This is a genomic window from Nocardia puris (genome assembly GCF_003315035.1).
GTDB lineage: Bacteria > Actinomycetota > Actinomycetes > Mycobacteriales > Mycobacteriaceae > Nocardia > Nocardia puris.
Genome location: NZ_QNRE01000011.1, coordinates 114,346 through 169,395, shown reverse-complemented (window position 1 = coordinate 169,395; position 55,050 = coordinate 114,346). Strand labels below are relative to the sequence as shown.

Annotated in this window: 62 protein-coding genes (1 of these 62 only partly in view); 25 read left to right on the top strand and 37 right to left on the bottom strand. The window is 68.7% G+C overall.

What is annotated here, in order from left to right:
• The 3 genes from DFR74_RS24620 to DFR74_RS24610 all read left to right on the top strand — a co-directional run.
• Positions 1–494, top strand: the 3' end of a protein-coding gene (locus DFR74_RS24620; RefSeq protein WP_067505387.1) for an acyl-CoA dehydrogenase family protein. It extends 646 nt beyond the left edge of the window; only the last 494 of its 1,140 coding nucleotides appear in the window; its start codon lies beyond the left edge, outside the window; its stop codon occupies positions 492–494.
• Between the two features lie 97 nt (positions 495–591).
• Entirely contained in the window at positions 592–1,581 is a 990-nt protein-coding gene (locus tag DFR74_RS24615; protein WP_067505390.1) for an acyl-CoA dehydrogenase family protein, read from the top strand.
• Positions 1,582–1,715: 134 nt separating this feature from the next.
• Positions 1,716–2,771 (top strand): acyl-CoA dehydrogenase family protein, encoded by a 1,056-nt coding sequence (locus tag DFR74_RS24610; RefSeq protein WP_067505393.1) that lies wholly within the window; start codon positions 1,716–1,718, stop codon positions 2,769–2,771.
• Between the two features lie 128 nt (positions 2,772–2,899).
• Here DFR74_RS24610 and DFR74_RS24605 read toward each other — a convergent pair whose 3' ends face one another.
• Complete coding sequence (locus DFR74_RS24605; RefSeq protein ID WP_232331666.1) at positions 2,900–3,334, bottom strand: MarR family winged helix-turn-helix transcriptional regulator; 435 nt, start codon at positions 3,332–3,334, stop codon at positions 2,900–2,902.
• Positions 3,335–3,430: 96 nt separating this feature from the next.
• On the opposite strand from DFR74_RS24605, the gene DFR74_RS24600 reads away from it, so the two are divergent.
• Positions 3,431–4,078, top strand: coding sequence for an SgcJ/EcaC family oxidoreductase (locus tag DFR74_RS24600; protein WP_084537406.1), 648 nt, complete (start codon positions 3,431–3,433; stop codon positions 4,076–4,078).
• A gap of 159 nt (positions 4,079–4,237) precedes the next feature.
• On the opposite strand, the gene DFR74_RS24595 is transcribed toward DFR74_RS24600, so the two are convergent.
• Positions 4,238–5,062 (bottom strand): MBL fold metallo-hydrolase, encoded by an 825-nt coding sequence (locus DFR74_RS24595; protein ID WP_067505399.1) that lies wholly within the window; start codon positions 5,060–5,062, stop codon positions 4,238–4,240.
• A gap of 104 nt (positions 5,063–5,166) precedes the next feature.
• Here DFR74_RS24595 and DFR74_RS24590 point away from each other — a divergent pair, with 104 nt between their 5' ends.
• Complete coding sequence (locus tag DFR74_RS24590) at positions 5,167–5,505, top strand: winged helix-turn-helix transcriptional regulator (protein WP_067505585.1); 339 nt, start codon at positions 5,167–5,169, stop codon at positions 5,503–5,505.
• 55 nt (positions 5,506–5,560) lie between these two features.
• On the top strand, positions 5,561–6,313 hold the full coding sequence (locus DFR74_RS24585) for a DUF427 domain-containing protein (protein ID WP_067505402.1): 753 nt from the start codon (positions 5,561–5,563) through the stop codon (positions 6,311–6,313).
• An 11-nt stretch (positions 6,314–6,324) separates the two neighbouring features.
• On the opposite strand, the gene DFR74_RS24580 is transcribed toward DFR74_RS24585, so the two are convergent.
• Entirely contained in the window at positions 6,325–6,582 is a 258-nt protein-coding gene (locus tag DFR74_RS24580) for a Txe/YoeB family addiction module toxin (RefSeq protein WP_067505405.1), read from the bottom strand.
• Complete coding sequence (locus tag DFR74_RS24575) at positions 6,579–6,887, bottom strand: type II toxin-antitoxin system Phd/YefM family antitoxin (RefSeq protein WP_228790233.1); 309 nt, start codon at positions 6,885–6,887, stop codon at positions 6,579–6,581. Before DFR74_RS24575 ends, DFR74_RS24580 begins: the two co-directional genes overlap by 4 nt.
• 98 nt (positions 6,888–6,985) lie before the next feature.
• Here DFR74_RS24575 and DFR74_RS38065 point away from each other — a divergent pair, with 98 nt between their 5' ends.
• Positions 6,986–7,189: a type II toxin-antitoxin system VapB family antitoxin gene (locus DFR74_RS38065; protein ID WP_407675160.1), complete on the top strand. Its 204-nt coding sequence runs from the start codon at positions 6,986–6,988 to the stop codon at positions 7,187–7,189.
• Complete coding sequence (locus DFR74_RS24565) at positions 7,186–7,626, top strand: PIN domain nuclease (RefSeq protein ID WP_067505411.1); 441 nt, start codon at positions 7,186–7,188, stop codon at positions 7,624–7,626. The genes DFR74_RS38065 and DFR74_RS24565 overlap by 4 nt, the downstream gene beginning before the upstream one ends.
• A 53-nt stretch (positions 7,627–7,679) precedes the next feature.
• Here the strand turns inward: DFR74_RS24565 and DFR74_RS24560 are convergent, their stop codons facing one another.
• Positions 7,680–8,597, bottom strand: a complete 918-nt coding sequence (locus DFR74_RS24560; RefSeq protein WP_067505414.1) for an AraC family transcriptional regulator — start codon at positions 8,595–8,597, stop codon at positions 7,680–7,682.
• A gap of 96 nt (positions 8,598–8,693) precedes the next feature.
• Between DFR74_RS24560 and DFR74_RS24555 the strand changes: the two genes are divergently transcribed.
• The gene (locus DFR74_RS24555; RefSeq protein WP_067505416.1) at positions 8,694–9,731 is read left to right on the top strand and encodes a saccharopine dehydrogenase NADP-binding domain-containing protein; all 1,038 of its coding nucleotides are present in this window, start codon (positions 8,694–8,696) and stop codon (positions 9,729–9,731) included.
• Between the two features lie 51 nt (positions 9,732–9,782).
• On the top strand, positions 9,783–10,193 hold the full coding sequence (locus DFR74_RS24550) for a cupin domain-containing protein (RefSeq protein ID WP_067505419.1): 411 nt from the start codon (positions 9,783–9,785) through the stop codon (positions 10,191–10,193).
• Here DFR74_RS24550 and DFR74_RS24545 read toward each other — a convergent pair whose 3' ends face one another.
• Complete coding sequence (locus DFR74_RS24545; RefSeq protein ID WP_084537407.1) at positions 10,194–10,526, bottom strand: hypothetical protein; 333 nt, start codon at positions 10,524–10,526, stop codon at positions 10,194–10,196.
• A complete protein-coding gene (locus DFR74_RS24540) occupies positions 10,526–11,719 on the bottom strand; it encodes a Rieske 2Fe-2S domain-containing protein (protein ID WP_067505421.1) in 1,194 nt (397 codons plus the stop codon). The genes DFR74_RS24545 and DFR74_RS24540 overlap by 1 nt, the downstream gene beginning before the upstream one ends.
• Before the next feature lie 198 nt (positions 11,720–11,917).
• Between DFR74_RS24540 and hsaA the strand changes: the two genes are divergently transcribed.
• The 5 genes from hsaA to DFR74_RS24515 all read left to right on the top strand — a co-directional run bounded on the left by hsaA (position 11,918) and on the right by DFR74_RS24515 (position 16,952).
• Positions 11,918–13,081, top strand: a complete 1,164-nt coding sequence (hsaA, locus tag DFR74_RS24535; protein ID WP_067505424.1) for a 3-hydroxy-9,10-secoandrosta-1,3,5(10)-triene-9,17-dione monooxygenase oxygenase subunit — start codon at positions 11,918–11,920, stop codon at positions 13,079–13,081.
• The gene (gene hsaD, locus DFR74_RS24530; protein WP_067505427.1) at positions 13,081–13,965 is read left to right on the top strand and encodes a 4,5:9,10-diseco-3-hydroxy-5,9,17-trioxoandrosta-1(10),2-diene-4-oate hydrolase; all 885 of its coding nucleotides are present in this window, start codon (positions 13,081–13,083) and stop codon (positions 13,963–13,965) included. The genes hsaA and hsaD overlap by 1 nt, the downstream gene beginning before the upstream one ends.
• Positions 13,966–14,035: 70 nt before the next feature.
• Positions 14,036–14,941: an iron-dependent extradiol dioxygenase HsaC gene (gene hsaC, locus DFR74_RS24525; RefSeq protein WP_067505595.1), complete on the top strand. Its 906-nt coding sequence runs from the start codon at positions 14,036–14,038 to the stop codon at positions 14,939–14,941.
• Between the two features lie 19 nt (positions 14,942–14,960).
• On the top strand, positions 14,961–15,542 hold the full coding sequence (gene hsaB / locus DFR74_RS24520; RefSeq protein ID WP_067505430.1) for a 3-hydroxy-9,10-secoandrosta-1,3,5(10)-triene-9,17-dione monooxygenase reductase subunit: 582 nt from the start codon (positions 14,961–14,963) through the stop codon (positions 15,540–15,542).
• A 138-nt stretch (positions 15,543–15,680) separates the two neighbouring features.
• Positions 15,681–16,952, top strand: coding sequence for a threonine/serine exporter family protein (locus tag DFR74_RS24515; RefSeq protein ID WP_067505434.1), 1,272 nt, complete (start codon positions 15,681–15,683; stop codon positions 16,950–16,952).
• 130 nt (positions 16,953–17,082) lie between these two features.
• Here DFR74_RS24515 and DFR74_RS24510 read toward each other — a convergent pair whose 3' ends face one another.
• From DFR74_RS24510 to DFR74_RS24495, 4 genes are all read right to left on the bottom strand, one after another.
• Positions 17,083–17,850 (bottom strand): SDR family oxidoreductase, encoded by a 768-nt coding sequence (locus tag DFR74_RS24510; protein WP_067505437.1) that lies wholly within the window; start codon positions 17,848–17,850, stop codon positions 17,083–17,085.
• A 54-nt stretch (positions 17,851–17,904) separates the two neighbouring features.
• A complete protein-coding gene (locus tag DFR74_RS24505) occupies positions 17,905–18,231 on the bottom strand; it encodes a helix-turn-helix domain-containing protein (protein ID WP_067505440.1) in 327 nt (108 codons plus the stop codon).
• The gene (locus DFR74_RS24500) at positions 18,231–18,551 is read right to left on the bottom strand and encodes a type II toxin-antitoxin system RelE/ParE family toxin (RefSeq protein ID WP_211334144.1); all 321 of its coding nucleotides are present in this window, start codon (positions 18,549–18,551) and stop codon (positions 18,231–18,233) included. The genes DFR74_RS24505 and DFR74_RS24500 overlap by 1 nt, the downstream gene beginning before the upstream one ends.
• A gap of 114 nt (positions 18,552–18,665) precedes the next feature.
• A complete protein-coding gene (locus DFR74_RS24495) occupies positions 18,666–18,995 on the bottom strand; it encodes an ArsR/SmtB family transcription factor (RefSeq protein ID WP_067505443.1) in 330 nt (109 codons plus the stop codon).
• Between the two features lie 83 nt (positions 18,996–19,078).
• Here DFR74_RS24495 and DFR74_RS24490 point away from each other — a divergent pair, with 83 nt between their 5' ends.
• Positions 19,079–19,834 carry an SDR family NAD(P)-dependent oxidoreductase gene (locus tag DFR74_RS24490; protein ID WP_067505446.1) on the top strand — a complete coding sequence of 252 codons (756 nt, stop codon included), beginning with the start codon at positions 19,079–19,081 and terminating at the stop codon, positions 19,832–19,834.
• 89 nt (positions 19,835–19,923) lie between these two features.
• On the opposite strand, the gene dmpG is transcribed toward DFR74_RS24490, so the two are convergent.
• From dmpG to DFR74_RS24470, 4 genes are read right to left on the bottom strand one after another with little or no spacing between them, the layout of a single operon-like run.
• The gene (gene dmpG, locus DFR74_RS24485) at positions 19,924–20,961 is read right to left on the bottom strand and encodes a 4-hydroxy-2-oxovalerate aldolase (RefSeq protein ID WP_067505449.1); all 1,038 of its coding nucleotides are present in this window, start codon (positions 20,959–20,961) and stop codon (positions 19,924–19,926) included.
• An 11-nt stretch (positions 20,962–20,972) separates the two neighbouring features.
• The gene (locus tag DFR74_RS24480) at positions 20,973–21,881 is read right to left on the bottom strand and encodes an acetaldehyde dehydrogenase (acetylating) (protein ID WP_067505451.1); all 909 of its coding nucleotides are present in this window, start codon (positions 21,879–21,881) and stop codon (positions 20,973–20,975) included.
• 11 nt (positions 21,882–21,892) lie between these two features.
• Positions 21,893–22,678 carry a 2-keto-4-pentenoate hydratase gene (locus tag DFR74_RS24475; protein WP_067505454.1) on the bottom strand — a complete coding sequence of 262 codons (786 nt, stop codon included), beginning with the start codon at positions 22,676–22,678 and terminating at the stop codon, positions 21,893–21,895.
• A gap of 1 nt (position 22,679) precedes the next feature.
• On the bottom strand, positions 22,680–24,308 hold the full coding sequence (locus DFR74_RS24470) for an FAD-binding protein (protein ID WP_067505598.1): 1,629 nt from the start codon (positions 24,306–24,308) through the stop codon (positions 22,680–22,682).
• A gap of 114 nt (positions 24,309–24,422) precedes the next feature.
• On the opposite strand from DFR74_RS24470, the gene kstD reads away from it, so the two are divergent.
• The 3 genes from kstD to DFR74_RS24455 are packed head-to-tail and all read left to right on the top strand — an operon-like array spanning position 24,423 to position 27,193.
• Positions 24,423–26,105 (top strand): 3-oxosteroid 1-dehydrogenase, encoded by a 1,683-nt coding sequence (kstD, locus tag DFR74_RS24465; RefSeq protein WP_067505601.1) that lies wholly within the window; start codon positions 24,423–24,425, stop codon positions 26,103–26,105.
• Positions 26,102–26,332 (top strand): hypothetical protein, encoded by a 231-nt coding sequence (locus DFR74_RS24460; RefSeq protein WP_067505457.1) that lies wholly within the window; start codon positions 26,102–26,104, stop codon positions 26,330–26,332. Before kstD ends, DFR74_RS24460 begins: the two co-directional genes overlap by 4 nt.
• Entirely contained in the window at positions 26,333–27,193 is an 861-nt protein-coding gene (locus DFR74_RS24455; protein WP_067505460.1) for a MaoC family dehydratase, read from the top strand. It begins immediately after the preceding gene.
• A gap of 51 nt (positions 27,194–27,244) precedes the next feature.
• Here the strand turns inward: DFR74_RS24455 and DFR74_RS38060 are convergent, their stop codons facing one another.
• The 7 genes from DFR74_RS38060 to zapE all read right to left on the bottom strand — a co-directional run bounded on the left by DFR74_RS38060 (position 27,245) and on the right by zapE (position 32,992).
• Positions 27,245–27,442: a GNAT family N-acetyltransferase gene (locus DFR74_RS38060; protein WP_067505463.1), complete on the bottom strand. Its 198-nt coding sequence runs from the start codon at positions 27,440–27,442 to the stop codon at positions 27,245–27,247.
• A gap of 23 nt (positions 27,443–27,465) precedes the next feature.
• Positions 27,466–27,921 (bottom strand): hypothetical protein, encoded by a 456-nt coding sequence (locus DFR74_RS24445; protein WP_067505467.1) that lies wholly within the window; start codon positions 27,919–27,921, stop codon positions 27,466–27,468.
• Positions 27,918–29,204, bottom strand: a complete 1,287-nt coding sequence (locus DFR74_RS24440) for a DUF58 domain-containing protein (protein ID WP_067505470.1) — start codon at positions 29,202–29,204, stop codon at positions 27,918–27,920. The genes DFR74_RS24445 and DFR74_RS24440 overlap by 4 nt, the downstream gene beginning before the upstream one ends.
• Positions 29,201–30,163 carry an AAA family ATPase gene (locus tag DFR74_RS24435; protein WP_067505474.1) on the bottom strand — a complete coding sequence of 321 codons (963 nt, stop codon included), beginning with the start codon at positions 30,161–30,163 and terminating at the stop codon, positions 29,201–29,203. The genes DFR74_RS24440 and DFR74_RS24435 overlap by 4 nt, the downstream gene beginning before the upstream one ends.
• 29 nt (positions 30,164–30,192) lie before the next feature.
• Positions 30,193–30,690 (bottom strand): hypothetical protein, encoded by a 498-nt coding sequence (locus DFR74_RS24430; protein ID WP_067505477.1) that lies wholly within the window; start codon positions 30,688–30,690, stop codon positions 30,193–30,195.
• Positions 30,687–31,604, bottom strand: coding sequence for a DUF4129 domain-containing protein (locus DFR74_RS24425; RefSeq protein WP_067505480.1), 918 nt, complete (start codon positions 31,602–31,604; stop codon positions 30,687–30,689). Before DFR74_RS24425 ends, DFR74_RS24430 begins: the two co-directional genes overlap by 4 nt.
• Before the next feature lie 170 nt (positions 31,605–31,774).
• Positions 31,775–32,992 (bottom strand): cell division protein ZapE, encoded by a 1,218-nt coding sequence (zapE, locus tag DFR74_RS37300; RefSeq protein WP_067505483.1) that lies wholly within the window; start codon positions 32,990–32,992, stop codon positions 31,775–31,777.
• A gap of 244 nt (positions 32,993–33,236) precedes the next feature.
• Here zapE and DFR74_RS24415 point away from each other — a divergent pair, with 244 nt between their 5' ends.
• The 3 genes from DFR74_RS24415 (at position 33,237) to DFR74_RS35555 (ending at position 35,858) form a co-directional block, all read left to right on the top strand.
• Entirely contained in the window at positions 33,237–33,812 is a 576-nt protein-coding gene (locus tag DFR74_RS24415; RefSeq protein WP_067505486.1) for a TetR/AcrR family transcriptional regulator, read from the top strand.
• 172 nt (positions 33,813–33,984) lie between these two features.
• Positions 33,985–34,941, top strand: a complete 957-nt coding sequence (locus DFR74_RS24410; protein ID WP_198161691.1) for a DNA-processing protein DprA — start codon at positions 33,985–33,987, stop codon at positions 34,939–34,941.
• The gene (locus tag DFR74_RS35555; protein WP_147265909.1) at positions 34,938–35,858 is read left to right on the top strand and encodes a ComF family protein; all 921 of its coding nucleotides are present in this window, start codon (positions 34,938–34,940) and stop codon (positions 35,856–35,858) included. Before DFR74_RS24410 ends, DFR74_RS35555 begins: the two co-directional genes overlap by 4 nt.
• A gap of 189 nt (positions 35,859–36,047) precedes the next feature.
• Here the strand turns inward: DFR74_RS35555 and DFR74_RS24400 are convergent, their stop codons facing one another.
• The 6 genes from DFR74_RS24400 to DFR74_RS24375 all read right to left on the bottom strand — a co-directional run bounded on the left by DFR74_RS24400 (position 36,048) and on the right by DFR74_RS24375 (position 40,849).
• Positions 36,048–36,479 (bottom strand): NUDIX hydrolase, encoded by a 432-nt coding sequence (locus DFR74_RS24400; protein ID WP_067505503.1) that lies wholly within the window; start codon positions 36,477–36,479, stop codon positions 36,048–36,050.
• A gap of 62 nt (positions 36,480–36,541) precedes the next feature.
• A complete protein-coding gene (locus DFR74_RS24395) occupies positions 36,542–37,309 on the bottom strand; it encodes an ESX secretion-associated protein EspG (RefSeq protein ID WP_067505506.1) in 768 nt (255 codons plus the stop codon).
• 109 nt (positions 37,310–37,418) lie between these two features.
• Positions 37,419–38,735, bottom strand: a complete 1,317-nt coding sequence (locus DFR74_RS24390) for a hypothetical protein (protein WP_147265908.1) — start codon at positions 38,733–38,735, stop codon at positions 37,419–37,421.
• Complete coding sequence (locus DFR74_RS24385) at positions 38,732–39,124, bottom strand: hypothetical protein (RefSeq protein WP_067505512.1); 393 nt, start codon at positions 39,122–39,124, stop codon at positions 38,732–38,734. The genes DFR74_RS24390 and DFR74_RS24385 overlap by 4 nt, the downstream gene beginning before the upstream one ends.
• Positions 39,125–39,139: 15 nt before the next feature.
• Entirely contained in the window at positions 39,140–39,670 is a 531-nt protein-coding gene (locus DFR74_RS24380) for a DUF3558 domain-containing protein (RefSeq protein WP_067505516.1), read from the bottom strand.
• A 438-nt stretch (positions 39,671–40,108) separates the two neighbouring features.
• Positions 40,109–40,849 carry a methyltransferase domain-containing protein gene (locus DFR74_RS24375; protein WP_232331667.1) on the bottom strand — a complete coding sequence of 247 codons (741 nt, stop codon included), beginning with the start codon at positions 40,847–40,849 and terminating at the stop codon, positions 40,109–40,111.
• A 73-nt stretch (positions 40,850–40,922) separates the two neighbouring features.
• Between DFR74_RS24375 and DFR74_RS24370 the strand changes: the two genes are divergently transcribed.
• Positions 40,923–41,786, top strand: coding sequence for an HAD family hydrolase (locus DFR74_RS24370; RefSeq protein ID WP_067505522.1), 864 nt, complete (start codon positions 40,923–40,925; stop codon positions 41,784–41,786).
• Between the two features lie 68 nt (positions 41,787–41,854).
• On the opposite strand, the gene DFR74_RS24365 is transcribed toward DFR74_RS24370, so the two are convergent.
• The 3 genes from DFR74_RS24365 to DFR74_RS24355 form a co-directional block, all read right to left on the bottom strand.
• On the bottom strand, positions 41,855–42,394 hold the full coding sequence (locus DFR74_RS24365) for an HIT family protein (RefSeq protein WP_084537409.1): 540 nt from the start codon (positions 42,392–42,394) through the stop codon (positions 41,855–41,857).
• 188 nt (positions 42,395–42,582) lie between these two features.
• Positions 42,583–43,092, bottom strand: a complete 510-nt coding sequence (locus tag DFR74_RS24360; RefSeq protein WP_233444459.1) for an iron chelate uptake ABC transporter family permease subunit — start codon at positions 43,090–43,092, stop codon at positions 42,583–42,585.
• 130 nt (positions 43,093–43,222) lie between these two features.
• Positions 43,223–44,242, bottom strand: coding sequence for a FecCD family ABC transporter permease (locus tag DFR74_RS24355; RefSeq protein ID WP_084537410.1), 1,020 nt, complete (start codon positions 44,240–44,242; stop codon positions 43,223–43,225).
• 246 nt (positions 44,243–44,488) lie between these two features.
• Here DFR74_RS24355 and DFR74_RS24350 point away from each other — a divergent pair, with 246 nt between their 5' ends.
• Positions 44,489–46,291: an arabinofuranosyltransferase gene (locus tag DFR74_RS24350; protein ID WP_084537411.1), complete on the top strand. Its 1,803-nt coding sequence runs from the start codon at positions 44,489–44,491 to the stop codon at positions 46,289–46,291.
• A gap of 736 nt (positions 46,292–47,027) precedes the next feature.
• Here the strand turns inward: DFR74_RS24350 and DFR74_RS24345 are convergent.
• From DFR74_RS24345 to DFR74_RS24320, 6 genes are all read right to left on the bottom strand, one after another.
• Positions 47,028–48,206 carry a lipid-transfer protein gene (locus tag DFR74_RS24345; protein ID WP_067505532.1) on the bottom strand — a complete coding sequence of 393 codons (1,179 nt, stop codon included), beginning with the start codon at positions 48,204–48,206 and terminating at the stop codon, positions 47,028–47,030.
• A complete protein-coding gene (locus tag DFR74_RS24340) occupies positions 48,203–48,619 on the bottom strand; it encodes a MaoC family dehydratase (RefSeq protein WP_067505536.1) in 417 nt (138 codons plus the stop codon). The genes DFR74_RS24345 and DFR74_RS24340 overlap by 4 nt, the downstream gene beginning before the upstream one ends.
• On the bottom strand, positions 48,616–49,563 hold the full coding sequence (locus DFR74_RS24335; protein WP_067505542.1) for a bifunctional MaoC family dehydratase N-terminal/OB-fold nucleic acid binding domain-containing protein: 948 nt from the start codon (positions 49,561–49,563) through the stop codon (positions 48,616–48,618). The genes DFR74_RS24340 and DFR74_RS24335 overlap by 4 nt, the downstream gene beginning before the upstream one ends.
• Positions 49,564–49,672: 109 nt before the next feature.
• Positions 49,673–50,851 carry an acyl-CoA dehydrogenase family protein gene (locus DFR74_RS24330; protein ID WP_067505544.1) on the bottom strand — a complete coding sequence of 393 codons (1,179 nt, stop codon included), beginning with the start codon at positions 50,849–50,851 and terminating at the stop codon, positions 49,673–49,675.
• Complete coding sequence (locus DFR74_RS24325; protein WP_067505547.1) at positions 50,836–51,900, bottom strand: acyl-CoA dehydrogenase family protein; 1,065 nt, start codon at positions 51,898–51,900, stop codon at positions 50,836–50,838. The genes DFR74_RS24330 and DFR74_RS24325 overlap by 16 nt, the downstream gene beginning before the upstream one ends.
• An 18-nt stretch (positions 51,901–51,918) precedes the next feature.
• Positions 51,919–54,090 (bottom strand): acyl-CoA dehydrogenase family protein, encoded by a 2,172-nt coding sequence (locus DFR74_RS24320; protein ID WP_067505550.1) that lies wholly within the window; start codon positions 54,088–54,090, stop codon positions 51,919–51,921.
• A gap of 148 nt (positions 54,091–54,238) precedes the next feature.
• On the opposite strand from DFR74_RS24320, the gene kstR reads away from it, so the two are divergent.
• Positions 54,239–54,889 (top strand): cholesterol catabolism transcriptional regulator KstR, encoded by a 651-nt coding sequence (kstR, locus tag DFR74_RS24315; protein WP_067505553.1) that lies wholly within the window; start codon positions 54,239–54,241, stop codon positions 54,887–54,889.
• The last annotated feature ends 161 nt before the right edge of the window (positions 54,890–55,050 follow it).

Below are 55,050 nucleotides of genomic sequence, written 5' to 3'. Positions count from 1 at the left end.
ACGACGTGTTCGTCCCCGACCGTGACGTGATCGGCGCGCCCGGTGAAGGCTGGCGGGTGGCCATGAGCACGTCCAGCAACGAGCGCGGGCTCTCGCTGCGCAGCCCGGGGCGCTTCTGCGCGACCGCGCGCCGGTTGACCGACCTGTGGCTCGAATCCGGTGATACCGCGAATACTGCGCAGCGTGACGCCGTGGTGGACGCCTGGGTGCGCAGCGAGGCGTACCGGCTGCACACGTTCGGCACGGTCACCCGGCTGAACGAGGGCGGCAAGCTGGGCGCGGAATCGTCCATCACCAAGGTGTTCTGGTCGGAGCTCGACATCGACCTGCACGAAACCGCCTTGGACATCCTGGGTTCGGCCGCCGAACAGGCGGGCCGGTGGACCGACGGCTACCTGTTCTCCCTCTCGGGCCCGATCTACGCGGGCACCAACGAGATCCAGCGCAACATCATCGCCGAGCGCCTGCTGGGACTGCCGAGGGGTGGGCGATGAGAGACCGGACATCCCCGAACAACCGTCCGCTGACGGGCCGCACCAGACCCGCACCACACCCCGAGCCGCGGCTCGGACGACCCACGGGGGCACGCCGATGAGATTCGCACTCAGCCCGGAACAGCTCGATTTCGCCGCCAGCGTGCGCAAATTGCTCGACGCGGGCCGAACACCCGCCGCGGTGCGCGCGTGGGCGAGTGGCGACACCGGCCCGGGACTCGCCCTCGCCCGTCAGTTGGCGGAGGCCGGGGTGTTCGGGCTCGGGATCGCCGAGGAACACGGCGGGGTCGGCGCGGAACCGATCGACCTCGTGGTCGCGTTCCTCGAGATCGGCCGCGCCGCCGCACCGGGGCCGCTGGTGGAGACCGCCGCCGCGATACCCGCTCTGCTGCAAGCGCTTCCGGAGCCGGACCGATGGTTGCCCGCGATCGCCGAGGGCACCCTCGGCACGGTCGCGCTCGGCGGCGAACACCTCGCGCTGGACGCCGATATCGCGAACCCGGTGCTGATCGTGGACGGCGCTCGCGTCACGCTCGGCGAGGTCGGCGAGCCGGTGCGCTCGGTCGATCCGGCGCGCAGGCTGTTCCGCCTCACGCCGGGCGCGGTGGTCGCGGAGGGCGACACCGTCGCCGAGGCGGGGGCGCTCGCGTTCGACACCGGCGCGCTGGCGGCCGCCGCCCAACTGCTCGGCGCGGGCCGCGCGCTGTTGCACGCCGCCACCGAATACGCCAAGCAGCGCAAGCAGTTCGGCAAGCCGATCGGTGAATTCCAGGCGGTGAAGCAGAAGCTCGCCGACGTCCTCATCGCGCTCGACCTCGCCGAACCCCTGCTGTTCCGCGCCGCCCTCACCCTGGCCGAACCGACCCGCGCCCGCGACGTGTCCGCGGCTGCCCTGGCCTGCGCCGATGCCGCGCACACCGCGGCCCGCGCGGCGCTCCAGGTACACGGGGCCATCGGCTACACGGCCGAATACGACCTCTCGCTCTGGTTGACGAAGGTGACCGCCCTCCAGTCCGCCTGGGGGACAGCCGATTTCCACCGGGGCCGCATCGCCGCAGCGCTGCGCGCGGAACGGGGGTCGGCGTGAGGAACCTTCGCGTCGCCCGAGGTGCGCGATGAGCTGGGGTGCGTCGCTGGGCGGCGACGCGTCGGCCTTCCGCTGGTCGGCGTGGACGGCGACCGAGTGCGAGACCACTGAGACCGAGAGCCGTGAGGTGACCCATGACCACGACTGAACAGCGGGAACTGATCGCCTCGGTGCGCGGCCTGCTCACCAAGCACGCCGGGCGCGACGCGCTGCGGGCCGCGATGGAGACCGACCTGGGCTACGACCCGAAGCTGTGGCGGCTGCTGTGCGAGCAGATCGGCGTGGCGGGCCTGGCGATTCCCGAGGAGTACGGCGGGTTCGGCGCATCCTTGGCCGAATCCCTGTTGGTGGTGGGCGAATTGGGCCGCGTGCTGGCCGGTGTGCCGATGCTCGGCTCGGCCGTGCTCGGCGCGCGGGCGATCCTGCTCTCCGGTGATGCCGAGGCCTGCGCGCGCCTGCTGCCCGGCGTCGCCGAGGGCACCACGACGGTGGCCGTGTGCTGGGCCGGCGCCGACGGCTGGGACGAGCCCGGCGTCCACAGCGACGGCGAAAAGCTCGACGGCACCGCCCATTACGTGCTCGACGGCGCGCACGCCCACACCCTGATCGTCGTCACCGACGCGGGACTGTTCGAGGTCTCCCCCGACGCATCCGGCGTCACCCGCCGCGCCGTCGCGACGATGGACCCCACCCGCAAACTCGCCGAGATCACCTTCGAGGGCGTCAACGGCCGCGCGCTCGGCACCGCCGATCCGGCGGCCACCATCGCCCGGCTGCGCGAAACCGCCTGGGCCGCAGTGGCCGCCGAACAGGTCGGCGCCGCCGAGCACTGCCTCGCCATGACGGTCGAGTACACGAAATCCCGGGTCCAGTTCGGCCGCCCCATCGGCAGCTTCCAAGCCCTCAAGCACCGCATGGCCGATATGTACGTGCTCGCGGAGTCGGCGACATCCACCGCCCGGGCCGCCGCCACGGCGGTCGCCGAATCCCTGCCCTCGGCCGCCGAGGACGTGTGGGCCGCCCGCCGCCACTGCTCGGAGGCGATCACCGCGATCACCGCCGAGACCGTCCAGCTCCACGGCGGCATCGCGATCACCTGGGAGCACGACGCCCACCTCTACTTCAAGCGCGCCCACGCCACCACCGAACTCTTCGGCACCCCACCACGTCCGCTGGCGCACTCTGCCTAGCGGTCCCGCGGACGCCCCGGCCTTCCTCCTTCTCGGCCGGGGCGTTCGGCATGCCGGTCCGCGACGGCGATGCGGGGCGGACGGACCGCCTGCGCCGCGCTCACCCGCGGCGCACGGCCACGGAGTCGTCACGCACCATCCGTCTGCGGCGCCGCCCGGGTGAACGCGTCGGTGGCGGCCGCGAAGTAGGCGGCGAGCGCGGCCCGCTCGGTGTGGTTCAGCCCGTCGATGAGCTCGGCGATCGGCCGCTGCACCGCGCCGAGGAGTTCGGCGAGGCCGTCCGGGATGCGTCCAGTGTGGTGGACGAGCACGCGGCGGCGGTCGGCGGCGTCCGGGACGCGTTCGGCCAACCCCAGCGTGACTAGCCGGTCGACCGCACGGGTCGTCGCGCTGGGGGAGAGGCCGAGGCGTTCGGCCAGTTGGCCCGTCGTCATCGGTCCTTCGATATCGAGCAGGCTGCTGGCCTGGTAGTCGGTCGGACCGAGTCCGCATGACTCGGCGGCGGCGACGTGGAACCGGACGACCGCGGCCAGATACCGGCGGTACAGCTGTGGCGTGATCACGGGATCCGATTCTCCTCTTGCGGCACCCACCTTGACTATTCTGTGCATACGCGCAACTATTGCATATATGCACAGAAATCGACGGGAGTCTCCGCCATGTCCGTGAGCGAGCTCGAACAGACCAGAACCACCCCCTCCCGCACCCGGCGGCGGCATTGGCCGTACGTGGTGGCCGGGGTCGCGGGTGTCGCGATCGCGGCGGGGCTCGGCGGATACGTATGGCTCACCGCCACATCGACGGTCTCCCAGCGCGGGGCCGAGGCCTGCGCCGAGGTCCCCGGCACCGCGCCCAACGGCCTACCCGACCCCGAGTCGGTCGCCGGTGTCTGCGCGACGATCACGGGACTGACCTCAGCGTGGGCCGAGCACGACGCCGAGGCCTATGGCGCCCTGTTCACCGAGGACGCCACCTACACGACCTTCGTGGGTACCTACTACTCCGGCCGTGCCGATATCGTCGACAGCCACCGGGCGCTCTTCGCCGGCCCCCTGGACGGCACTCGACTGGCCGACCGGTACTTGAGCCTGCGCTTCCCGACCGAGGACGTCGCCATCCTCGTCACCCGGGGCGACACCTACGAGGGCGATCCACCCGCCACGCCCGGCAAGGTACAGACCTACACCCTCGTCCGCGACGGCGACACCTGGCGGGTGGCCTCATTCCACAACTCCCAGCGCGGAAAGCTCATGGAGCGCATCCAGTTCCTGCTGTTTCCCGATTCCCGCCCCGCCGCGGAACGCTGACGCCCCGCGCTCCGATCGCGGTGCCCACACGACCGGCACCTCCCGCGTGGCCGCGGGCGATCACCGTCGGCGACCGCCCGATCTCTCGACCGCCGGACCTGCGAGTACCGCGCGGGACCGGCGGTCGACTGTCCCGGCTCGATCACCGCGCCCGGCGGCTCACGCCTGCGCGAATTCGGCCGCCACCGCGTCGGCACCGAGCGGCACCAGCCAGCTCAGCTCCGCACCGGGCGCGAATCGCGCCATGAGGGCGGACAATTCGTCCTTGCCCGCGTCGTCCAGCGGGCCGCCACCGCCGATGCGCCGCACTGCCTCGCGGACCATCAGCAGGTAGCGCCGCTGCTGGTCGAGCAGCCCGCCGTCGCCGACCGGTCCGTGGCCGGGATAGAGCGCGACACCGCGCAGTTCCTCGGCGATCCGGTCCAGCGCCGCCAGCCAGGCCTCGGTGTGGCCGTCGGATAAGTAGGAGTGCACCCCGGCGAACACCAGATCGCCGATGAAGGCCGCGCGCTTCTCGCCCGCGCTCACGAGAATGTAGGAGTCGGCGTGGCTTTCGGCCGGTCCGACGTCGTACACCGTGAGGCGCAGGCCGTCGACCTCGACGGCGGTGCCGTCCGCGAGCGGGCGATCCGGTACGCGGTAGCGGTCGGGCCATTCGTCGCCGTAGGTCGGTCCCCATTGTTCGCGCTTGGCGTCGGCGGAGGCGGCGATCTCCTTCGCCACGGCCGCCGTCGAGTACACCGGCACATCGTCGGGCACCACGTACGGCAATCCGTTGAAGTGGTCGGGATGGGGGTGCGTCACAAACGCGGCGAGCAGCGGTTTGCGCAGCGCCGCCAGCCGCGCGGCCAGCGCCTTCGCGTCGGAGACCAGCAGTCCGGCGTCGATGAGCACAACGCCCTCGGCGGCCTCGAGCAGATAGCTGTTGACGAACAGTCCCGGTTCGCCGGCGCGATAGACGTGGACCCGGAATTCTTCACTCATTGCGGTTCACCCTTTTCGATTACGGTGAAAGAGACGCTACGCGGGCCGCGGCTCGCCGGACAGAAGGCACTTCGCGGTGCCCATACCCGCAGCCGGAGGTGATCGTGACGCTGGTGATTCCCGATGTGCTGGCGGAATCGTGCACGACGAGGCAAGCGCTGGAACGACTTTCGGCCAAGTGGCGCATCCTGCTGATCTACGCACTGCTGGACGGGCCGCACCGGCACGCGAGCCTGCGCCGCAGGCTGCCGGGCATCACCCAGAAGGTGCTCACCGAGACGCTGCGCGGCATGGAGGCCGACGGGCTGGTCGAACGCCACGTGCACAAGGAGTCCGCCCCGCAGCACGTGGAGTATTCGCTGACCGCGCTCGGCAAATCCCTGGAGACGCCGCTGGCCGCCATCTGCGCCTGGTCGCTCGAACACTGCGAGCCCGCAGACTAGCGCCACCATCCCGCCGCCGGTCTCCGGTAGCGGGTTCGGCGTACCGTCGGGAAGTATGACCGAGGAGCAGCGCGGGCGCGTGAAGGTCGCGAGCAGTCAGAAGCGGGTCCGGGTCTATCTGAGTGGGCGCCTGGTGGCCGACACCGCGCGACCGGTGCTGGTGTGGGAAGTTCCGTACTACCCGACGTATTACATCCCCGCCGAGGACGTGCGCGCCGAGCTGAAGCCGAACGGTGCGACGGTGCGCTCCCCCAGCCGCGGCGACGGCGTGGTGCACGACGTGACCGTCGACGGCGTGACGGCCGACGGTGCGGCGCTGCGCCACCCGGACTCCCCGCTGCCCCAGTTGCGGGATCTGGTGCGCCTGGACTGGAACGCCATGGACGAGTGGTTCGAGGAGGACGAGCCGGTCTACGTGCACCCGCGCGATCCGTACTCGCGCGTCGACATCCTCGCCAGCTCCCGCCACGTGCGCGTGGAGATCGACGGCGTGACGGTCGCCGACTCCCATTCACCCCGCATCCTCTTCGAAACCGGCCTCCCCGCACGGTATTACCTCCCACTGACCGACATCCGCATGGACCTGCTCCACCCCTCCGAAACCCACTCCCAATGCCCCTACAAGGGAACCGCCGACTACTGGACCGCCCACATCAACGGCACCGACCACCCCGACATCGTCTGGACCTACCGCGCCCCCTTCCCGGAAAGCCAGAAGATCGCCGGCCTCGCCTGCTTCTACAACGAAAAAGTAGACATCTGGATCGACGGCGTCCTCGAACCCCGCCCCACCACCCCCTTCAGCTGACCCGCTACCACTCACTCGTAGTGGTAGCGGCAAGCGACGATCACCACCGTGTCGCCTTCGATCGCGTAGACGATCCGGTGTTCGGAGGTAACACGTCGTGACCAGTATCCAGCCAGATCGTGCCGCAGCGGCTCGGGCTTACCGATCCCCTCGTAGCCGTTACGGCCGATGTCCTCGCTCAGGCGATTGAGCCGCCTGAGCGTCTGCTTGTCATGAACCTGCCACCACAGGTACTCCGCCCACGCGGACGGAGTGAAGGTGATCCTCACTCCGACGGGCTCTCGTCGACCTCGATCAGCTCGTGTGGAACCGCTTCACCCGCACGGTGTTCGGCGATGGATCGCATCAAATGGCGCGCGTTCGCGGCGTTCCCGAGCAGATGCGCCGTCTCCTTCAACGCCTCGTACTCGCGCAGCGAGATGACCACCGCGGACTCACGACCCGCTCGCGTGATCACCACTTCCTCGAGGTCGTCGGTGACACTGTCGAGAACCGCTGCCAGGTTGGCCCGCGCTTCCGTAATGCTGATCGGCCGCGTGCACCCACTGTACGTAATCGCGTACATCGAAACCATGACTCTCCCCCTTCTGTCAACCATCCACCCGTCCGTATATCTTCACTGATACAGTTGATATACGTCAAGATATCCGGAGGTGGGCAATGGCGCGGACCGTGATCGACCTGGACGACCAGCTGGTCGCCGATGTGTCCAAGGAACTGGGGACCAGCACGAAGAAGGACACCGTGCACGCGGCGTTGCGGGAAGTGCTCGAATCGCGCCGCCGCGCACTGGCTTTGACGCGCATCCAAGATGCGGTGGCCGACGGCGCATTCGATCTCGACGCGCTCGAGCACAAGCGTGATTACCGTCGGTGAGTGCCGCGCGGTTCCTGATCGACACCAGTGCGCTGGTCCCGATCATGCGCCAGGACCCGTCGGTCTTCGCGTGGCAGCGCGCGGCGGTCGCGGGCCTGATCGCGCTGTGCCCGATCGTCGAACTCGAGTTCTTCCGCAGCGCACGCTCCGGCGCCGACCGTGCCCGCGCGATCGAGGACATGCGACTGATCTTCGGGTGGGAGCCGATCGATGACCGCGCCTTCGAGCGAGCGTGGGAAGTCCAAGCCGAGCTGACGGCCCGCGGCATGCACCGCGGCGCAGGCCCGGTCGACCTGGTGCTCGCCGCGACGGCGGAACTGCGCGGTCTCACCCTCCTGCACCGCGACCACGACTTCGACCACATCGTCGCCGTCACCGGTCAGCCGCACCGCTGGCTCACCACCGGCGACAACCTGCCCGAACCAGACCGCCATTAACGGGTCGGCTCGAATTCCACCGCCACAACAGGAGTTGTCCGCGATCACCACCATCACACCGCCATCAGCGGCGTCGAAGCTTCGGGGCGGCGATACCTCCCGGGCGCTCGGCCGTACCGGCGTTTGAACGCTTTGGCGAACGCGAATTCCGAGGTGTAGCTGACCTTTCGGGCGATGGCGCCGAGAGGCGCGTCGGTGTCGCGGAGCAAGCGGGCGGCGGTCAGCAGGCGCCAGCGCGTGACGTAGGCGAGCGGCGGTTCGCCGATGGTCGCGCCGAAGCGCCGGGCCAGGGTGGCGCGAGAGACTCCCGCCACGGCGCTCAGGTCGGCGATGGTCCAGGCGCGCGCCGGGTCCTCGTGCACGGCGCGCAGCGCGGCCGCCACCGCTGGGTCGGCGAAGGCGCCCGCCCACCCCGTCGGCCGATCCGACGTACGCTCCTCGAACCAGGCGCGCAGCAGGAACAGCAGCATGGTCTCGAGCAGCGCGGGCACCGCGGCGTCACTGCCCTGGCGCGGCTCCCCCACCTCGGCGGCGAGCAGGTCGATCGCCGCTCGCAGCGCCGGATGCCGCCCCGGCCGCGCGGGAAAGTGGAGAAACTCGGGCAGTTCGTCCAACAGCGGATGCGAGCGCTGCATGCCGAGTTCGTAAGCGCCGCAAAGTAGTTCGGTACGCAACCCGGGACCTGAACGTTCGCGGGGCTCGCCGGGCCGAGCGACCTCGGTCACCGGCGTGTCGAGCCCGTCGAGCAGATCGTGATCCGCCCCGCGCGGCATGAACACCACATCACCCGCTCCGAGCTCGATCGGCGCGCCGCTCGGCGGCACCAGCCAGCACGAACCGCGCAGCACCACATGGAAGCTCGCGCCAGGCACCACCGGATACCGCCGCCCCCACGGCGCGTGCCGGACGAACATACCGGACGCCGGATGCCCGGTCCGGATCGCGGCGATGGTCTCGCTCAAGATATCCACACCGCTCACGATACGCGCATCGCGTGAGTGTTCAAGACATGATTGTGAGTATTTGAGCCATTCAAAAGCTCGACGCACGGTCATAAATTCGTCCTCATGACAACGCAGAACCCCACCATCGCCGTCTACGGCCCCACCGGCCATACCGGCGGCTACATCCTCGCCGACCTGCACCGCCGCGGCGCCACCCCGATCCTGGTGGGCCGCAGCGAATCCCGCCTCCGTCAGGCCGCCCACGCGGCGGGCCTCACCGACCCCGACATCCGCGTCGCCACACTCGACGACCACCGCGCCCTCCTCACCGCCTTCACCGGCGCCGACGCCGTGATCAGTTCCCTCTCCGCCTACGTCGACAACGGCGCCCCCGTGGTGCGCGCCGCCATCGAGGCGGGCGCGCACTACACCGACCTCTCCGGCGAACAGGTCTTCCTCAGGCAGGTCCTGGACGAGAGCCCCGCGGCGGAGGCGGCGGGCGTCACCCTCGTCCCGGGCGCCACCGACAACAACGTGCCCGCCGACCTGCTCGCCCACCTCGTCGCCCGCCGCCTCGACGGCCCGGCCGACCTGGTGATCAGCCACCACAGCAAGAGCGGCGGCAACGGCTCGAAGGGCAGCGCCGCAACGGTGTTCGCGAGCCTGGACTGGTTCCGCACGGGCGGCTGGCACTACGCGGACGGCGCGCTGAGCACCGGCCCGTCCGACCGCACCGAACTCACCCTGCCCGGTGCCGAATCCCCCATCCCCGTAGGAAAATTCCCGCAGCCGCCGGTCGTCACCGTCCCCCGCCACTCCGAGGTCGCCTCGGTGACGGGCGTGCTCTCCAGCGCCATCCTCGCCACCCTCGGCTCGTTCACCGAGGAGCTCATCGCGCAGCTCCCCGACGCTCCGGACGCCGACCTGCGCTACGACGTGATCGTGGACGCCCACGGCCCGGACCGCACGGTCCGCGGCGTGTTCAGCGGCCTCGACTCCTACCGCGACACCGCCCTGCTCGCCGTCGAGATCGCGGTGCGCCTGGCCCGCAGCGGCGCGAAGCCCGGCGCGCTCGCCCCGGCCGAACTCGTCGACCCCGCCGCATTCCTCGACAGTCTCGCGACGTACGGCCTGAGCTGGCGCATCGAAGAACCCCGCTGACACGCCCGCCTTCACCTCGCGCCGGCGCGGCGTACCCGGCATAGTCGCGGGATGACCGACGAACGCCCGCCTTTGGCCGAAGCCCTGGATCTGCAACCGCATCCGGAAGGCGGCTGGTACCGCCAAACATGGCGTAGCCCGGTGGAATTCGATCCACCGGGCTACGCGGGCAAGCGGTCGGCCGGCACGGCGATCTACTTCTTGCTGATGCCGGACGAGCGGTCCGCACCGCACACCGTGGTCTCGGACGAGCTGTGGTTGTGGCATCGGGGCGGCCCGCTCGCGCTCGATATCGGCGGTGAGGAGGTCATCCTCGGACCCGATATCGAGCGCGGTCAGGTGTTGCAGGCGGTGGTGCCGGGCGGGACCAGCCAGTCGGCCCGCCCCCTCGGTGCGGAGTACGTCCTCGTGAGCTGCATAGTCTCGCCGGGGTTCGAGTTCGCCGACTTCCGCCTCGACTGACTACTTCGGCACCTCGATGACGCCTTCGTCCACGGCCCATTTGATGGTCTTGTCCAACTGCGGGCACGACTCCGGCCGTCCAGGGGCATTGCCGTTCGCGCACAATTTCGCGAACACCGGGCAGTGGGTCTGGGGAGGTTCCTTCCACTGCACGGAGGTCTGGTGCGAACTGGACTTGCGCACCAGCACCTCCGCACTGCACGACTGACACCGCAGCGGCGTCAGCCCCTCCTCCAGATAGTGGCGCTTGTCGACCACGGTCTGGGCCTGCACCGCCGCCCGCCGGGCGGGCTGATCGGCGAAATCCGGCGCTTTGGCCCAGGTCGCGGCCATCAGACACCGGCCTCCGCTTCGGCGGCCGCGTCGGCCTCGGCCTTGCGCCGCAGGTTCTCGGCGACCTCGGCCTCCCACGCCTCGTTGGCCTTGGTGGTGTCCACCTCGAACTCGAAGCGCTGGGTCATCTTCTCGGTCACCTCGGCCGCGTCCACGTAGAACTGGTCGTACCAGCGGCGCAGCTGGTAGACCGGTCCGTCCTCCTCGCACAGCAGCGGATTCTCGACCTTGGACTTGTGCTTCCAGATCTCCACGTCCTGGAGGAATCCGACGCTGATGCCCTCGGTCATCTTCTCGGCCAGCTTGTCGGCCATCTCGCCGTCGACGCCCTTGGGCTTCTCCAGCGTGATGCCCCACTGCAACACGAACGAATCCTGCGTCACCGGGTAGTGGCAGTTGATCAGGACGCTCTTGACCTCGTAGCCGCTGTAGATGTTGATCAAAGGGTTGATCATGTACGACGGCCCGAAGTACGACGCCTCCGATTTCAGCAGCGTGTCGCCCCCGTACTTCGACGCCATGCCGATGTCGGGCCTGCCCTTGGTCTCCAGGAACTGGGTGGCGATATGCCCCTCGAAGACGTTCTTGAAGTACGTCGGGAACGCGAAGTGGATGTAGAAGAAGTGGGCCATGTCCACCACGTTGTCGATGATCTCGCGGCAGTTGGCGCCCTCGATGAGCATCGAGTTCCAGGTCCAGTCCGTCCACCCGCTGTCCAGCTCTTCGCTGGGGCTGCCGTCGGCGGTGGTGTAGGGGCCCTCGATGTGCGGAATGGTGATCTCCGGCGGGGGCGGGTTGTTCTCGTGGTCGTGCCAGACGAACAACTGCCCGTTGCGTTCGAGGGTGATCCACTTGCGCGTGCGCGCCAGCGGCGGCACCCGCCGCGCGTAGGGGATCGCGGTGCATTTGCCCGTGGTGCCCGACCAGCGCCAATCGTGGAACGGGCAGGCGATGTCGTCGCCCTTGACCTCGCCCATGCTCAAATCGCCGCCCATATGCCGGCAGTAGGCGTCGAGCACCCGCAGCTCACCGCTGCCGTCGGCCCAGATCACCAGCTTGGTGCCGAACACGTTGACCGCGTGCGGCTTCCCGTCGCGGTAGGTCTTGGCCAGACCGAGGCAATGCCATCCCCTCGCGTAACGGGTCGGCGCGGAGCCCACATCGAGCTCGCGGACCTTCGGGGTAACAGCCATCGCGCTTCCTCCTCCTTCGGTACTAGAACACGTTACAAAAATGTCGCGTTCCATGCCAGCGATTCCGGCCACTTCCTGCACGGGCCCATCCACGACCTGGGATGAACACAGGTTCTCGACATAAATAAGAACCTGTTCTAGTCTCAGAGGCAAATGAGTACCGGTTACCAATCCGACCAGGCAGGAGCAGGTCCCGAGATGACGCAAGAAGTGACCGAGCGGATCGAAGCGCTGTTGCCGACCCTGCGCGAGCGCGCGCAGGAGACCGAGAACCTGCGCCAGATCCCCGAGGAATCCATCAAGGCGCTCCAGGCGGCTGGCTTCTTCCGGCTACTCCAGCCCAAGCAGTGGGGCGGACTGGCCGCCGACCCGGTCGTCTTCTACGACACGGTCCGCAAGATCGCCTCCGCCTGCGGCTCCACCGGATGGGTCGCGGGCATCATCGGCGTGCACAACTGGCACCTCGCCCTGTTCGATCAGCAGGCCCAGCAGGACGTGTGGGGTGAGGACAACGAGGTCCGCATCTCCTCGTCCTACGCCCCGATGGGCGCGGGCACCGTGGTGGACGGCGGCTACCGGGTGAGCGGCTCGTGGGCCTGGTCGTCGGGGTCGGGTCACGCCGACTGGACCTTCGTGGGCGGCCCGGTGATCAAGGACGGCAAGCCCGTCGATTTCGGCAGCTTCCTCATCCCGCGCTCGGACTACGAGATCGACGACGTCTGGCACGTGGTCGGCCTGCGCGGCACCGGTTCCAACACGCTCGTGGTGAAGGACGTCTTCGTGCCCCGGCACCGCTTCCTGAGCATGCGGACCATGAACGAGCTGAAATCGCCGGGCCTGGAACAGAACACGGACCCCGTGTACAAGATGCCGTGGGGCACCATCCATCCCACCACCATCTCCACGCCGATCGTCGGCATGGCCTACGGCGCGTACGCCGCGCACGTCGAGCACCAGGGCAAGCGGGTGCGCGCCGCCTACGCCGGCGAGCAGGCCAAGGACGATCCGTTCACCAAGGTGCGCGTGGCCGAGGCGTCCAGCGATATCGACGCCGCGTGGCGCCAGCTCTCGGGCAACGTGGCCGAGGAATACGCACTGTTGCGGGCGGGCAAGGAAGTTCCGTTCGACCTGCGGGTGCGGGCGCGTCGCGATCAGGTGCGCGCCACCGGGCGGGCGATCGCGTCGATCGACAAGCTGTTCGAGGCGTCGGGCGCGACCGCGCTGGCCGACAGCACTCCGCTGCAACGGTTCTGGCGCGACGCGCACGCGGGCCGGGTGCACGCGGCCAACGATCCCGAGCGCGCCTACGTCATGTACGGCACCCACGAGTTCGGCCTGCCGGTCACCGACGGGATGGTGTGATGACCGCGACCGAGGAACTCACCTACGAATCCACCTCGCGCTACGCGCAGGTGCGCCCCGACCTGAAGCTGCACTACCACGAGGCGGGCACCGGCAACGGGCCCACCATCGTGCTGCTGCACGGCGGCGGGCCGGGCGCGTCGTCGTGGTCGAACTTCGCGCGCAATATCCCGGTGCTGGCGCGGCACTTCCACGTGCTCGCCGTCGACCAGCCGGGGTTCGGCGAGTCCGACAAGCCCGTCGACCATCCGCAGTACTTCTCGCACTCGGCCTCGGCGCTGAAGGATCTGCTCGACCACCTCGGCGTCACCGAACGCGTACACCTGCTGGGCAATTCGCTGGGCGGCGGCGCGGCGGTGCGGTTCGCGCTGGACTACCCCGACCGCGCGGGGCGGCTCGTGCTGATGGGGCCCGGCGGGCTCAGCGTCAACGCGTTCGCGCCCGATCCCACCGAGGGCGTGAAGTTGCTGTCGCGCTTCAACTTCGAGCCCACCAGGGCGAATCTCGAAGCGTTCCTGCGGATCATGGTGTTCGACCAGAAGCTGATCACCGAGGAACTGATCGACGAGCGGTTCGCCTCGGCGAACACGCCGGAGTCGCTGGCCGCGACCCGCGCGATGGGTAAGTCGTTCTCCGGACCCGATTTCGAGCTCGGCATGCTCTGGCGCGACGCCTACAAGCTGCGTCAGCCGGTGCTGCTCATCTGGGGCCGCGAGGACCGGGTCAACCCGCTCGACGGCGCGATCCTGGCGACGAAGATGATCCCGCGCGTGCAGCTGCACGTGTTCGGCGGCTGCGGGCACTGGGCGCAGCTGGAGAAGTTCGACGAATTCAACCGGCTGGCAACGGACTTCCTGTCCGGGAGCGGCAAGGAGCGCCGATGAGCGACACTCGCGCAGCCGCACTTCGGCGCGACCGGGCGGGGACGCCGGCGCAGATTCAGGAGAAATGACCATGGGCATTCGATCGCTCGGCTACCTGCGCATCGAGGCCACCGATATGGCGGCCTGGCGCGAATACGGCCTCAAGGTGCTCGGCATGGTGGAGGGCAAGGGCGGCGACCCGAATGCTCTCTACCTGCGCATGGACGAGTTCCCGGCGCGACTGGTGATCGTGCCCGGCGAGCACGACCGGCTCCAGGTCTCCGGCTGGGAGACCGCCAACGCCGGAGAGCTGCAAGACATCCGGGACCGGCTCGACGCCGCGGGCGTGCCCTACAAGGAGGGCAGCGCGGCCGAGAAGGCCGACCGGCGCGTCTACGAGCTGATCCGGTTCGAGGACCCGTCCGGCAACACGCTCGAGGCGTTCCACGGTGTGGCGCTGGAACATCGGCGGGTGGTGAGCCCCTACGGGCACCGGTTCGTCACCGAGGAGCAGGGACTCGGGCACGTGGTGCTCAGCACCTCCGACGACGCGGCCGCGCTGACCTTCTACCGCGACGTGCTCGGCTTCCGGCTGCGCGACTCCATGCGGCTGCCACCGCAGATGGTGGGCAGGCCCGCCGACGGCGAACCGGCCTGGTTGCGGTTCTTCGGCTGCAACCCGCGCCACCATTCGCTGGCGTTCCTGCCGATGCCGACGCCGAGCGGGATCGTGCACCTCATGCTCGAGGTCGAGAACGCCGACGACGTGGGCCTGTGCCTGGACCGGGCGCTGCGCCGGAAGGTGAAGATGTCGGCCACGCTCGGGCGGCACGTGAACGACAAGATGCTCTCGTTCTACATGAAGACCCCCGGCGGATTCGACGTCGAATTCGGTTGCGAGGGGCTGGAAGTCGACGATCACGACTGGATCGCGCGGGAATCCACCGCGGTGAGCCTGTGGGGTCACGACTTCACGGTCGGCCAGCGGCAGCAGTGACACGCGACGAGGTACGGAGATGGACGTGACCACCGAGGCGAATCCCGAGATCGATCCGCGCCGGTTCCGCAACGTGCTGGGGCAGTTCTGCACCGGGATCACGGTGATCACCACCTTCGACGAGGCGGGCGCGCCCGTCGGGTTCGCCTGCCAGTCGTTCGCGGCGCTCTCGCTGGAGCCGCCGCTGGTGCTGTTCTGCCCCACCAAGGCGTCGCGCTCGTGGGCGGCGATCGAGAAGTCGGGGCGGTTCTGCGTCAACATCCTCGCCGAGGAACAGCAACCCGTCTGCGCGCGCTTCGGCTCCCGCGAATCCGACAAGTTCGCCGGAATCGACTGGCGCGCTTCGGACCTGGAGCTCCCGCTCCTGGACGACGCGCTGGCCACCATCCAGTGCACCGTGGACAGCGTCGTCGACGGCGGCGATCACTACATCGTGATCGGCCGCGTGCGGGCCCTGTCGGAGTCCACGGACTCCGGCAGGCCCCTGCTCTTCTACCGGGGGCAGTACACGGCGATCGAACCGGAGAAGACCACACCGGCCCCGTGGCGCGCCGACCTCGAGCACTTCCTTACCACCACCACGCTCGACACCTGGTTGTGAGCGCGGGGACTCCGCTCGGGTGGTGAATCCTCACCGATCCGCGCCGAGGCGGGTGTCGTTCCAGGAAGAACCCGGCGGGTACGCGATCGTGCGGCGTGGTGCGCATACCTCGCGGCCGTCCGGCTCTAGATTCGGCGCATGGGCGAGGACGAGCGGCGGCGGACGTGGGCGTCGCTGGATTTCCTGGTCAAGCTCGCGACCGCCATGCTCGAATCCGGGTACGCGACCGATCCGATGACGCAGACCGTGCGGTTGTGCGGGGCGGCGATGGGGTTGGAGCGGATCACCGTGGTGGGGATCGGGCGCACCGTCACCCTCGAATACCTGTGCGCCGACGGGCAGGCGCTCACCAGGACGGCGGCCGCCTCGACCATCGACGCCTTCGACTGCGACCGGATGAAGCGGTTGAAGAACGTGGCGCGCGAGGTGACCCTCTCCGGGACCGACCCCGACACCGCGCGGCGGATGCTCGCCGACGCCGAGCGCGGACCGCTGCCGTGGCCGTGGTGGTTCCTGCCGTTCGGAGGTTCGCTGCTGGCGCTGTGCATCGCGCTCCAAGTGGGCGGCACGGCCAAGGCCGCGGTGGCCGCCGCCGTCGTGCTCCCGCCGGTATACGCGCTGGGGCGCGGACTCGGGCGGCTGGCGATACCGCGCCTCTACGGCGTGGCCGTACAGACCGCGTTCGCGGCCGCGCTGGGCGGGCTGCTGCACGTGGCGAGCGCGATCACACTGACCGACACGGCGGTGCTCATCGCCACCAACTGGGTGCTGTTGGTGCCGATGCCGCAGCTGGTGTCCACCGCCATCGACGCGGTCAGCTCCGACGGGGTCGCCGCGCTGGCTCGGGCGGCGTCGGCGCTGCTCGTGGTCGGCGGGATCACGTTGGGCGGCGCGCTGGTTCTGGCCTTCTCGCAACGCTTTTCGTTCGGCGATCCGATCGATCCCACGCTGCCGCAGCTGTCGCTCCGGCTGGCGATCGGGTTCTCGATCCTCGGCGCGCTCGGCAACGCGGTCTTCAACGGCGGCGGGCGCGATCTGCTACTGCCCGCGGCCGGAGCCGGACTGCTGACGGCCGCCGTCAACCAGACCCTCATCCACGCGGGCAACATGCCGTCGGAGTGGTCCGGCCCGATCGCCGCGGCCGCCCTCGGTTTCGCCGCCGCCGCGTGCTCCGACCTGCTGCGCCTGCCCATGACCGCACTGGCCCTCGTCGGCATCACCGGCGCCCTTCTCCCCGGTCTCATCGTCTACCAGGGGCTGGTCATCGAACTCTTCCACACCTCGGGCGTGGGCTACTTCGTCCGCGCCTTCGCCGTCTGCGTGGGCCTCGGCGTCGGCGCGGCACTCGGCGTGATCCTGTACGTCCTGTTCCGCCGAATCCCCCTGCCGCGGAGACGAGCGGGCGGCTGAGTGTTGTTCGGCCGGCCGGTCTTTCGGGCCGGAGCGACGTCTCGGTGGGTCTCCGCTCCGCAGCCGCCCCCTGTCGCGACTGCGGAGCGGAGTTCGAGCACCGGTTGAATTCTATTGGGTCGCTAGGGGTTCAGGAGCGGCCGAAGTAAACGTCGGAGGGATTTCCGGCGACGTATTCCGACCAGGTGCGGGTGCCGTCGGCGTGGTCGGGGCAGGTGTTGCGGCCCTCGCGGTAGGCGCGGGCGATGCGGCCGGGGAGTGGGGTGCGCAGGATGCGGCGGGGGCCGGGGCGGGAGGCGCGCCAGGTTTGCGCCAGTTCGGCGAGGGTGAAGACCTCCGGGCCGCCGATGTCGGGAGCGCGGCCCAGGGGCTGGCCGTCGATGAGGTCGGCGATGCGGGCGGCGACGTCCTCGGTGGCGACCGGCTGGAAGCGGAAGTCGGTGGGCAGCGGGGCGATCGGCCAGCGCTCCACGGCGCGCAATACCGCGCCGATCAGCTCGTGGAACTGAGTGGCGCGCAGAATCGTATGCGGCACAGCGCTTTTCAGCACCAGATTCTCGCAGGCGACTTTGTTCCGGTAGTACCGCAGCGGGAAATGCTCGATGCCGACGATCGACACGTACAGGAAGTGCCCGACAGATCCCGACGCGGCCAGCAGGTTCTCGGTCTGCTTCGGATCCAGCCGCCCCGACTTCCGGAAATCACTGGCCGCGTGGATCACCGAATCCACCCCGTCGACCGCCGCGGCCAAACCCTCCCCCGTCGTCAGATCCCCCACGTGCGTCCCCGCGCCCGCCCGCCGCGACAGCACCCGAACCTCGTGCCCCTTCGCCCGCAGCAATGGCACGATCTGTCTGCCCAACGCCCCGGTCCCACCCACCACAAGAACATTACTCATGAGTAACTCCTACTCCGCGAGCACCGCCCCGCACAAGAAGCCACCCCAACGCCCTCATGCCGCACGGTGATGCGGCACCAACTCCACCCGAGAATCATCCTCGTCGATGGCGATATTGAGCGAAGCGTCCAACGCGCGAGCCAGCTTCGCCAGCAGGGGCAGAGTCGGCACCGCGTCGGAACCCTCGATCCGCGAAATCTTGGCCTGCGTCAGCCCGGCACGCTCGGCCAGCTCGGCCTGCGTGAGCCCGAGTTCGGTACGTCGCACATAGATGGCCTCGGCCAGCGCCATGGCGAGCCGGATCTCGGCCCGAACCTCCGCGACAGCTGACGCTTCGGCCGAAGCATCCCCGCGCAATCCGGTCCAACGGGTATGTGGCATCACAACTCTCCTCGGTCGATCACACGAATGAATTCGTCGTGCGCACGCCCATGCTCGGCTTCGCACGTCATTCGCGCCTTGATAGCTCGTTTCACCTCCGCGTCTTCACGGTCCTTCGTCTTTCTGAAGGTAGTGAGAAGCACAATCGTCCGAACATGCCTGAACCAGTAGGTGATCCGAATCGCAGCACCGTCGATGGTCGGCCGTAGTTCACGAACCCCGTCGCCGAGATATCGAGAGAACGGCTCGCCCAACGTTGTCGCGCGGTCGGCGAGCAACCCGACGTATTCCTCCACTTTGAGGAAGTGCTTGGCCGGCAACGACTCCAGCCAGACCCGAACCTCTCCGGTTCGATCTCGATCGAATACAGCGGATCCACAAACCGAGCATATATGTCGTTGACGACATACATGCCAGCCCGGGGCTGCCGCTCCTCAAGGGGCAGGCGGCGAAGCAATCCCTTCTCCGCCGGCAGCCGCCAGCAGGGCGGGGAGGAGGCCGGGGAAGCGGGCTTCTAGGTCTTCGTGACGGAGGGAGAGGTGGTGCTCGCGGCCGGCGATGATCTGGCGGATGACGCCGGCGTCGCGCAGGACGCGCCAGTGGTGGGTGAGGGTGGATTTCGCCATGCCGGGCAGGATCGAGCCGCAGGTGTGTTCGGCGCCGTCGGCGAGGGTGGCCAGGATGCGCAGGCGGACCGGATTGCCCAGGGCGGCCAGGACGTTCGCCAACTGGATCTGGTCGCGGTCCGGATGATTCGCCAACATGACGCTCACGATAGCTCGACTGTTGACGAACACTCGAACAGTACGTAGGTTCTCGTACATTCAAACTGAATGGAGGACCGGCGGTGGGTAACCGATTCGACGACAAGATCGCCCTGGTGACGGGCGCGACCAGCGGTATCGGCCTGGCGACCGCGCGGCGCCTGCACGCCGAGGGCGCGCAGGTGATCGTGACCGGCAGGGACCAGCGCAAGCTGGACGCGACGGCCGAGGAACTGGGCGATCGGGTGCTCGCCGTGCGCGGCGACGTGGCCGACCCCGCCGACCTGGACGCGCTCACCACCGCGATCCGCGCGCGCTTCGACCGCCTGGACGTGCTGGTCGCCAACGCGGGCATCGGCTCGTTCCAGCCCTCCGCCGAGGTCACCGAGGACGAGTTCGACCGCGTCGTCGGCATCAACTTCAAGGGCGTGTTCTTCACGGTGCAGAAGGCGCTGCCGCTGCTGCCCGACCACGCCGCCATCGTGCTCAACGCGTCGTGGGCGCTGCACCGCGGCGTCCAGGGCGCCGCGCTCTACTCGGCGACCAAGGCCGCGGTCCACAACCTCGCCCGCACGCTCGCCGCCGAACTCGCCCCGCGGCGCATCCGCGTCAACTCGGTCTCCCCCGGCTACATCGAGACGCCCTCGTATCGCGAAAACGTCTCCGCCGCAGCGAAATCCGCCGCCATCGCCGTGGTTCCGGCCGCCCGCCTGGGCACTTCGGAGGACGTCGCCGCGACGATCGCGTACCTGGCGTCCCCCGACGCGGCCTATGTCAACGGCCAGGACATCCTGGTGGACGGCGGGATGATCACCGCCGTCCCCGAAACCCGCCTCTGAGATCCACGCCCACCAACGAAACAGGCCGCGAACCAGAACGATTCGCGGCCTGCTCGGTACACCCCGCGCCGAACGCGGGACACCTGACCTCACGCGGGCACGGTGTTCTTCTCCCGCTGCAACTCGAGCGCGATATCGATGAGCTGATCCTCCTGCCCACCGACCAGCTTGCGCTGACCGGCCCGTACCAGCATCTCCGCCGCCGACACCCCGTAGCGCTCGGCCTGGCGCTCGGCGTGCTTGAGGAAGCTGGAATAGACCCCGGCGTAGCCCATCATGAGCGCCTGGCGATCCAGCAGGCATTCCTGCGGCATGGCGGGGCGCACCACGTCCTCGGCGGCGTCGGCGATGGCGAAGAAGTCGATGCCGGTGGAGATGCCGAGCTTGTCGCACACCCCGACCAGCGCCTCGACCGGCGTATTACCTGCGCCCGCGCCGAAACGCCGTGCGCTGCCGTCGATCTGGGAGGCGCCGGCGCGAATGGCGTAGACGGAGTTGGCGACCGCGAGATCGAGGTTCTCGTGACCGTGGAAACCCACCTGCGCGTCGGACCCGAGTTCGGCGACCAGCGCGGCCACCCGATCCGAGACCTGGTCCAGCACAAGGGCGCCCGCCGAGTCCACGATGTACACGCACTGGCAGCCCGCGTCGGCCATGATGCGCGCCTGCTTCGCCAGGAACTCCGGCGGCTGGGTGTGCGACATCATCAGGAAGCCGACGGTCTCGAGCCCGAGTTCGCGCGCCAGCCCGAAGTGCTGGATGGACACGTCCGCCTCGGTGCAGTGCGTGGCGATGCGGCAGATGGACGCGCCGTTGTCCTGCGAGATCTTGATGTCCTCCTTGACGCCCACGCCGGGCAGCATGAGCACCGCGATCTTCGCGTTCTTCGCCGTCTGCGCGGCGATCGTGATCAGTTCCTGCTCCGGGGTTTTGGAGAACCCGTAGTTGAACGAGGACCCGCCGAGCCCGTCGCCGTGGGTGACCTCGATGACGGGCACGCCCGCCCCGTCGAGCGCGGCGACGATATCGCGCACCTCGGCGGCGGTGAACTGGTGCCGCTTGTGATGCGATCCGTCGCGCAGCGAGGTGTCGGTGACGCGGATGTCGAGTTCTGCGGAATAGGCCATGGGAACGCTCCTTACACCCGTGCCGAGGTGATCTGCTCGGCGATGACTTCGCCGACCCTGGTGGCGGCGGCGGTCATGATGTCGAGGTTGCCCGCGTAGGGCGGCAGGAAGTCGCCTGCCCCTTCCACCTCCACGAACACCGAAACCTTCGCCATCCCACCGGAAACCACCGACGGCTCGTCGAACTGCGGTTCGTTCAGCAACCGGTAGCCGGGCACGTACTGCTGGATGTCGGCGACCATGCGGTGGATGGAGTCGGCGATGGCGTCGGTGTCGGCGTCCTCGGGGATCGCGCAGAAGATGGTGTCGCGCATGATCATCGGCGGTTCGGCCGGGTTGAGGATGATGATCGCCTTACCGCGCTGCGCCCCGCCGATCGTCTCGACGCCGCGACTGGTGGTCTTGGTGAACTCGTCGATATTGGCGCGGGTACCGGGCCCGGCCGACACCGACGACACCGACGCGACGATCTCCGCGTACGGCACGGGCACCACCCGCGAGACGGCCGCGACGATCGGAATCGTCGCCTGCCCACCGCAAGTGATCATGTTGACGTTCGGCGCTTCGATGTTCGCGTCGAGGTTCACCGGCGGCACCACGGCGGGCCCGACGGCGGCGGGCGTGAGATCGACTGCCCGGATGCCGGCCTCGGCGTAGCGGGGCGCGGCCGCCCGGTGCACGTACGCACTGGTGGCCTCGAAGATCAGATCCGGCTTCTCCGACTGCCCGAGCAGCCAGTCCACGCCTTCGTGCGAGGTCTCCAGCCCGAGGCCGCGGGCGCGCTTCAGGCCCTCGCTCTCGGGATCGATGCCGATCATCCAGCGCGGCTCGATGGCGTCGGAACGCAGCAGTTTGTAGAGCAGATCGGTACTGATATTGCCGGACCCGACGATCGCGGCGGTGACGGTCCCGATGGACACGACAGGGCCTCCTATACGAATTGCAGACGGACGGAACCGAGTCCGGCGAACTCGGCGTGGAACTTGTCGCCGGGGCGGGCGTCGATGGCGCGGGTGCACGAACCCGGCAGCACGATGTCGCCCGCCTTCAGCCGCACCCCGAACGAGGCGACCTTGCGCGCCAGCCAGGCCACCGCGATGACGGGATCGCCGAGCACCGCGTCGCTGCGCCCCTCGGCCACCACCTCGTCGTTGCGGGTGAGCACGGCGTCGATCCCCTTGATGTCGAGGTCACCGGGCGCGACCCGCTGCGCGCCCAGTACGTACCCGGCCGAGGACGCGTTGTCGGAGATGGTGTCGCACAGACCGATGTTCCAGTCCTTGATGCGCGAATCGATCAGTTCGATGGCGGGCGCGAACGCGACGGTGGCGGCGAGCACGTCGGCTTCGGTGCAGTCCGCACCGGGCAGATCGGCGCCCAGGACGAACCCCACCTCCACCTCCACGCGCGGGAACAGGTAGCGCCCGGCTTCCACCGGAACGTCTTCGTACACTTCCATTTCCGCGAGCAGGTGCCCGTAGTCGGGCTCGTCGACACCCATCATGCGCTGCATGGCCTCCGAGGAGAGGCCGACCTTGTGGCCCACCACCCTGGCGCCGGTGTCGAGCCGGCGGCGGATATTGAGGAGCTGGATCTCGTAGGCGTCGACCACGTCGATGTCGGGGTACCGCGCGACGAGCGGGTCGATGGCGACCTTCTCGCGTTCGGCCCGCGCGAGTTCGTCGGCGAGTTCGGTTCGTACCGCGTCGGACAGCACGCTAATTCCCTTCCGCTGTTGCTGATTCGTAGGTGAGGGCCGGTTCGCCCGCCGCGGCGCGTCCGGCGCGACGGCCGGAGAAGACGCAGTCGGCCAGCGACAGTCCGCTGACGTAGGAGTCCGAGCAGATGCCGACAGCCGTGCGCCCGGCCGCGTACAGACCCGGGATGTCCTTGCCCGCCGCGTCTTTCACCGCGCCCGTGTCGTCGTCGACGACCACGCCGCCGAGGGTGAGCATCGGGCACGGATTGGTGAGGCTGGGTTTGATCCCCACATCCAACAGCCAGAACGGGGCGCGCCGGACCGCGACGGTGAACTCCGCCGGTTTGCCCACCGGGTCCGGGGCGCCGTTCTCGATCGCCGCGTTGTGTTCGGCGACGGTGGCGCGCAGCCCTTGCGGATCGATACCGGCTTTGACGGCAATGGCTTCCAGCGTCGGGCCGCGCACGGCCGTGCGGCGCATCACCTCGAACTGCATGCGCTGGAACCAGGCGGCCTGCGGCCCGATCTGGCGGATCGCGGTGCGCATGAGGTCGGCGTCGGCCAGCAGCCAGCCCTTGCCCTCGTGTTCGGTGACGAGCCGGTGCCCGACGGCCGCGCCGTAGCGGGTCTCGTCGATCACGCGGCGCCCGCGCCCGTCCACCAGTACCGCACCCGTGAAAGAACTGGGCGGCAGGAGGAATCGCCATGCGGAGATGTTCGCCATGCGGTCGGTGGCGGCGCCCACCTCGCACGCCATGCGGATGCCGCTGCCGTCGTCACCCGTGGTGCCGAGCGGGAGACCGCCCTGGAAGCGGGCGTCGTGTTCGGCGACCATGGCGCGATTGGCGATGAAACCGCCCGCGCTGACGATGATTCCGCGCCGCGCCTGCACCCGGATCGGGCGGGCGTAACGGCGGTCGAGGTCGTCGAGGCGCTTCTCCAGCGCCGTGCGCAGCGGCGGGTAGTAGATGCCGGGCTTGGCCGCGATCTTCGCCATGCGGGTGTAGCGGTCGCGCACCCGTCCCGGCGCGTCGCGCAGAGAGAGGCATTCGACGCCGATCACCGAGCCGTTGTCGTCGGTGATCAAACGCGTTGCCCTGGTGAGTGTTTCGACCCGTACGCCGCACCGGGCGGCGCTGGCGGCGAGTGGGCCGGTGAGCTTCTTGCCCGAGGTGCCGCGCCCTTTCACCCGATGCCCGCGCTGCGCGGGTGCGGCGACCTCGCGGCCGTAGCCGGAGACCTCGCTGCCGGAGTAGTAGAGGTAGTAGTCGTCGTTCGGGTACGAGGTCTTGTACGGGCACAGCGACGCCTCGAACGGCACGCCGTGGCCCTTCAGCCACTCGATCATGGCGGGACTTTCGGCGACGAACCGGCGCAGGGTGCGCGGCGAGACCGCGCCGCCCACCTCCCGCTCGAGGTAGGCGAGCATCTGCTCCGGGGTGTCCTCGACGCCGCCCTCGCGCTGCACCGAGGTGCCGCCGCCCGCGTAGATGATGCCGCCGGAGAGCGCGGCGGCGCCACCCCCGTGGAAGCGCTCCAGCACCAGCACCTGCGCACCCGCGTCGGCCGCCTCCAGCGCGGCGCACGCACCCGCGGCGCCGAATCCGACGACGACCACGTCGGCGGTCAGGTCCCAATCGAGGGCCATGTAGTTCACTCCGGTCTGAAACTGAAACAAGTTTCCTCGGCGAACGGTGCGCCGAGCAGGTCTTCTGCCACACAACATAGACCAACAGCGCCCCCATTCTATAACGTGTTCTACATGACTGATCGGGAATACGACGTGGTGGTGGTCGGCAGCGGCGCCGCCGGGATGACCGCCGCCCTCACCGCGGCCCACCGCGGGCTGAGCGCGGTGATCATCGAGAAGGCCGCGCACTACGGCGGTTCGACCGCGCGCTCCGGTGGCGGGGTGTGGATTCCGGGGAACAAGGCGCTGCTCGCGTCGGGTCGCCCCGACGACCGCGAGGAAGCGCGGCGCTACCTGCACAGCATCATCGGCGACGCCACGCCCGCCGAACGGATCGACACCTTCATCGACCGGGGGGCAGAGGCGTTCGACTTCGTTCTCGATCACACGCCGCTGAAGATGGCGTGGGTGCCGGGGTACTCGGACTACTACCCGGAGGCGCCCGGCGGGCTGGCGCAGGGACGCTCCTGCGAGCCGAAGCCGTTCAACGCCAAGACGCTCGGCGCGGAGCGGTTCAAGCTGGAGCCGCCCTACAGCAAGGCGCCGCTGAACGTGGTGGTCACCCAGGCCGATTTCGTGCGGCTGAACCTGATCCGCAGGCACCCGAAGGGGATGCTGCGCGCGCTGCGCGTCGGCGCGCGCACGTACTGGGCGAAGTTCACCGGCAAGCACCTGGTGGGGATGGGCCAGGCGATCATCGCCGGGATGCGCAAGGGCCTGCTCGACAGCAACGTCCCGGTGCTCCTGGAAACCCCGCTGACCAGGATCATCACCGAGGACGGCGTGGTGGTGGGCGTCGAGGCCACCCACGAGGGGCAACCCGTGGTGTTCCGCGCGCGCCACGGCGTGGTTTTGGCCAGCGGCGGTTTCGAGCACAACGCGGAGATGCGCCAGAAGTACCAGCGCGAACCGATCACCACCGAGTGGACCACCGGCGCGGCGGCCAATACCGGCGACGGCATCCAGGCGGGTATGGCGCTGGGCGCGGCCATCAACCTGATGGAGGACGCGTGGTGGGGGCCGACGGTGTTCAAGGGCGGCAAGCCGTGGTTCTGCCTGGCCGAGCGGAACCTGCCCGGCTGCATCATCGTCGACGCCGACGGCAAGCGGTTCGGGAATGAGTCCGCTCCTTACGTCGAGGCCGTGCACACCATGTACGGCGGCGAATACGGGCAGGGTGAGGGGCCGGGCGAGCACGTGCCCGCGTGGCTGGTGTTCGACCAGCGCTACCGGAATCGCTACATCTTCGCCGGATTGCAGCCCGGCCAGCGGTTCCCGTCCCGCTGGATGGAAAACGGGCTGATCGTGAAGGCCGACACGCTCGCCGCGCTGGCGGCCGAGATCGGGGTGCCGGTGCCGAACCTGGCCGCGACGGTCGAGCGGTTCAACGCGTTCGCGGAGCAGGGCGTGGACGAGGACTTCCACCGCGGCGACAGCGCCTACGACAAGTACTACGGCGACCCCACGGTGAAGCCGAACCCGTGCCTGGCCGCGCTGGTGCAGGGCCCGTTCTACGCGGCCAAGATCGTGCCCGGCGACCTCGGCACCAAGGGCGGGCTGGTCACCGACACCGCGGGCCGGGTGCTGCGCGAGGACGGCAGCGTGATCGAGGGCCTGTACGCCTCGGGCAATGTGAGCGCCCCGGTGATGGGCCACACCTACGCCGGGCCCGGCGCGACCATCGGCCCCGCGATCACGTTCGGGTACCTGGCGGCGCTCGACATCGCCGAGCGCAAGGGCGGGGTCGTGGCGTGAGCCGGGTTCGGCACCGAGGGCTGCCTTCCGCGTCGGGTCGGCGCGTCCGGTCCGGTATCGCCCGGCTCGCATCCACCGGGGCGCGGGACGGTCGGGCCCTCGGCGCGAGCGGCGTTGCGGAGGGCGCGGCGATCATCCCGCTCAGCGGGCGCGGCACCGCCGAGTTCGGCGCGCCCGGCGCACGCTCGGAGCGCGGGTTGTCCATCATCACGCAGGAGGAGAACTGAATGCCCATCGATCCGAAGGTCGCGCTCGGCGCGGAACTGCCGAGCCGCGAGTTCGCCTGGACGCCGTCGGACGTGCAGCTCTACCAGCTGGGGCTGGGCGCGGGCGCGCGCTGGACCGACGCCGGTGAGCTGCGGTATCTCGATGACCGGGAACCGCAGGTGCTGCCCACGTTCGCGACCGTCGCGCCGACGCTGCACGAGACCGAACCGCCCAAGGTGAGCTTCCCCGGCATCGATATCGACCTGGCGAAGGTGGTGCACGGGTTTCAGGAGGTGCGGGTGCACCGGCCCCTCCCCGCCTCGGGCAAGGCGACGATGGCCGAACACATCAGCGAGTTGTGGGACAAGGGATCCGCGGCCGTGGTGGTGCAGGAGCGAACCGTCACCGGCTCGGACGGCGAGCTGTTGTGGACCGCGCGCTCGTCCATCTTCGCCAAGGGCGAGGGCGGCTTCGGCGGCGAACGCGGGCCGAGCACCAAGACCGAACTTCCCGACCGCGCACCGGATTTCGACGTCACCACCGCGACCCTGCCGCAGCAGGCGCTGCTGTACCGGATGCTCGGCGACCGCAACCCGCTGCACTCCGATCCGGAATTCGCCCGCGCCGCAGGGTTTCCCAACCCGATCCTGCACGGGTTGTGCACATACGGCATCGTCTGCAAGACGGCCACCGACACCGCGCTCGACGCGGACGCGAGCCGGGTCACCGGGTTCCGCGCCCGCTTCGCCGGGGTGCTGTATCCGGGCGAGACGATCCGCACCCGGATCTGGCGCGCCGACGGCGAACTCGTGATCGCGGCGACGGTCGTGGAGCGCGACGACGCGCCGGTGCTCGCGGACGTGAGCTTGACGTTCGAGTAGGGGAAGGCGGCCACGCGGGCGATATCGGCCGCCCGCGCGGCCCTTCGTGCATTAGAATCCGGCCGGCCCCTCGCCCTCGACGAGATCGGCGCGGACCCAACCGCACGCCTCGTAGAACGACGCGGCCCTGGCGTTGTCCACGAAGGTCTCCAGCCGGATGGTCGAGTACCGGGCGAGGAGCGTTTCTTCGGCGTACCGGAGCAGGAGGCGGCCGAGTCCCCGGCGATGGTTGCCCGGGTCGACCATCATCAGGTCGATCGTGCGGCCCTCGATCAGGGCGGGGCCGGTGGTCCCTCTTGCACCGGCGCGCGCCGTGGTGTGATCCCCTGAACTATCAAGGCGTACAACAGGATCACCAGGACCGGAGCCAGGGCGGGCGCCCATGCCAGGTTCACGGGGACCAGGGCGGCCGCGGCGGCGCAGCCCGCGAAGACCACCGCGCCCAGCACCGAGGGCAGCGTCGTGGGCACCACGCCCGCCGGAGCGGAGACGGCGGCGGCGTTCAGCAGGTACGCCGTGGCGACCAGACCCGTCGCCGCGGCGGCCAGCACGCCCGTGTCGGCCCAGACGAGCACGCCGATGGTGAGCAACACCGCCAGCACGGCGGCGGGCCGCCACCACCAGCTCGCCGCCACGAGCCCGAGAGCGAACACTCCCGCCCACGGCAGCATGAGGGTCACCGCGGCGACCAGCATGCCGCCCGCGAGCACCGCGAGGAATCTGGTCATCGCCGTACCCGTACCGTGCGGCGGTGTTCGGGCAGCAACCGCATCACCTCGTCCAGACGGGCGCCCTCGTCCCAGCGGACGATGTCGACGCCCACCGTGCCCATGTCCCGATACATCGACGCGCGCTCCAATTGCCACATGCGCGAGAGGGTTTCGTCGAGGCCCTCGCGAAACGGGGTGCCGCGCAACACGTCCACGACCACCACCACGTGCCCGCGCTTGCGCAGGTCGATGAGCGCCAGCGCGAACTGGGTGTCGAGCAGCGTGGAGAACGCCACCACGATCGCCCCGAGCGGAACAGCGGCGTGCGGGGCCAGCGTGCCGGTGGTGGGGATGTGCTCGTCGCCGACGTCGAGCACGGTGTCCACGATCCGGTAGAACTGGCGGCGGCCGATATCGGGCCGCAGCCAGCGCGGGGCCTCGCCCAGGCACACCACGGCCGTCCGGTCGCCCGCCTGCAAGGTGGACTGCACCACCTGCGCGGCGCCGCGCACCGAGAGCTCCAGCGAATCCGTCGCGGGGCCCGGCGCCTGCTGGGACGTGTCGACCAGCACCACCACATCGGCCGACCGGTTCGTCAGCCGCTCGGTGACGTAGAGCCGCCCGCGCCGCGCGCTCACCGACCAGTTCACCGTGCGCAACTGGTCGCCCGGCGCGTAGGCGCGGATGTCGGCGTACTCCACGCCGGGCCCGTGCCTGCGGGTCAGGTGGGTGCCGAGACGTTCGGGAAGTTCGGTGCGCGGCAACCGCATTCGCTGCGGATCGGTCACCGGGTAGACGAACAACTGCCCGGCGGGCAACGTCACCGTCGCGATCGCCAGACCGGCCGGACTCAGCGCCGACACCCGCGCCGACACCGGATAGCGCCCCCACCGTCCGGCCGAGAGCGCCAGCCGCAGCCCGGCCGGCGCCGCTCCGGAATCGCTCGCCTCCTCGATCTCGACGCCGAGGCCGGGCGCCGCCTCCGGCTTCAGCCGCAGCAGCGCGTGCCCCGACTCCACGAACGCGGCGACGGTGAGCACCACCTCTTCCTGCTCGAAACAGCGCAGCGTGCCGCTGCCGTCGACCTGGATGCGGGTGCGCGAGCGCTGCCACGGCGCGGTCGCCAGCACCCCGAGCAGGGGCGCGGCGAACACCACCAGCTGCCAGCGCGTGAACAGCACGGCCGAAAGCAGCGCCACCGCCGCGCATCCGGCCAGCATGTAGACCAAAGGCGCGGGCCGCCAGCGCAGTTCGGACTCGACGGTGGCGCTGGCGTCGCGGTGCCGCGCGGGGCGGGTCATGTGCCGGTGGCGCGCGGCACCGGGAGGCGCCGCAGCAGTTCGGCGATCACGTCCTCACCGCGGATGCGCCGCACCCACATCTCGGGGCGCAGCGTGATCCGGTGCGCCATCGCCGGAATCGCCAGCGCCTTCACGTCTTCGGGCACCACGTAGTCGCGGCCCAGCAGCAGCGCGCGGGCCCGCGCCATCTGCACCAGGTCCAGTTCGGCGCGCGGGCTCGCGCCCACTTCGACCTGCGGGTGCCCGCGCGTCGCGGCGGCCAGCGCCACCACGTAACTCACCACGTCGGGATGCACGGTGACGTACTCGACCGACTGCCGCATCTCCAGCAGGCCGTTGGTGTCCACCACCTGCCCGACCGTCGGCGGCGTCGAGCCGCGCTCCAGCCTGCGGCGGATCATCTGGGTCTCGTCGCGCTCGGAGAGGTAACCCAGTCGCAGCTGGATGGCGAACCGGTCCAGCTGCGCCTCCGGCAGCGGGTAGGTGCCCTCGTACTCGATCGGGTTGTCGGTGGCCAGCACGACAAACGGCTGTGGCAGCGGGAAGGTGTCTCCGTCGACGCTGACCTGTCCTTCCGCCATCGCTTCCAGCAGCGCGGCCTGCGTCTTGGGAGGGGTGCGGTTGATCTCGTCGGCCAACAGCATGTTGGTGAAGACCGGGCCGCGCCGAAAGTTGAAGCGGCCGCTGTTCATGTCGTAGATGGTGGAACCGAGCAGGTCGGCGGGCAGCAGGTCCGGCGTGAATTGCACACGCTTGAAGTCGAGCCCGAGCGCGGCGGCGAAGGATCTCGCGATCAGCGTCTTGCCCAAGCCGGGCAGGTCCTCGATGAGGATATGTCCGCCGGACAGCACGGCGATCATGATCAGCTGCAACTCGTCGTGCTTCCCGACGATCACCCGGGCCAGTTCCCGCAGCACCGCTTCGGTTCGCTGGACGGTCGCATCCAATGGCATGGTCATAAGTCAACTCGCACTTGTCTCAACCCATTTCACATTCTCTGCAAACGGCGCAGGATTTCGTCCAGCGCCGCGCGCCCCGGCGCGCGCGTGGTCTGATCGCGCAGCGCCACATTGGCCGGATCGACCCAGCGCCACAGTTCGGGGCCGAATTGCAGCAACCCGGCGGCCTCGGTGGCCTTGCGGTTCTTCGCGACCCGCAGGCCGGTGGACAGTTCGAACTCCTTCGCGAGCAAGGGACGCAAGTAGCGGTCCCAGTCGGCGCGGGTGCCGTCGGCGCGGGTGGCCAGCATGTTCGCGCGCGCTTCCCAACGGCGCAACATCTCCAGCGGGCCGTTTTCCATCTCGTCGGGGAAGTGGTCGGTGTCGGCCTTCGCGCGCTCGCGCAGCGAGAGAATCAGCGCGGTGAGCGCCACCGCGACCGGAATGGCGGCCAGCACGAGCATCGCCTCGCGGGCGCGGCCGAACGCGGCCAGCTCCAGCACACCCACCGCGAGCAGCGCGGTCACTACGATCGCCGTGCGATTCATACCCGTTCCCCCTGGAGATCGGCGAGGACGATGCGCAGCAGTTGTTCGGCGCGCATGCGCTGCCATTCGAGCATCGAATGCGGGCTGAACCTGGCTTCTTCGAACAGCGCCACCAGTTCTCGCGCCGACGCGTCGTGCAGGCGGCCGTGCTCGAACGCGCGGGCCAGCACCTCCATCGGCGTGTCCGAGACCAGCGGCGCGGCGGCGCGGTCGGCGGCCAAGCCGTTCTCCATCGCGGCGTAGCAGGCGATGATCGCGCCGCGCGGGTCCTGGCCGGGCGCGTTCATCGCCGCCAGACCCATTTCGGCGGCCCTGGCGAGCGAGTCGGCGACGGTCTCGGGGGCGGGCGGGTCCGGCGGCGGCACCGGGACCGGGCGGCGGCGAGCCGTGACACCCACGACGATCAGCCCGGTCAGCGCGACGGCGATGAGCACGCCGGCACCGAAGATGGTGAGCAGCAGCGTGGTGCCGGTGAGGGTTTCGGTGGAGGTGTCGGCGGGAGGCGGCGCGGTGGGCAGTTGTTCCGGCGGTGCGCCTTCCGACGTCGCCGGGGCGGGCGCCGCGGGTTCGGCGGTGCGCCCGCCGAGCACGAAGACCGCCGACACGATCGCCAGCAGCACCGCGAGCACGGCCAGCGCGCCCAGCACGATGAGACCGAAGCGTCCCAGGCGCCACTGCCGGTCGTCGGATTCGTGATCGACCTCCGGCATGGACAGCGGCAGCCGATGCTGGCTGGCTATCACACCCGCGATCAGGATGACCACCGAGACCGTGAGCAACACCGGCATGAGCGCCAAAGCGAGCACCGACGGAGCACCGTTCGGTTCGGCGGGCGGCGGCGCGCCCGGGATGTGCCCGCGCAGCGCGAGGGAGGCACACGCCAGCAGCGTGACCAGCACGATCACGCGTACCATCGGCGCTCGCGCTCGGACCACCCGTGTTACCACCAAACCTGAGTACTGCACAAAACAGCCACATAGTTACATGCCGCACGGTCCGCTCGGGAGGGAATCGAATACTTCGCATTACCCTCCGGTAAGTCCACGTTACGCGCCGCGTCCTAGCAGGTCCGCGCGCTGAAGGATCACGAACAAACCCCTGCGGCGTGATCTTGTGAGATCTCACAGAGGCGGCTCGCGGTGCGTGCCAGATCGGGTACGCCGCGCACCCCGGCGACCAGTTCGGCGGGCGGGGCGGCGGTGTGAATCGTAAGGGGGATATCGGCGTCGTAGAGGACGTCGATGAGGTTCACCAGGCGCATGGCGTGGTCGGGTGGGACATCCCGCAGGAGTGGGACGTCGCGCAGGGTCCAGCGGTGGTAGCGGTGGGTGAGGGTTACGTAGTCGGCGGCGGAGGTGGGTTGGGCGCAGAGTTGGGTGAAGTCGAAATCTATGGAGGTTTCGGTGGTGGAGCGGGCTGTCAGAGTTCGGGGGCCGAGGGGGATATTTACGGATGGATGGGTGTGCGTTGGGGTTGGATCGGGGGTCGTGCCGTGATCGGCCTCGTTATGGGTCGAGAGCGTGCGGATGCTGTCCGAGGGAGGTGGCGGCATCGGCGGGGGTGACTGGTCCTGGATTGTGTGGGTAACTCGACTCGAGGCGAGGCGGAGATTCTCGGCCCGCGACGAGGGCGTGGCGGTGGCGTCGGGCATTCGGCTCGACGGGATGCCGGCGTGCCGGGTGGGGGTGATGCGAGTGTCCGGTGGGTCCGCGGGTTCACGCCTGTCGACGATGTAGCGGCCCGACGCGAATCCCGTTGTGGTGTGTGCTTTTCGGGTGCGGTAGTCGATCGGTCCGTCGACCGATAGGACGTCGAGGTTGTCGAGGATGCGGTCGATGGCGGGGAGGAACTTCTCGTGGAACAGGGGGTTGGGGAGCAGGTCCGGGGGCGGGTAGTTGGAGGTGAGGACGAGGGTCACGTGACGGGCGAAGAGCGCGTCCAGCAGTCGGGCGAGGAGCATGGCGTCGCCGACGTCGTGGACGTGGAACTCGTCGAAACAGAGCAGGTTCGTGCGGCCGATCAGGTGGGTGATCGCCTTGTCGATGGAGCCGTGTTCGCGGTGGGCGCGGTGCAGTTCGGCGAAGAAGGTGTGGAAATGGAAGCGGCGCACGCGGTCCGGGTGCGCGGTGGACGGGAGGCGGTCCATGAGCATGGTTTTGCCGCGGCCGGGTCTGCCGTGGAGGTAGACGCCGCGGGCGCGCGGGATCGGGTTGCCTTGGTGGTCCAGGAGTTTCGCCAAGCGGTCGGCGGCGGCGCGCTGGTGGGGGTCGAGGTCCAGGTCGGGGAGGTTATCCGGGCGCACCGGACCGGCCTGACGTGTCCCGCCGCGCGCCGATGCATTCGCCCCCGAGGGCGCGCTCGTGTCGGCCGGACATTCGTTGCGTGCCGCGGAGGCGTCGAACCACCGGGCGCGGAGTAGCCGCCGGAACCGCCCCGAAGGCTCCCGCCGCGAGCGACCTGTCGACATCGCATCCTCCTCCCTCTACAGATGTAGAGTCCCTGCAGTTGTAGAGCGAGGCGCGGGAGTCGCGCCAGGGAAGGTGACGATGTCCACAGCCGACCGGCGCACTCTGATCGCCGACACCGCCATCCGCCTCATCGCGTCCGACGGCGTCCGCGCCCTCACCCACCGCGCCCTCGACACCGCCCTCGACCTGCCCGCGGGCTCGTCGTCGTACTACTTCCGCACCCGCCGCGCACTGCTCACGGCCGTCGTGGACCGCATCACGGAGCGCTCCCGGGAGGACTTCCAGCGGGCCCGATTCGCCGCACCCGCGGCCGCATCGCCGGACCTCATCGCCCGCGACATCGCCACCTGGGTCGACCGCCTCCTCGCCGACCGCTCCGACGACCTCCGCACCCGCCACGCCCTGCTCACCGAACTCCGCACCGACCCCGAACTCCGCACCAAACTGTCCCGCAGCCTCTTCTCCCCCGACCGCGCCCGAGAACTGTTCCGCGACAACGACTCCCCCACCGACGCCGCCGTCGACTTCATCGCCGTCCTCGAAGGCGCCGTCTTCGACCGCACCACCGGCAACCGCGCGGACCTGAAGCCGGGCACCCCGGAGAGCATCGATCAACTCACCCGCCTGGTGGTCGTGTATCTGAGGGGCCACTGACCCGCCGAGCACCGCGCGCCCCGGTGCCAGAACTCAGCCCCTACGACTACGCTGACCCATCAGCGAACTACTGGAGAACCTGGCCACCGGGCTCACAGGAATTCTGTGACCACGTCAGCACTCCACGGCATGGTTCGAATGTAAGTTCGAATCACGATCCGAGGAGGTTGGAGTGGCACCCGCACACGCCTCCCCGGGATGGGACGACTCCACCACAGACGATCAGCCGACGGACTGGGGCGACCGAGACCGCGCCGCGTTGATCGCGATGATGCGCTCGACGTCGAAGAACACCGACTGGTCCAGGCTGGCCGAACGCGTGAGCGACCGCGGCAGCGCCTGGCGTTTATGGCAGGACGAGCATCCCGGAGATCTCTTCGGTGACAGCGAAGCAGCGAGAGTCTTCGAACAGGCGCTGCGCGATGTCGAGTCCTGGAAACAGGCACCGTTTCAGATGCACACGTTCATGGATCGCAGCTACCCCGAACGGTTGCGTTCGGTCCGGCAGATGCCACCCGTGGTATTCACCCGAGGCGTGCTGGTGCCACGTGAGGTCGGAGTCTGCGTCGTCGGGTCACGGAACGCCTCGGACTACGCGTTGAAGTTCGCGGACGATGTCTCCCGCGAGTTGGTGACGCACGGGGTGACGGTGATCTCCGGGCTTGCCAGGGGTATCGATACCACGGCGCATCGGGCCGCGTTGGAGGCAGGCGGCCGGACAGTGGCTGTCCTCGGCAACGGACTCGACCATGCGTACCCACGCGAGAATCGCGAACTGCAGGAGCGAATCGCCGAGTGCGGAATGCTACTCACCCACTTTCTTCCGGAGTACGGTCCGTCGCGATGGTCGTTCCCCGCCCGCAACGTGACGATGAGCGCCTACGGCTCGGCGACGGTGATCGTCGAAGCGGGCGAGAAGAGCGGAACGCGCATTCAAGCGCGCGAGGCGGTCGCCCACGGTCGGCCGGTCATCCTGAATTCCTCGGTCGCGCAATCGACATCATGGGGTCGAGCTATGTCGAGCGAACCCGGCGTGCACATCGCGGAAGCACCCGCGGACGCGATCGAGCACGTTGACCGAATCCTTGTCCAGCGGGAAGCGTTGACCAGAATCCTGGGAACCAGGTGACCGAGTCCACCCGCGACCTGTTCTTACAACAACTGAACGACGTCCTGGTGCACGAGAGACACCGTGCGGCATCGGAGGGGGTCGCCGACGCCACCCTCGATGCGTTGGTGTGCCGAGGACTGATACGCGATCGAATCGGTGGATTCTTCTCCAACTCGTACACACCAGGGACTCCGGACGTTTGTGGCATTTGCCGTGGCCCGTCGGGTGAGGCGTTGTGCGCGAAGTGTGCTGCGGCCAGAAACGTCTTCGGGGACCAGCTGGCCGATCGGACCGTCCTGCTCACGTACGCAGTCGGAAACCACCCGGCCGGCCGCCACCAATCCGCGCACCACATGCTCACCTACAAGGGGTATCGCGGCCAGCCCCCGGCAGTGGAATGCGCCGAGGATCTGGCGCTGATGATCTCCATCGTGGTGGATATGCACCGGAGTTGCCTGCAATCCTGGCTCGGTTCACCGTGGGACTCACTGACATTCGTCCCGTCGAGAGAGCGTCCGGACGCGACGCACCCGGTCGCGAATCTCGCCAACGCGGCGCTGCCGAGATTCACCCGGGCGTCGGCGATGCAGAAGTTCCTGCTGACGCCGGGTGATGGCACCTATGACAGGCACGAGTTGGTGGCCGACCGCTACACCGTGGATGAACGATGGCGGTCACGGGTGCATGGCAAGCATGTGCTGATCGTCGACGACACGTGGACCACCGGCGCGAGTGCGCAGGGCGCGGCGATCGCTGTGAAGACGGCGGGCGCGGCGTCCGCGACGATCCCGTGTGTCGCCCGGTGGTTGAAATGGGAGTGGGGCGAACACAAGTCGCTCATCGAGTCCCTCACCGGCGGATTCGACGTACTGCGCTGCCCGGTGCACGGGCGGCCCTGCGACGCCGCCACCCGGTTCCGCATCTCGATGGACTAGAGATCTGCCTGTTAGAACCTCCGGGCGGGGCGCAATGACAGTCAGTCGTCGCGATCGTTCCTGAACCGGACGGGCGGCGCGGCAGCGATTGGTGCGTTTGCTGGGCGGCGGGCGTGAGTGATCGAGGTTCCGCCAACCGCCCTGCTACGGCGGGAATTGGATCCGAGGCTCGGACAGGGTGGGCGAGGTCTACCAGCCGAGTTCGGAGTAGGGGGCGCCGGTGGGGTGGGCGTGGAGGGCCGAAGCGGGGTATTCGATGAGGTTGTCGGGGAGGGCGTTCAGGGCGAACCAGCGCAGTTCGTAGCTCTTGTCCGGTTCGCGGTTGACGGGTTCGCCGGTCCAGCGGGACGTTTCGAAGAACAGGCCGAGGCGGGATTCGAGGCCGGAGCCGATGACGTGGGCGGCGTGCACGAATCGCAGGTCGGCGGGGTCGATCTCGACGCCGATCTCCTCGCGGGCCTCCCGCGCCGCGCCCGCCGTGGCGCTCTCGCCGGCCTCCAGCTTGCCGGCGGGCAGGTGCCAGCGGCCGTCGAAACGGTCGCCGCTGCGCCGTTTGCTGAGCAGCACTTCGCCGTTCCGGATGAGCAGGATTTGCACATCCACCAGGTGGCGGTCGGTCATCGGGTCCTCCTCGGGCTCGGCGCGGGTTCCAAGCTACACACGCCGACCGGGGCGCTCGAGTGTCAGCGGGGCAGGTGATCGCCCGCGCGGACTTCCTCCACCGTGCGGGTGATCATTTCCTGCAACGTGGCCGCGATCCGGTCGCGGGTAGTGGGCTTGGCGACGATGGTGCGCGTGCCGAAAGTGACGTAGCGACCGTCATTTTCGAAATCGGTGAGTTGGAAGTCCTTGCGGCCCACGGTGTGACGATTGTCAGCGCTGCCCCAAGGGTAGACACCGACGTGGATCGAGCCGGTAGTGGGCCGGTTGAAGAACTTCTCGAACTCCTCGCGCGGACTGGTACGCCACGTGTCGCGGATCGGCGGCAGCGGACGGTCGAGTTCGTCGGCGGCGATCTTCATCGGTTCAGCCCGTCCCGCAGCGCATTTCGGCAGGGAGTCGGCGACCGCGCCTGCCACTTGTTCGGCCGGGAGGAACGCCAGCGAGATGTCGCCGTAGCCGTCCTCGGCGTGATGTTGCCGCGCGAGCGCACCGTGCTGGTAGTGCACACCGGCGTGCGCGCGCAGTTCGCGCTCGCGGTTGCGGCCGAGGAAGCCGGCGACTTCGATGCGCGCTTCGGGGGCGAACAGGACGTGCAGCGCGCGCACCAAGTCGTCGTCGACGTGCGGGCGCACGGATTCGGCGGCGGCGCGGCGCAAGCGCAGGGCGTCGGACTCGTAGCGGACGGTGTGCCAATGTCGCAGCGGGTACGGCAGGATGTCGCGGCCGGTGGACTCCCACAAGGTACGGAACTCGAGCGCGGTGAACCGCCACCGCCGCACTGTGGTCACGAGCGGGCGCCTTTCGAGAGCGGGGCACGGCGCCCCGTGTGGAGCCCGCTGCCGAGCGAGCGCCATCGGCGTACGAGAAAGTATTGGTGCACAGCCGAATTCGAGATCGTCATTCGCCGATCACCGGCGGGACCGTCTTCGGCAGGTCATCCAGACCGGTCACTTCGTCACCGTGTTCCTTGGTGATCAGGTAGTCCGGGATGCCTTTGTTCGACTCCTCGTCGCCCTTTCCGCCCCGCGCGCCCGGCGCGCCGAAGCCACCGAGACCGCTCATCCCGCGCGCGGCCGCGGAGTTCGCCGCTCCGGCTGGTGCGCCGGTGGGCGCGGACACCGGAACGCCCTGGATGGAACGGCCCGGTGAAGGGGTGCCACCCGGGCTACCCGGGCCGGGTGCGCCCGGACTGCCCGGACCCGGCGAACCAGGGCTGCCGGGGCCGGTCGGGTTCGTTGTTGGCGTGGACGCCGGGTTGGTGGAAGCCGGGTTCGTCGAGGACGGATCGGTCGAGGTGGGGGTGCTCGACGGGTCGGTGGACGAGGGCGTCGACTGCGACGGGTCGGTCGAGGACGGATCCTCGATGTCCGGGTCGGTCGGGGTCTCCGGCTCTGTCGCCGGGGTGCCACCGGGACCGGGTCCGGGGCTGCCGGGACCGGGACCGCCCGGGCCGGGCCCCGGCTGGGAGGGCTGGTCGCCGGGCTGCTGGACGGGGTTGAACGGTTGCGGCAGGACCGGCACGTTCGTGTCGGACTCGCGCACGACCGGCGCGAACACCGTCTTCAGCACGCGCACCGCCTCGAGCTTGGCGGTGTCCTCGGCCTCGGTGTTGCTGCGCCAGCCGCGGCCTGCCATCCAGGAGCGGGAGTTCTCGATCAGGGAACGGTCTTCCGGCGCGTGCGGGACCAGCAGTTTCGTCGGCTCGAGGCCGGTCTTCAGCTCGGCGAGTTTGTTGCTGGTGAGGAGGGCGGCGTTGGCGAGCTGGGAGCCGTGGGTTGTGTAGGTCTTCGATGCTTCCACCGCGGCGGCGCCGGACGCGCCCGCCCACAAGCCGTCTTCGGTGAGACGTTTGATGCTGTCGGAATAGGTTTGCAGCGATTCGTTCGCACGGTCGTGGATGCCCTGCCACGTCGCGATGAGTTCACCGACGCGGGTCAGGTCGATCGCATCCACTCGTCTTCGCAGTTCCTCGACGTTCTCGCGCTCGAACATGTCCTCGTCCAACACGGCCTGAGGATGAAATGTGCCGTCGAAACCGATATCGGAGGCCTTGCCGCGCACGTCCGAACGCTGCTGGTTGTACTTTCCCTGGACGTCACCAGGCCTCGTGCCCGGATCCAGTTCCTCACCGGCGATCGCGTCGGTCAGGTTCCTGAGCATGGCCGAACCCATGTCGCCGACGCTCCAGCTGAACATTCCTCCGAGCGGGCTCACGACTCGTTCCCCACAGAGTCGATGATGGAGGTTATAGATGCGGCGTTCGTATAGTCCTGGCCGGTCAGGCGCGCGATGGAGATCGCCATGATGTCGCGCTGATCCATGACGACTTCGATATCACGCTCGATGATCTTGTCGATCGAATCGTCGGTGCCGGTGGCCTGCTTCTGAAACTTGTCGGCCAAGATGTCGGCCATCTCGAAGTCACCGAACCCGGAGACGTTCTGCGCATCCTGCGCGTAGATGGCCAGGTTCTGCAGATCTTCGATACGACGATTGCAGGCCGCCAGCACTTGGCGGGCGGCACCCTCGTCATTCAGGTAGAGCTCCCCGGCTCTGGCTTCTTCCGCTAGCTTGCGCCATGGCGACTTGGAATCGTCGGTCATCGAACCCCCATCTGACTACCGCGGAAACAACGGCACAATCGAATCGCCGACTCTGGACAGGACCGTGCACGGGCCCTCAGCATGGTCGACTCCCATAAGGTTGGATATCCGCAACTGCACGACGCCCTGCGATGACACCGGGAAAAGCACGTCGCAGAGCAGATCCTTCGAAGCACCCTCGACCCTGAACTGCCGACCGGTCCGGTCTGCGACCGTGACGTCCTGGAATTCGACATTTCCAGACTTCGACTCGAAATAGTCCACCTTCTCGCCGGTCGAGAACACGGTCATCGAGAATTCTTTGTTACGCCAACGGCAGATCTTCCAGCCGGTCTGTTCGACACCGGCGATCCCGCTGTCCTTGGTAGTCGGGTCCAGCCCCGCCTCGGACAGCGCACCGTCGGGAATCTCCGTGCAGGGGTCCCACAATGCTTCTTGCGGAACACTCGTGCTCGTGGTCGGCGACCCCTCGGTCGTCTCACCACACCCCGCGACAGCCGACACGGCGACCGCCGCCAGAACCATCCCCACGATCCTGCGCGTCATACCCACCCCTTCGGCCCACGGCTGCGAACGTCCCCGACTCTAACAGTCGTTCCCATCCTGCAACCATGGTGACCTGGGACTCGACCGGGTGGCCGGGTGGTCGCGGTAGATCGCGGCTCCAGGAGACTCCGCTGGTCAGCGGTGGGAGGAACGGGCCGGCGCTCCCCAGGCTGCGCACAGCCAGGGTGATTCACGTTCAAGTCGGCACGCGAGAAACCGCGCGGCGGTCCGCCAGATGGTGTGGTCAGGGCGGCCGGTCCGGTCGGCGGCACTCGGAATCATCCCGGGGCGACGGTTCAGTCGACCGGGGTCCGGAGGCGTCCGGTGGAACGCCGGTGTTGGTCGATCACCCGCGCCCGGTTCATCGGCCGCCCGTGCTCAACGGAGTCGCGTGACAGCGTGGCGCGCCGATCCCCGTCAGCAGCCGCCTCGCCCGACTCAGCTCGATTCCCCGAGCCGGTACACCGACACGTGGGATTCGGATTCGGCGGTCAAGGGACTTCCCACCCAATCGGCGTGGCGGGATTCGAGGGTGAATCCGGCCAATTGGCCCATGAGGTCGAGTTCGGCGGGCCAGATATATCGGTGGGAGCTGAGGCTCAGATGCGCGTGGTTGTTCTCGCCGATGCGGAAATGGTGGGAGACCACTCGTTGTGCGAGTGGGTCGTAGGTGTCGAGGGCGATGTAGTCGGGGGCGGTGTGCCAAACGACCGCGTCCTGTCCGGGTGGGAGACGGCGCAGTTGCGGCACCCACAGTTCGATGACGAATCGCCCGCCGGGGGCGAGGTGCCGCGCGGCATTGCGGAAACACTCGACCTGTTCGGCCTGCGTCATCAAATTCGAGATCGTGTTGTAGACCAGATACACCAATTGGTACTCGCCCGGCGCCACCGCCGTCGCCATATCTCCGACGACCACCGGAATCGTTGCCTCATCGACCTTTTCACGAAGTTTCGCCACCATCGCGCGCGACAGTTCGGTCCCGGTCACCGAAACCCCGCGCTCCGCCAACGGAACCGCGACCCGCCCGGTCCCGATCGCGAACTCCAGCACGCGCCCGCCCGCGGCGAGCTCCACCAGCTTGTCGACGGTCGGCGCGATCACCCCGTCCGCGAACATCCCTTCGCCCGGCGTGTCGTACCTGGCCGCCACCTCGACGCCCCACGGCTCTTCACTCACCCACCCGATCCTCCCCACCGCCCGACTCGCCGTCCACCGAATATCCACACCCATCCCCAGGGACAATCACCCTGTGGATGAACGGCACGGCACGAATCCCGATGCCCGACACACCGAGTCGGGCACGAACCGACCGCTCCTGGTCGCCTTGGACATCGACGGCACCGTGTGCGTCGAGAACACCGCGGACCCGTTCGCCCACGAGACGATCACCGCCCCGGTGCGCGAAGCTGTCGCGCGAGCGATGCGGGCCGGGGCGCACATCGTGCTGTGCACGGGCCGATTGGCACCCGCCACACTGCCGTTCCTGCGAGAACTGCGCATTCACATCGGCTTCGCGGTGTGTTCGAACGGGGCGGCGCTGCTCGATGCCGGGACAGGGGACGTGGTCGAACGATCGTCTTTCGCTCTCGCCCAACCGATCTCGTCGCTGGTTGCTCAGCTGCCGGGCGCGATCTTCGTCGCCGAGGCTCCCGGCGCGGGCGTACTGGCGACGGGTCGCGTCGACGACGCGGACATGCTCTTCGGCGACGTGCAGCTCATCGACACCCTGGAATTGGCCGCAACCTCGACCACCCGGCTGGCCGTCCACTGGCCAGGTCACAGTGACCGCGAACTGGCCGCAGTCCTGATGGCGGACGATCTGCCGGGAGTTCGATCTTGTTGCTACCCGGGCGAATCGGTCGCTGACCTCACCGCAGCGGGGGTGACCAAGGGGTCGATGTTGGAACGGCTACGCGTCAGGCTCGGCATCCCGAGCCACCGCACCCTGGCCATCGGTGACGGCACCAACGACATCGACATGCTGACCTGGGCCGCCCACTCCGTCGCCATGGGCGACGCGCCCTCCCAGGTCCGCGCCGCCGCGACCGAAACCTGCCCACCCGCAACCGAAGACGGCCTGGCCACCGCTTTGTCCCGATGGTTCCCACCATGAATCCAGCCCGGCACGCCGCCGGTCCGGCCGGGCCTGCCCGTATCGCCATGCCCCGCAACGCCGGCGCCTCAGGTGAGGGCCTCCCGCAGTTGGGTGGCGAGTTCTCGCGCTTGGTCGAGAGTCCAGGGGATCACACCGTTTTCGGCCATCACGGCATGGAACTGCTGATCGTGATAGGGGACGCCCGGCGGGAGTGGCGCGATGTGCCAGTGGAGGTGCGAGTTGCCTTGCTGGCTGCCGAGGCTCATGAGGTAGGTGCGTTCGCTGGGGACGACGGATTCGACGGCACGCGTGACGCGGTAGACCAGCGCCATCAATCGGTGGTACTCGTCCTCGGCGAGGTCTCGCACCGCGTGTTCGCGATGCGTCTTCGGCGCGACCAGCACATACCCCAGCAGGGTTGGATACTTCGACAGGAAGGCGATGTTCTCGTCGTCCTCGACGATGATCTGTTCCCATTCGCCCTCGTGCGTGCCGGCGACGATCGCGCAGATGAAACACCCACTCGCCTGAACCCGCCGCCCGTAAGCCACCACGTCGAACGGAACCTTGGCGACCCCGGCTGCGGGCCGGTCATGCGAAGTAGCCTCTCCCCCAGCGGTACTCATACGAAACAACCTACCTCCGCAACACCCACCACCTGTCGATCGACAAGAACGCGGGTTGGACGCGGTGCTTCCTACCGGAACCGCGTCAGGTAGCTGCGCATAGCGGCCAACGTAGATTCGGACCACCTGATGCGCCAACCGAAGTACGGCGTGTCGCGGATGACACGCCCGTTTTCAAAATGGATTTCTCAGAATGAAATGGAGGCGTAGCGCGGGTGAGACCTCGTGAATTCTAGCGGGTGACGCTCACCAGCAGAGGGGTGATTCGGTCCAGGGCGAACAACAGGGATTTCGGGGTGCCGGCCGAGAGTGCTTGGACGGCCGGGTCCGTCTCGGGCAGGCGCGACGAGCGCGGTGAGCAGACAGCCCACCAGCGCGCCGAGGGTGGCGCCGCCCGAACCGAGCCCGAGCACCAGCATCGCCACCAGGGCACCGGTATTGGCGCCGGTGGTGAAGCCGATGATGTCGGGGCTGCCCAGCGGATTGCGGGTGATGGTCTGAAAGATCGCGCCCGACAACGCGAGTGACGCCCCGCCCAGCGCGGCCGTGACGACCACCGGCAGCCAGGTCGCGACATGATTGGCGGGCGTGCCGCCGATCTGCCCGGTGAGCACCCGGATGACCTCGACGAACCCTAGGCCGGGGGTGTCGGTGGTGCTCGCGCCCAGCGCGACGACGCCCACCATCGCGGTGATCACCAACAGCGCCACCGTGATTCCCACCGAGACGATGTCGACGCGCACGCTCACCCCGAAGCACCCCGCAGGAAGCGCACGCGTTTCGGCCAGCTCGCCCGTGCGAGCGGCGGATCGGTATCCGAGACCCGGGTCACCATCGCGAGCCTTTCTCCCGGCGGGCCAGCCAGATCAGCACCGGTGCGCCGAGGAACGCCGTCACCATGCCGACCGGCAGTTCGCTGGCGGTGGCGACGCGGGCGACGAGGTCGGCACCCACCAGCACGATCGGGCCGACCACCAGGCACAGCGGGATGGTCCAGCGGTGGTCGGGGCCCACCACCATGCGCACCGCGTGCGGCACCATCAGCCCGACGCAGGTGATGGGGCCGACAGCCGCCGTCGCCGCACCGCACAGCACCGTGATCACCACGAACCCGACCGCGCGCACGGTGGTGACGGGCACGCCCAAGGCGCTGGCGCGGTCGTCCCCGAGCGCGAGCGCGTTGAGATACGCCGAGAGCGCCAGCGCACCGACCACACCGAGCAGCACGAGCGGCCAGGTGGCCGACAGTTCGTTCCAGCCGCGTCCGTCGAGGGTGCCGATGAGGAGTCCGCGGATGGCGGCGAAGGATTTCGGGTGAATCATGGTGAGGCCGAACGCGAGACCGCTGAGCATCGACGCGACCGCGACACCGGTGAGCACCAGCTTGGCCGGGCTGGCCCCGCCCACGCCGCGCGAGCCGACGAAATACACCAGGACCGACGCCGCGAACGCCCCGGCCAGCGCCCACCAGGTGAACTCGCCGCCCGACGCGCCGAACGCGACCGCGCCTAGCACCATCGCGAAGTACGCGCCGGCGTTCACCCCGAGGATGCCCGGGGCGGCCAGCGGGTTGCGGGTGAGGCCCTGCATCACCACGCCCGCCACGCCGAGCGCCGCGCCCACGAGGGCGGCGAGCAGTGTGCGTGGAATTCGCTGTTCCCGGATGACGCCGAGGGTGGTCGGGTCACCCTCGTTGTACAGCGCCCGCCAGGCGTCGTGGATCGAATAGTCGCCGCTGCCGACGAACAGGCCGCCCGCAAGCAGCCCGACCAGCACGGCGAGCAGCGCCAGCTGCACGGCGGTCCGCGAGAACGCGGTGCGCGGTGCGGTCAGGGTGGCTTGCGACACGGCTCGTCCTCGTTTCGCGGCGCTTCGGCCGTAGCGTGTCGGCTTAGCTTAGCCTCACGTTAGCTGTGGCGGCGGGGACTCGCGGGACAGATCAGATGGCATGCTCTGCCTGGGGTCAGGCCCGACTCTCGCAACGGTCGGCCGCGACGTCGCCGTTCGAGCTAACGACGGCCAACCGAAGTGCGGCTACGCGACACAGTAGGTTCGAACCATGGAGGCACGGCGCAACAGTCACGAATACATCCGATGATCACCAATCTCGGAGATAGCACCCACAGCGAGATCGGCTCGACCACGCAACACCCGCACCACACCGGCGCCGACCGCGTTCGAGGTCAACGGCCGCGGGCGGAACGATGGGCGCGGGTAGCCAACGCTACTCTCGCTGTGGCTACTTCGATCACCGTCACCGCCGTCGGAGTCTCAGTTGTTTCAAGCGTACAGTGGCCGGCGTACACCACATCGAACGTACTTCGCGCGCTCACAACAGCTGGACAAGTACTGATGATTGGCACACTTTGCGTAGCGGCGATATTGCTACGACGAGTACCTGTCGAATTAGCCTGTGGCTCCGTCCAACGATGGCGAGCCAAGTTCGCATCGTTCCTGGCGTGGGCCGGGATATCGGGTTACGTGACGATCACCGTCGGTATGCCGTTGGCAGCGACCCGCCTCTACCTCGGCGGCCTTTCCCCCGATCAGCAACACAGAATCCAGCTGGTCGGCAGGTTCGCAGACAGTCCGGTTTGGCGCGACGAAACTTTCATCGCCCTTCCACCCGATGAAGCGGCGGCATGGTACTGGATGGCTGGGCGAGCTGCGGCCATACTCGATCTGCCCGGGTGGGAGGCATTCAAGCTGATCGCCATCACGTCCATAGCGATAACTGCCACTCTATCGCTGCTGTGGTGGTCACGCCTAGTGCGCGCAGAACTCGCCATCGCGATCACAACGATCACCACAGCGGCAACAGTCGCCTATGCTGCGACCGACCCCGCTCGAGCAGTTTGCCTGCTCTTGATGCCCGCTGCCGTATTCAGCGTTTGGAGATCTACGAGCAGTGCCATCACCACCGGGGAGCGAGACCTCGCGCCGACTTCACCGCGATTCCCTGCAGTAGCTCAGCTACCAGCATTAGGCGCCTACCTTGCTTTGTGCGCGACATTCGACCGGACCGCGTTCGGGTTCGCCGCGCCGCTGATGACAGCGGCCCTTTTACTTGCCATCGTGACCAACGCACGCCACCGAATTGACTCGGTTCGGCCGATCATCGTGTCCGCAATCGCTGCGGCCATACCAGCGTTGTCCTGGATCACGTATCAGAGTCTGTGCACGGCATCGGCGTTCACAGATATCGTTCCGTCCACCACCGAGTGGCGGGTTGTTGTAGTTATTCTCCTGGCAGCAGCAGCACCCGCATTTGCCTGGGCTACGCGCTCAGCGTCGCTAAAAGTGGGTACCGCCAACCAGATAAACCGAGCATTGACAGCGCTCGTACTGATCGGATTCGTCAACTTCTCCCAGAACATCCCGAACATGCTGGCAACGCATGTCGAGTATGCGTATACCGACACCGACGGCGACGGGCGGCGCGCAGACCAGTTCCCTGCCTCGGCCGTTCACCACTATCGCGCCGTCGATAACGCGATCGCCACTGCCACCACTCCGCAGCCTCGGCGTGACATCGTTGTATTGACCGGCGACCCATCATTTCTCGCGATCTATCCGTACAGCGGCTTCCTGCCCCAAAGCAACCGGTACTCGAATCCGGGGGCCGACTACGATTCTCGCGTTCGAGCGATAAGAGAGTGGTCTACACAACGTACCGCCGCCGAGCTGGTCAGCGCGCTCGATCGCAGCCCGCAACGTCCACCATCGGTATTCGTACTACGCCGAAGCGGAGATGGCTACGTACTGAGACTTGCGCACGATCCGACTATTGACGAAAGCCGCACCTACACAACGATCATGCTCGGGGCCGACTTGTTCGACAGCCGCTATTTCACCCGGACCGACATCGGTCCGTTCACGGTCCTTGCGCGCCGCTGACCAATCCCGCGACTCGAGCGGTAGGGACGTGATCTCCGCCGTCGACCCGTCGCGCACGCTACCGACGGAACCAAACTTCCACTGCCACTTTACATCTCAACCTACCACTGATACGGTTGCGCTGTCACGAAGGGGCCGTGACTATCAATAGGGAGGCTGAGGGCCGCCAGCGTCGTGGCCCAGCCGTCAAAAAACACCGTCCTCCCCCATAGAGGTCTACGGCCGTCGGCTGCGGCAGGGCACCATCAGGCAGTGCATGAAAAAACAGTTGATCGTTGGTGTTCTCGCGTTGGCAGCCACAGCTTTCGGCATGGGCACCGCGGAGGCCAGGCCCACAGATCGCGGGTTTGATCCGTCGAAGCCTTCCGCCCAGGTATGGTTTTCCACCCGCCATGACTGTGAGGCTGGCCGTGAGCGCGATAACCGAGCCTCCAGCTCTTGCGTATGGCACTCGGGCGGAAAGGCCAGGCCTTGGGCCTACAGCGTGAATACCAACCGAGTTCAGCACAGGTAGCCGTAGGGCGTTGAACACAACGCTACGAAGCGCCGCCCTCGATAGAACTGTCCAGCCGAGGGCGGCGCTATACAGGGCTGATCGAATGTACCTGAATCCTGTTCCATTACAGCCCTATTAGCATAGATGCACGCCCCGTCGGCCCGGCGAACGCCGGGAACCGGTGGGACTGCCGACGCCTTGGCATCCGGCTCCCGACGTTCGGCGGGCCGACGGGGGTGATCAGTCGGCGCTGAGGACCAGCCCGGAGGTCGGCACGCCGGTGCCCGCGGTGACGAGGATGTTCCGCAGCGCCTCGACCTGGTTGACCGAGGTGCCGCGGATCTGGCGGACCGCCTCGGCGATGCCGTTCATGCCGTGGATGTAGGCCTCGCCGAGCTGGCCGCCGTGGGTGTTCAGCGGCAGGCGGCCGCCGAGTTCGATGGCGCCGTCGGCGATGAAGTCCTTGGCTTCGCCGCGGCCGCAGAAGCCGAGTTCCTCGAGTTGCATGAGGACGAACGGGGTGAAGTGGTCGTAGAGGATGGCCGCCTGCATGTCGTCGGGCCGCAAACCGCTTTGTGCCCAGAGCTGTTCGCCGACGAGCCCCATTTCCGGGAGGCCGGTCATGGCGTCGCGGTAGTAGCTCGTCATGACGTACTGGTCCGCACCGGAACCCTGTGCGGCGCCGGCGATCACGGCGGGCTGCTGCGGAAGGCCGCGCGCCCGTTCGACACTCGTGACCACCAGCGCGACGCCGCCGTCGGATTCCTGGCAGCAGTCGAGCAGGTGCAGCGGCTCGGCGATCCACCGCGAATTCTGGTGGTCGTCCAGCGTGATCGGCTTGCCGTAGAAGAAAGCGTCGGGGTTGACGGCCGCGTGCTTGCGATCCGCCACGGCCACGCGGCCGAAATCCGCACTGGTGGCGCCGTATACGTGCATGTAGCGCCGGGCCACCATGGCGACCTGCGCGGCGGGCGTGCCCAAGCCGTGCGGGTAGGACCAGCCCGCGTCGATGCCCGACGAGGTGGGCGCGGTGGCGAGCGCCGTGGAGAACTGCCCGAACCGCGACACCGACCGCTCGTTGAACGCGCGGTAGGCCACCACCACGTCGGCGACGCCGGTGGCCACCGCCATGGCGGCCTGCTGCACGGTGGCGCACGCCGCGCCACCCCCGTACCCGATGTGGCTGAAGAACTTCAGCTGCGGAATGCCCGTGGCCCTGGCCACCGCGGCCTGGGTGTTGGTGTCCATCGTGAACGTGGTGAGGCCGTCCACGTCGGCCGGTGTGAGGCCCGCGTCGGCGAGGGCCGCGGTGACCGCCTCGGCGGCCAGGCGCAGTTCGCTGCGCCCGGATTCCTTGGAGAAATCGGTGGCGCCGATGCCGACGATGGCGGCGCGGCCGGACAGCGGCTGGTCGGTCATGCGGCACTCCGGTGGGCGATAACGGCTTTCGCGGTGATGTGGTCGCCGAGGCTGTCGCGGCCGATCACGTCGATGTGGATGTCCTCGCCGTCGACGGCGGTGACCGTGCCGGTGAGGGTGAGCGTGTCCCCGGCGTACAGCGGCACCCCGAGGCGCAGCGAGATCGACTTCACCACCGCCCGCGGACCGGCCCAGTCGGTGACGAAACGCTGCACCAGGCCGGTGTCGGTGAGGATGTTGACGAAGATGTCCTTGGACCCGCGCGCCACGGCCTTGTCGCGGTCGTGGTGCACGTCCTGGAAGTCGCGGGTGGCCAGCGCGGTGCTGATCACGAACGTGGGGTCGGCGTGGATCACCAGTTCGGGCAGGGCCGTGCCCACCTCGACGGACGCGGGTTCGACTGTGGCGGTCACTGATTCGCCCTCTCTGCGGTCGTCCAGTACGGGAGCACGGTGTCGTCGTCGAGCTTCTCGAACGCGGCGCGCACCGGCAGCCCGATCCGCACCGACGCCGGATCGACGCCGCGAAGTTCGCCAAGCATGCGCACCCCTTCCTCGAGTTCGACCAGCGCGACGACGAAGGGCAGGTCGCGGCCGGGCACCTTCGGCGCGTGGTGCACGACGTAGCTGAACACCGTGCCCAGCCCGGAGGCCACCACGTAGTCGGTGGACTCGGCCTTGTCCTTCCACAGCGCCGGGATCGGCGGGTGCCGCAGTGAACCGTCCGGCAGCTTCTGGATGCGCAGCTCCCCGAGTTTCGCGCCCTCCCAGAAGAATTCGGTGTCGTGCGAGACGAGCGGTTTGACCCGCTCCCCCGCCGGTTTCGCGGCCGCGCCGGTGCCGGGCGCGAATTTCAGGATGCGGAACAGCATTTCGGTGACGACCTCGTCGCCGACGCGCCAGGTGGTGCGGAAGGTGACGAAGAAGCCCTCGCCCAGCCCGGTGCGCTTGGGGCCGGTGATGCTCTCCAGCCGGCTGGTCACCGCGACCCGTTCCCCCGGCACCAGGTACCGGTGATAGATCTGGTCGCAGTTGGTGCCGACGACCGACGTGTACCCGGCGGCGTCGAGCAGTTCGGTGGCGGCGGCCATCGGATCGTCGGGCGGCCGAACGCCGTTCAGTCCGAACATGGTCCACACCTGCGCCATCGCGGGCGGGGCGACCACGCCGGGGTGACCGGCCGCGAGCGCCGCGGCCTCGTCGGTGTAGATGGGGTTGGTGTCGCCGAGGGCCTCCACCCAGTTGTTGATCATCGGCTGGTTCACCGGGTCGCGCGCGAGGCGCGGCGCGCACTCTCCCGCCGCGATGATCTTCTCGGCGGCGGCGACGATCGCCTCCGGCGTCTGCGTGTCGGTCACGCGGATCTCCTTCGCTCATCGAGGTTTTCGCGACCGGCGCGACTCATCGCGGCATCCGGGGCACAGGCAGGCCGCCCGTCGCCGAACGGAGCCCGCCGCACGGCGCGGCTCATCGCGGCACCCGGGGCAGGTTCAGGCCGGCGGTCGCGACCAGCTCCCGCATGATCTCGTTGACGCCACCGCCGAAGGTCACCGCGAGGTTCTGCTTGGTGCGCCGGTCCAGCCAGGTGAGCAGGTCGGCGGTGGCGGGCTCGGCCGGGTCGCCGTGGCGCCCGACGATCTCCTCGGCCAGCCTGCCCGCCTCCTGGAGGGATTCGGTGGAGAAGATCTTGGTGGCCGAGGCGTCGGCGATGACCTGGGACTGGTCGGCCTCGCCGTTGGCGGTGTGACCGGCGGAGGCCGCGACCTGCCAGTTCAGCAGTTCGTTGAGCCGCACCATGGCGTGCATGCGCCCCAGCGAGCGCCGCACGTCGGGCTCGATGAGCAGCCCGCGCGGGTTGGCCCAGTCGCGGACCTTGTCGTAGAGCTGCTCGATCTTGCCCGAGGGCCCCAGGCTCACGCGCTCGTGGTTGAGCTGGGTGGTGATGAGCCGCCAGCCCTTGTCCACCTCACCCACCAGCATGTCGGCGGGCACGCGGACGTTGTCGAAATAGGTGGCGTTGGTGTGGTGCGCGCCGTCGCAGGTGATGATCGGCGTCCACGAATAGCCGGGGTCCTTCGTGTCCACGATGAGGATCGTGATGCCGCGGTGGCGCGATTCGACCGAACCGGTGCGGCAGGCCAGCCAGATGTAGTCGGCCTCGTGCGCGCCGGTGGTGAAGATCTTCTGCCCGTTGACGATCCAGTCGCCGTTCGCGTCGCGCACCGCCGAGGTGCGCAGCGCGGCCAGGTCGGTGCCCGCCTCCGGCTCGGAGTAGCCGATGGCGAAATGGATGTCGCCGGAGAGGATTCCGGGCAGGAACTTCTTCTTCTGTTCCTCGGTGCCGTAGGTCTGCAAGGTGGGGCCGACGGTCAGCAGGGTGACCAGCGGCAGCGGCACGTCGGCGCGCACCGCCTCGTTGAAGAAGATCTGCTGTTCCACCGGCCCGAATCCCTGGCCGCCGAACTCCTTCGGCCAGCCGACGCCGAGCCAGCCGTCGCCGCCCATCCGGCGCACCACGGCGCGGTAGGCGTCGCCGTGGCGGTTCACCGCCATCTCGGCCTCCTCCTCGGGAGTCACGAGATCGGCGAAATACCTTCGCAATTCGTCGCGCAGGGCGTGCTGCTCGACGGTCAGATCGATGTACATCTTGCTCCTAGGCGATCCAGGCGGAAGGACTCACCGCCGAGCCAGCGGGCGATGTCCTTGGCCTGGGAGTAGTAGCGGTGCATCGGATGGGTCACGTCGACGCCGAGCCCGCCGTGCAGGTGGTGACACTTCTGCATGGCGGCGGGCAGCTCGGAGGCCACGGTGTAGGCGAGCACGTCCAGGTCGTCGTCGGTGCGTTCGCGGTGCTCGGGACTCGAATCGTCCTGCGCGAGCGCCCAGTTCGCGGAGACCGACGCGGCGTGCAGGGTGCGCGACACCACGTACAGGTCCGCGATCTGCTGGGCGACGGCCTGGAATTCGGCCAGCGGACGGCCGAATTGGCGGCGCACGCGCAGATGCTCGGCGGTGAGCACCAGCGCGCCCTCGAGCAGTCCGTCGGCGACCGAACCGATGCCGGCGACGGCGAGCCGGTGCAGGTGCGCGAGGTCCACCGCCAGCAGTTGCGCCGCGGGAATCTCCACGTTGTCGAGCAGCACCGAACATTCGGGCAGCCCGCCGGAGACGGGCGAGGGGGTACGGGTCAGTCCGGTGGCGTCGCCCTCGACGAGCGCGACCCCGGAATCGGTCGGGATGAGCAGCCAGCGGGCCTGCTCGGCGTAGGGGACGGCGACCTTGTGCCCGCTGACCCGCACCCGATCGCCCTCGGCGACCGCGGTGGTCTTGGGCGAGGCGGTGAACGGCGCACCCGGCTCACTGAGCGCGGCGGTGAGCACCGCGCCCTTGGCGACCTCGGGGTACACCCGTTCGGCGAGGTCGTCCGGTAGGGCCGGCAGCAGTGCGAGCAGGCCGATGCCCAGCGTCGGCAGCGCGGGCACGGCCACGGCATCGGTCGCCAATTCGGTGAGCAGCGCCGAGATCTCGAGCAGGCCCGCGTCGTCGCCGCCGAATCGTTCCGGTAGCGCGACGGTGAGCAGGCCCACCTCGACCAGGCGCGGCCACAGCTCGATATCGCGGGCCGATTCGCGCTCCAGCACGCTCACAACTACCTCGGCGACGGCGTCGGGGCCCTCGTCCCTGGTGAAGTCCACGGTGTTCTCCTGACTCGGCTACTGGCCGTCTGGTTCCCGGGGCAGCCCGAGGATGCGCTCACCCGCCACGGTGAGCAGGATCTGCTCGGTGCCGCCCGCGATGGACAGACAGCGCGTGAGCAGGAACTCGGTCACCACGTCCGAATCCTGCGCACCGGTGATACCCGCCGTCTCGACGGCGAATTCGGCGACCGCCTGGCGGTGGCGCACGCCGACGAGTTTGCGGACGCTGCTCTGCGCGCCCGCGTCGCCGCCCGCGAGCACGGCGACCGCCGCGCGCTGCTCGAGCAGCAACCCGGCCACGGCCTCGGCGACGAATCCGCCGAGCCGGTCGTTGCGCAGTTCCGCGCCCGGCCCGGTGGCCGGGAGTTTGGCGATCAACTCCTCGAGCACCGGCCCGATGCCGTTGCCGCCCATGGCGATCCGCTCGGTCGACAGCGTGGCGCGGGCGATCTTCCATCCGTTGTTCAGCGCGCCGACCAGCGCGTCGTCGGGGACGAACACGTCGTCGAGGAACACTTCGCTGAACCGCGCCTCGCCCGTGATCTGCACCAGCGGACGGACTTCCACGCCCTCGGACCGCATATCGACCAGGAAGTAGCTGATACCACGGTGTTTCGGCGCGTCCGGATCGGTGCGGGCCAGGCAGATACCCCAATTCGCCTTGTCGCCCAACGAAGTCCAGACCTTCTGGCCGCGCAGCCGCCAGCCGCCCTCCACGCGCTGGGCGGTGGTGCGCAGCGCGGCCAGGTCGGAACCGGCCTCCGGCTCGCTGAACAGCTGGCACCACACCACCTCGCCGCGCAGGGTCGGCCACACGAACCGCTCGATCTGCTCGGGTGTGCCGTGCTGGAGCAGGGTGGGGATGGCCCAGCCGCCGATGGCCAGATCGGGGGTCTCCAACCCGGCGCGGCGCAGTTCCTCGGAGATCATCAGGCCGGTCATCGGGTCGGCGCCGCGCCCGTAGGGGGCGGGCCAGTGCGGCATCACGAAACCGGCTTCCACCAGCGCTTCGCGCCGCTGTTCGGCGGGGAGCGCGGCGATGGCGGCCACCTCGGCGGCCAGCCCGGTGGCGGCCGAGCCGTCCACGGCGACACCGTCGGCGGCGAGCACGCGGTCGGCGCCGGTGGTGCGGCGGTGGCCCGCGCGGGTGAGTTCGGTGACGCGGGCCCGCCAGCGCGCCGAACCGCCGAGCAACTGGCGCAGCGCGGTGGCGCGGCGCAGGTAGAAGTGCGCGTCGTGCTCCCAGGTGAAGCCGATGCCGCCGAGCACCTGGATGCAGTCCTTGGCGGTCTCGACGGCGGCGTCGAGTGCGATGGCGGCCGCGATCGCGGAGGCGACGGGCAGTTCCGCGCCGCCCTCGTCGACGGCGGCGGCCGCGTCGAGGGCGACCGAGCGGATCAGCTCGGTGCGGCACAGCATCCACGCGCAGATGTGCTTGAGCGACTGGAAGGAACCGATCTTGCGGCCGAATTGCTCACGCACCTTGGCGTATTCGACGGCCGTGTCCAGGCACCAGCCCGAGATGCCCGCCAGCTCAGCGGCTACGAGCGCGACGAGCAGATCCTCGACGGCGTAGGGGGTGGCGAAGAGCGCATCCGCCGGCACCGCGACCTCGGCGCAGTGCACCCGAGCCAGCGGCGTGCTGGGATCGGCGGCGGGCAATGCTTCGATGCGCAGGCCCTGGGCACCGGGCGGGATCAGGCACCAGCGCGACCCTTCCGACGTCTGGACCGGCAGCAGCACGGCGGTGCCGGGGGCGGCGCCGAGCACCGTCTCCCAGACACCGGAGAGCAACACTTCCGCACCCGCGCCGGGTACGCTCACCCGAGCGCCGGGCGCATCGCCCGGATCGACAACGGAGTCGAGCGCGACACCGCACGGCACGTCCTCGGCGAGGGCGCCCGCGGTGACCAGGGAGGCCAGCGCGGTGCTCAGGACGGGACCGCCGACCAGATCGTGCGCCGCCTGCTCGAGCAGCACGGCCAGGTCGGCCACCGATCCGCCCGCGCCGCCCACATCCTCGGCGACCGCGACACGGAAGACCCCGAGTCCGGCCAGGGCGGGCCAGTACGTGTGCCAGAACCCGACCGGTTCGGCCCGCATTGTTGCAATAGGACCGACCGAAGCGGCCCACCCCCGCATCGACTCCTGGACGGCTTTATGCTCGTCAGTGGTGGCGATGGTCACAATCCGTACCGCCTTTCCGGCGTGACTCCCACACCTAGAACATGTTCTAATATCCTAGCCGGGCGGAAGTCAAGGGACGTTCTTCCGCACCGGATCGCCACCGCGCGCAAGGCCGCACCACGACGCCCGAAGGAAAGGACACCCGTCCATGGCCAGCCCCTCCCGATCGCAGCCCGCCGACGCGAATGCGGCGCGGCCCGCGACCGTCACGACGCTCAGCGAAGACGACCTGAGCTCGGCCGCGCAACGGGAACGTCGCAAGCGGATCCTGGATGCGACGCTGGCGCTGGCCTCCAAGGGCGGCTACGACGCGGTGCAGATGCGCGCCGTCGCCGAGCGCGCCGACGTGGCCGTCGGCACCCTGTACCGGTACTTCCCGTCCAAGGTGCACCTGCTCGTCTCCGCGCTGGCGCGCGAGTTCGAGCAGTTCGAGGGCAAACGCAAACCGCTGGCGGGCACCAGCCCGCGCGAGCGCATGCACCTGCTGCTCACCCAGATCACCAGAATGATGCAGCGCGACCCGCTGCTCACCGAGGCGATGACGCGCGCGTTCATGTTCGCCGACGCCTCGGCCGCCGCCGAGGTGGACCGCGTCGGCAAGGTGATGGACCGCGTTTTCGCGCGCGCCATGAACGACGGCGAGCCCACCGAACGCCAGCTCGCGATCGCGCGCGTCATCAGTGACGTGTGGCTCTCCAATCTGGTGGCGTGGCTCACCAGACGGGCCTCGGCGACCGATGTCTCCGACCGCCTGGAACTGACGGTCGACCTGCTGCTGGGCGAACAAGCCGTGAAATAGCGGGATTCGATAGCGACAACCGGATAATCTTCGTCGACAGTCCTGTCGACGCGCGCCGACGCGTCGACAGGACTACCGTTGTGTCATGCCGCGTTTGCTATCACTCGCGGAGCAGACCGCGAACCACCATGTCGGACAAAGCGACTCGATACCGGCCCGGC

What these genes read in the sequence shown, in the direction of transcription:
- DFR74_RS24545 (WP_084537407.1), bottom strand. Translation starts at nt 10,526, where the DNA reads ATGGCCGCGACCTGGGCCAAAGCGCCGGATTTCGCCGATCAGCCCGCC.
- DFR74_RS24600 (WP_084537406.1), top strand. Translation starts at nt 3,431, where the DNA reads ATGTCCGTGAGCGAGCTCGAACAGACCAGAACCACCCCCTCCCGCACC.
- DFR74_RS24555 (WP_067505416.1), top strand. Translation starts at nt 8,694, where the DNA reads ATGACAACGCAGAACCCCACCATCGCCGTCTACGGCCCCACCGGCCAT.
- DFR74_RS24585 (WP_067505402.1), top strand. Translation starts at nt 5,561, where the DNA reads ATGACCGAGGAGCAGCGCGGGCGCGTGAAGGTCGCGAGCAGTCAGAAG.
- DFR74_RS24445 (WP_067505467.1), bottom strand. Translation starts at nt 27,921, where the DNA reads ATGACCAGATTCCTCGCGGTGCTCGCGGGCGGCATGCTGGTCGCCGCG.
- DFR74_RS24505 (WP_067505440.1), bottom strand. Translation starts at nt 18,231, where the DNA reads ATGCCACATACCCGTTGGACCGGATTGCGCGGGGATGCTTCGGCCGAA.
- DFR74_RS24595 (WP_067505399.1), bottom strand. Translation starts at nt 5,062, where the DNA reads ATGAGTGAAGAATTCCGGGTCCACGTCTATCGCGCCGGCGAACCGGGA.
- hsaC (WP_067505595.1), top strand. Translation starts at nt 14,036, where the DNA reads ATGGGCATTCGATCGCTCGGCTACCTGCGCATCGAGGCCACCGATATG.
- DFR74_RS24615 (WP_067505390.1), top strand. Translation starts at nt 592, where the DNA reads ATGAGATTCGCACTCAGCCCGGAACAGCTCGATTTCGCCGCCAGCGTG.
- DFR74_RS24510 (WP_067505437.1), bottom strand. Translation starts at nt 17,850, where the DNA reads ATGAGTAATGTTCTTGTGGTGGGTGGGACCGGGGCGTTGGGCAGACAG.
- DFR74_RS24415 (WP_067505486.1), top strand. Translation starts at nt 33,237, where the DNA reads ATGTCCACAGCCGACCGGCGCACTCTGATCGCCGACACCGCCATCCGC.
- DFR74_RS24470 (WP_067505598.1), bottom strand. Translation starts at nt 24,308, where the DNA reads ATGGCCCTCGATTGGGACCTGACCGCCGACGTGGTCGTCGTCGGATTC.
- hsaB (WP_067505430.1), top strand. Translation starts at nt 14,961, where the DNA reads ATGGACGTGACCACCGAGGCGAATCCCGAGATCGATCCGCGCCGGTTC.
- DFR74_RS24425 (WP_067505480.1), bottom strand. Translation starts at nt 31,604, where the DNA reads ATGGTACGCGTGATCGTGCTGGTCACGCTGCTGGCGTGTGCCTCCCTC.
- DFR74_RS24455 (WP_067505460.1), top strand. Translation starts at nt 26,333, where the DNA reads ATGCCCATCGATCCGAAGGTCGCGCTCGGCGCGGAACTGCCGAGCCGC.
- DFR74_RS24430 (WP_067505477.1), bottom strand. Translation starts at nt 30,690, where the DNA reads ATGAATCGCACGGCGATCGTAGTGACCGCGCTGCTCGCGGTGGGTGTG.
- DFR74_RS24380 (WP_067505516.1), bottom strand. Translation starts at nt 39,670, where the DNA reads ATGACGCGCAGGATCGTGGGGATGGTTCTGGCGGCGGTCGCCGTGTCG.
- DFR74_RS38060 (WP_067505463.1), bottom strand. Translation starts at nt 27,442, where the DNA reads ATGATGGTCGACCCGGGCAACCATCGCCGGGGACTCGGCCGCCTCCTG.
- DFR74_RS24610 (WP_067505393.1), top strand. Translation starts at nt 1,716, where the DNA reads ATGACCACGACTGAACAGCGGGAACTGATCGCCTCGGTGCGCGGCCTG.
- hsaD (WP_067505427.1), top strand. Translation starts at nt 13,081, where the DNA reads ATGACCGCGACCGAGGAACTCACCTACGAATCCACCTCGCGCTACGCG.
- DFR74_RS24400 (WP_067505503.1), bottom strand. Translation starts at nt 36,479, where the DNA reads ATGACCGACCGCCACCTGGTGGATGTGCAAATCCTGCTCATCCGGAAC.
- DFR74_RS24540 (WP_067505421.1), bottom strand. Translation starts at nt 11,719, where the DNA reads ATGGCTGTTACCCCGAAGGTCCGCGAGCTCGATGTGGGCTCCGCGCCG.
- DFR74_RS24365 (WP_084537409.1), bottom strand. Translation starts at nt 42,394, where the DNA reads ATGAGTACCGCTGGGGGAGAGGCTACTTCGCATGACCGGCCCGCAGCC.
- DFR74_RS24345 (WP_067505532.1), bottom strand. Translation starts at nt 48,206, where the DNA reads ATGACCGACCAGCCGCTGTCCGGCCGCGCCGCCATCGTCGGCATCGGC.
- kstD (WP_067505601.1), top strand. Translation starts at nt 24,423, where the DNA reads ATGACTGATCGGGAATACGACGTGGTGGTGGTCGGCAGCGGCGCCGCC.
- kstR (WP_067505553.1), top strand. Translation starts at nt 54,239, where the DNA reads ATGGCCAGCCCCTCCCGATCGCAGCCCGCCGACGCGAATGCGGCGCGG.
- DFR74_RS24440 (WP_067505470.1), bottom strand. Translation starts at nt 29,204, where the DNA reads ATGACCCGCCCCGCGCGGCACCGCGACGCCAGCGCCACCGTCGAGTCC.
- DFR74_RS24435 (WP_067505474.1), bottom strand. Translation starts at nt 30,163, where the DNA reads ATGACCATGCCATTGGATGCGACCGTCCAGCGAACCGAAGCGGTGCTG.
- dmpG (WP_067505449.1), bottom strand. Translation starts at nt 20,961, where the DNA reads ATGGCCTATTCCGCAGAACTCGACATCCGCGTCACCGACACCTCGCTG.
- DFR74_RS24575 (WP_228790233.1), bottom strand. Translation starts at nt 6,887, where the DNA reads ATGGTTTCGATGTACGCGATTACGTACAGTGGGTGCACGCGGCCGATC.
- DFR74_RS24515 (WP_067505434.1), top strand. Translation starts at nt 15,681, where the DNA reads ATGGGCGAGGACGAGCGGCGGCGGACGTGGGCGTCGCTGGATTTCCTG.
- DFR74_RS24550 (WP_067505419.1), top strand. Translation starts at nt 9,783, where the DNA reads ATGACCGACGAACGCCCGCCTTTGGCCGAAGCCCTGGATCTGCAACCG.
- hsaA (WP_067505424.1), top strand. Translation starts at nt 11,918, where the DNA reads ATGACGCAAGAAGTGACCGAGCGGATCGAAGCGCTGTTGCCGACCCTG.
- DFR74_RS24350 (WP_084537411.1), top strand. Translation starts at nt 44,489, where the DNA reads ATGATCACCAATCTCGGAGATAGCACCCACAGCGAGATCGGCTCGACC.
- DFR74_RS24385 (WP_067505512.1), bottom strand. Translation starts at nt 39,124, where the DNA reads ATGACCGACGATTCCAAGTCGCCATGGCGCAAGCTAGCGGAAGAAGCC.
- DFR74_RS24330 (WP_067505544.1), bottom strand. Translation starts at nt 50,851, where the DNA reads ATGTACATCGATCTGACCGTCGAGCAGCACGCCCTGCGCGACGAATTG.
- DFR74_RS24495 (WP_067505443.1), bottom strand. Translation starts at nt 18,995, where the DNA reads ATGTTGGCGAATCATCCGGACCGCGACCAGATCCAGTTGGCGAACGTC.